Source organism: Lactobacillus sp. UBA5813, from assembly GCF_002417895.1.
GTDB classification, from domain to species: domain Bacteria; phylum Bacillota; class Bacilli; order Lactobacillales; family Lactobacillaceae; genus Lactobacillus; species Lactobacillus amylolyticus.
The window spans coordinates 1-57,671 of sequence record NZ_DICZ01000015.1; the positions used below are offsets into that span (position 1 = coordinate 1).

Genomic DNA, 57,671 nt, shown 5'->3' on the forward strand with positions numbered 1-57,671 from the left:
TCTTAACTTAATGACATTGCAAACAAATTGCTAATCCTTTTTTTGTTAGTAATTTTATTTTTCATTAAAGCCGACCATCAAGCCGCCCTTTTCAGCATAAAAGCTGCACAGCCCGTGCATTGGTCTCAAAGTAATGTCTGCATCCGGAAATGCGGCCAAAATCTTGTCTTTCAATTTTTCTGCCTCATCTTCATTTTGACAGTAGTCGATGATGACTTGTCCGCCTTGATAATTCAGCTTTTTCATTTCCTTGACCATTTCCAAGTTGACCCGCTTCATGCCACGCAATTTTGCCAATGGTTCAAGCTTGCCTTCCTTGCTGGCAGTTCCAATCAACTTAATATGGAGCATTTTGGCAACTTTTGCTAAGGCTGGAGAAACCCGTCCATTCAAAGACAAGTTGTGCAGCGACTGCAAAGCAAACAATAGGTGTGTCTGCGTCCGCATTTTGGCAATGGCCGCATCGACATCTACCCAGCGAACATTGTTTTTAAGGATTTTTTCGATTCCCTGCAAAACAATTTTCATTTCTGGTCCGGCACTACGCGTATCAACGACAATAATTTCACTCTTGGGATTTTTTGCCAAGTACATGTCTTTTGCCTGCAAAGCAGAAGAATAAGTGCCGCTCAACTGACTGGTCATGGTAACAATGATTGCTTTTTCACTGCCTTCTAAAGCTTCAAGCCATTCTTTAATGCTAGGACATGAAGTTTTGCCAGCGACATTGTTTTCATCCATTTTTTGCAAGTAGTCTTGCATATCCAAGTCTTCATTATCTAAATAGTCTTTTCCGCCAAATGAAATAGTCAACGGCACCACAATTAAATTGCGTTTTGAATCTGTTAAGTCATTTGAGCTAGAGTCGATGATTAATCTAATTTCACTCATATTTTGTTTTTTCCTCGTAAATATCTTTTCCTATTTCTATATTTTTAATTATATCGTAAAGCTTAAGAAGATTTAATCTCCCTTTAGGAAAAATTGAAATGTAAAGCGCTTTCATATGTTTACACAATCACAAAGTTAAGCTAAAATTTGAGGTGTAGATGAAGAACAAATAGCTCTTCAGGTGGCGATGATACTTTTAAACCGGTATCACACCAGATATTTTTAGGAGGTTCTTTTGATGTTAAAATCAGTCATTGAAAATGTTCATGCACTTGAAATTTTTGATTCACGTGGTAACCCAACTGTTGAAGTTCACGTTACCCTTTCAAACGGTGTCGTAGGTAAGGCTGAAGTTCCATCTGGTGCTTCAACTGGTGAAAACGAAGCCGTTGAATTACGTGACGGTGGTTCACGTCTTGGTGGTAAAGGTGTTTCAAAGGCAGTTAACAACGTTAACACTGAAATCAACGATGCATTAAAGGGTATGGACCCATACGATCAACCAAAGATCGACAAGACTATGATCGACTTAGACGGTACTCCAAACAAGGGTCGTCTTGGTGCCAACGCTATCTTGGGTGCATCTATGGCTACTGCTTGTGCTGCAGCTAAGGATGCAGGTCAACCTTTGTACCGTTACCTTGGCGGTATTGATCTTGAAATGCCACAAACTTTCCACAACGTTATCAACGGTGGTGAACATGCTGACAACGGTATCGACATCCAAGAATTCATGATCACTCCAGTTAACAAGACTTCATTCCGTGACGGTTTCGAAAAGATCGTTAACACTTACCACACCTTGAAGAAGGTTTTGGAAGACATGGGTTACGAAACTGGCTTAGGTGACGAAGGTGGTTTCGCTCCTAACATGAAGAACTCAGAAGAAGCTTTGAAAGCTTTGCACGAATCAATCATCAAGGCTGGTTACAAGCCAGGTGAAGACATCGCTATTGCATGTGACTGTGCTGCTTCATACTTCTACAACAAGGATGATCACAAGTACCACCTTGAAGGCAAGGTTCTTGACGATGAAGAATTGGCAAACTACTACGACAAGTTGCTTGACGAATTCCCAGAATTAATTTCTATGGAAGACCCATACGACGAAAACGATGTTGACGGTATGGTTAAGTTCACTAAGAGCCACAAAGACCGTATCCAAATCGTTCTTGACGACTTCATTTGTACTAACCCTAAGCTTTTGAACAAGGCTATTCACGAAGGTGCTGGTAACGCTTCATTGATCAAGTTGAACCAAATCGGTACTGTAACTGAAACCCTTGAAACTGTACGTCTTTCACGTAAGAATGGTTACAACACTATGATTTCTCACCGTTCAGGTGAAACTGGTGACACCTTCATCGCTGACTTAGCCGTTGCTGTAAACGGTGGTCAATTGAAGACTGGTGCTCCAGCTCGTTCAGAACGTGTTGAAAAGTACAACCGTTTGCTTGAAATCGAAGAAGAACTCGGTGAAGGCGAACGTTTGGCATTCTTCCCAGACGACGTTGACAAGGACTAATTTATCATTAGTTTGATTTAATAAGAAAAAGAGACTTGCAATCGCAAGCCTCTTTTTTTGCCCTAAAAAATGTCAATGATCCGTTTCATCAAAGGCGAAACTTTTTCTTTTAGCCAAACCAGTTGCAAATGAGTTTCCCAACTTGCATGCTTTACCAAAACGAATTGTTTTGGCGCGTATAAATTAGCAATCGATTCTGGAACAAGTGCTGCTCCCATCTCCTGCTGAGCCCACAAAATTGCTGTTCTTGAGTCATCGCATTTTACAGCATAATAAGGCTTAAGGCCCTGATGAGCAAAACTTTCATTAAAAATATTTTCAAAGCGGCGATAAATAATCAGCGGTTGTTTGCTAAGTTCCTTCAGATTAACTGTCTGCTTTTCTAATAATTTTTGCTCTGTTGTTACCAAGGTCATTCTTTCATTAGTCAAAGTCTTACTCTGAATGCCATTATGGTTAAACGGCGTCCGCACAATCCCTAGGTCAATCGTGCCACTGCGCAATTTATCCAAAACGCCAAAAGTATTTTTTTCATAGACGTCAAAAGAAATATCAGGATAAAATCGCGTTAATTGTTTAAACTTATCTGAAGGCAATTCACCAACGGACGAAGAAGCAGAACCAATTTTGATAGTACCCAACTCCCCTTTAGCCGTTTTATTGACCTGATCTTTTGCAGTTTGCGCTAAAGTTAGAATTCTTTCAGCGTAGTTTTGCAGTTCCTTACCCGCATCAGTCAGTTCAATGCCATAGGCTGTTCTGGTAAAAAGTGCGACGCCCAACTCCTTTTCCAGCTGCTTTAACTGGTAAGATAAAGGCGGTTGTGCGATAAAAAGACGCTTAGCAGCCGCCGTAATCTGTTTTTCTTCGGCAACTGCCAAAAAATAGCGTAATTGTTTCAAATTCATAATTTTAAAGTACCTCAAAGCAGATATTAAATTTTTAGATATCTTTTATCTTAAGACGATATTTTATTCAAAGCAACATCTGTGCTAAGTTAATAGGTAGATTTAATCTGGAGGGAGAAATTCAATGGCTGAAAATATTCATGGCCTAAGCCAGGCTGAAGCCGAAAAACGACTTAAAAAAGATGGATTGAATGAAGTGCCTGAACCTAAATACAATTTCTGGAAAGAATTTGCCAGTAAACTCTGGAATCTTTCCGCATGGATTCTTGAAGGTGCCTTAATTTTGGAGTTTGCTTTAGGCAAACGCGTCCAAGCACTCTTTGTTTTAGGAATGCTGCTGTTTGCTGCTTGGAATGGTGCTTCGAAAAAGAAGCAATCCAGAAAAGTATTGGACAGCATTTCACATAAATTAACGCCAACGGTTGCCGTTGAACGCGATGGCAAGTGGATCAAAATTAATTCCAAGCAATTAGTTGTTGGCGATTTGATCTCACTGCAACGCGGGGATGTCGTTTCTGCCGATGTCAAAATTCTTGAAGGACAAATGTCATTTGATGAATCTTCGATTACCGGTGAATCCAAAGCAGTCAAAAAGAAGATCAATGAAACCGCCTATGCCGGCACAACAGTCATGGAAGGCCACGGGCTTGCCCTAGTTACCGCGACTGGCAAAAATTCACGCTCAGGCAAGACGATCAACCTGATCAACAATTCTGCGGCTCCTGGTCACTTGCAGCAGCTGCTAACTAAGATCATCTATTATCTCTGCCTTCTCGATGGCGTTTTAACTGCTATTATCGTTATCGCCTACTTCATCAAAGGTGGAACGGTCATTGGCTTCATTAATGATAAACTAGCCTTTTTGGCAATGATGTTCATCGCATCTATCCCAGTTGCCATGCCATCTACCTTTGCTTTATCTAACTCTTTTGAAGCAACCCGTTTGAGCAAAGAAGGTGTCTTGACAGCTGATTTGACTGGTATTCAGGATGCTGCCAACTTGAATTTGCTTTTGCTTGATAAAACGGGAACGATCACTGAAAACAAGACAGCTGTTACCAGCTGGAAGAATTTTAGCGATCTTGACGATAGCCAGCTCTTAGAACTAACTGCTGCCGCAACTGATCAAAGAAATCAAAGCATCATCGACGCTGCCCTGGACGAATTTATTTTAAGCAAGGGCCTTAAGGTAGAAGAAGCAGAAGACTTTACTCCATTTACCTCCAATACCGGTTACTCAATGGCCGAAATCAATGATCATAACATTAAACTGGGATCCTTCAAGCAATTGTCACTAATCGATCAAAATGCTGAAAATGTTATAAAAGACGTTGACTTCGAAGCCGGTCGTTCAGTTGCTCTCTTAATTGATGATAAATTAGCCGGCGTCTTTATTTTGAAAGACAAAGTTCGCCACGATTCAAAACAGGCCCTGCAAGAACTCAAAAAGCGCGGCATTCGTACAATTATGTTGACTGGTGACAACCAAAGAACAGCGGCTGCCGTTGCCAAAGAAGTTGATTTAGCTGGTAATGTCATCTCAATTCATGACTTCAATGAAGAAACCGATGTTGAACATTTGGCCGGGATTGCTGATGTTTTGCCAGAAGATAAACTGAAAATGGTCAAGTTTTTCCAAAAGAAAGGCCACATCATCGGTATGACCGGTGACGGCGTTAATGACTCACCTGCATTGAAGCAAGCTGAAGTCGGAATTGCTGTTTCTAACGCTGCCGACGTTGCTAAACGTTCCAGCAAGATGGTGCTTCTTGACGATGGTTTAACTTCAATCGTTAAAATTTTGGACGCTGGTCACCGCGTTTACCAAAGAATGACTACGTGGTCTTTAACTAAATTAGCCAGAACTGCTGAATTGACGATGATCATGACCTTTGGCTACCTCTTCTTCAACTACATCCCATTAGCCTTAAATGCCATGGTTATCTATACTGTCATGAACAACATGGTAACGATGATGATTGGTACCGACCGGACTCACATTACTTATAAGCCAGAAAACTGGGACATGGGCCGTTTAGCCAAGATCGCCTTCTCACTGGCTGCCGGTTGGACTGTTCTGGGCATTGCCTTTGTCTCCTATCTGACCATGCATGGCTGGAGTCACGGCACCATTTCAACCATGGTTTATGTTTACTTGGTACTAAGCGCGATGCTGATTGTTTTAATCACCAGAACCAAGAAGTACTTCTGGCAGGATTACCCATCTAAATTGGTCGGAATCGTTCAAATTTGCGATGTGCTCTTAACTTTCATCTTGGCCTTGTTTGGTTTAGCAATGACCAAAATTTCGATTCAAAACCTATTGATTACTATTGTGGTTGCCCTGATCGTAGCCGTTGTCATTGATCTCTTCTACAAGCCAATTATGGAAAACAAATAATTTATATTTAAAAGTCATTGAGTTAATATACTCAATGGCTTTTTTTGATATTTTTGCTAAAATTAGTTTAATATTTTTTTAAAAGGAAGTTTGGTATCAGAATGATTTGGACTTGGGATGTAATCAGACGAATAATTGAAGTCTTGTGGCTGATCAACATTGCTTTTGCAATTTGGACAGTTTTCCGCAGTCGGAGAAATATTGCTTCAACATGGGCATGGCTGCTTGTTTTATCAGTCTTTCCCTACATTGGTTTTATCCTCTATCTCTTTTTGAGAAGACATTTGTCACACGATAAAATCTTTGCTATTCAAGATGAGCAGAAAAAGATTCGTGACCAATTTTTAAGCAAACAACGTGATGAGCTGCGCAAACATGACCTGCTGCCAGAAAAAGACCGCAAGCCACGTGCTCGCCGACTGGTAGAACTTAACCTTAATAACGATGACGCAATTTTAACCTACAATAATCAAGTTGAAGTTTTTACCGACGGTCCCACCTTGTTTGATAATCTGGTTGAAAATATCAACCAGGCTAAAGAAATGATCGATGTCGAATTTTATACTTTTTATGATGATCATTTAGGCAATCGCGTCTTAGCCGCTTTAGAAGCGGCACAGAAGCGTGGAGTTAAAGTGCGGGTGGATTTTACGATGCCAGTGGTTCACGCGGCACCAAGCCTTCTTTTTTCAACAAATTGCGCGATTTAGGCGGACAAGCACAACCCTTTATTTCTACTTCCAGTAAATATTGGTTCAGAACGCCAAGAATTAATTATCACCTGCACCGCAAAGTGGTCGTGATCGACCACCGAATTGGCTATATCGGCGGTTTCAATATTGGTGATCAATACGTTGACCGCTCGCAAAAGTTTGGTCATTGGCGCGATACTCACTTGCGCGTTGTCGGACAAGCGGCTGATCTGATGGAAATTCGCTTTGCAATGGATTGGAATACTTCCTGCCGTAAAACACGCTTGCCGAAATATAATCTGGGCTGGCTGAAAGATTTTAAAATTCAAACATCAGATAATGACGAACAAGTACCGATGCAAATCGTTTCTTCCGGTCCTGATTCTGAAAATGCAGCTATCCGGCGCTCCTACCAAGAAATTATTGCTAGTTCCCTTGACTACGTTTATATCCAAACGCCTTACCTTATTTCTGAAGCACCAATGCTTGAAGCTTTGATCATTGCTGCCAAAAGCGGTATAGATGTCCGCATTATGGTTTCTTGCATGGCCGATCACGCATTTGTTTATCGGGCAACGGAATATTACGCTAAGTACTTAACTGAGAACGGCGTTAAAGTTTACAAGTACGATAATGGTTTTATTCATGCCAAAACAATGGTGTCTGATTCCAATATTTCTTCAGTTGGTTCGGCTAACCAAGATTTCAGAAGCTACAGCTTGAACTTCGAAGTTAACAGTTTTAACTACTCACCTGAATTATCTGTTAAACTAAAAGCAATTTTTGAAGAAGATTTGAAGAAATCAACTTTGATGACGAACGAATACTTCAAGCAGCAATCAGCTTGGCGCAAGTTCAAACAATACTTCTCAAGATTGCTTTCACCAATTTTATAAAAATCGAATAATGCAAAAGAAAAGACTAAGTACACGAGTATGTACTTAGTCTTTTTCCATATAATCTTATTACGTATTAAAGTTGATTTTTTTTATGTTCACGTATTGTGTAGTAAAGATATGCAATCACACCAAAGGCTACTGGACCAATAGCTGTCCAGAATGAAGTTTGGTAGTCGCCACGGAATAATGGCTCAATACAAGTGAAGATAATCCCAATTGCAACCACTAGCCAAACAACGATGGTAGTAGCCCAGACCTTTTTCTTGCCTTCAATAAAGACAAATGGTCGATCCAAGTTTTTCTTTTCCTTAAAGTATGGATAAGCCGCAATCAAGAACAAGTATGGCGCAGATGAGGAAACATTCATCATATCCATTAAAATCGTGTAGAACTTGCCCGCTGCATTGCCACCAAATGAAATGAACAGGATGATAACTGAAACAATGACCGCTTGCAGCCACATTGAGCGCTCTGGCATATTGTGCTTGTTAAGCTTTACCAATTTGCGTGGCAAAAGTCGATTATCACAGCCTTCAATGAATGACTTGATTGGTGAGTAAACCATCAAAAAAGCTGCTGAAATGCCGGACAAAACGTCAGCCCAACCGGCACAGTGTGAAAAGACTGAACCAATTGTAGCCGAAACCGAATTGGATAAACCCAGGCTGTGCCCCAGCACGATACCCAAATTATTGATCAGAATATATTCAACATTAGCCAAATCAACTTCTTTACCGCCAAGTTGTGCTTTCCAGTTGACCGCAACCCCACACATCAAGATGTTGAAGACGTAAAGAAAGGTCATGATAACCATGGCAATGATCAAGCCCTTGGGATAAGTTTTTTCAGGCTTGTCAACCGAATCAATGACACCAGAAGTTGTTTCTAGACCGCCGTAAGCAAACAAGGCATAAACGATGAATGAAACAACTGCAATTGGCGACTGGAAAGCTGAGTTTGGTGAATGAACCAAATTTTGTGCGGTTATTGGTTGAGCCAGCTGTCCTTTATTAAGCAAAAAGACCAGCAATGAAACAACCGTAAAGCCGATGGCAATAGCCAAAGTAAAGAAGCCACCGATGTTGGAAACTACTTTAATCTTGTCAATTCCTTTAGCCGCACAAAAAGTGACGATTACCATGAAAACAACTTCAAGGATACCTAAGAGCTGTGTTGAATTCAGATTCAAGAAATTCCAGCTTTGAGTCGTATCATGACCCCAGACCGCGGTTGAAACAGATACTAAAAAGAATTGAGTTGAAGATACCAACCAGATAACCCAAGCTGCCAGCCAAATAAAAGTACCGACAAAGGCAACTTTTTCATTAGTTGAACCTTCAAGCCAAGAATAAATACCGCCTTTGATGCCCTTAAAACTTGCCCCATATTCAGCGAAAATCAGAGCTGAAGGCAAGAAGAACAAAATCGCCGTCACGACGTACCAAATGATACTTGCGTACCCCATCTGATAGAAGGCACTGATGGAGTTTGAAAAGCCAAAAATGGCAGAAAAAATCATCAGGACTAAACTGCCTAGTTTAATATTGGTCGAATTACTATTATCCATAAACTACTAAAAATCCCTCTTTCATAATCAAACATTCCTATTATGCACTTTTCTAGCAGAGAACTCAAAGAGAGACTTGAAAAAGAAAAAAGCATTAAGCTGCATCCCTGCAACCTAATGCCTTCGTTTTAAACTTTTTAATTATGAGCCATGATATTGAACAAGTGAGTAAATATCAGTATCTGGAAACTTTTCGCGACCCTTTAAATCAACCAATTCAATGTAGAAAGCAGCTCCCACAACTTTACCGCCAAGGTTTTCGACCAATTCCTTAGTAGCATGCAAGGTACCAGCAGTAGCCATTAAGTCATCGCAGATAACTACTTTTTGACCTGGTTTAATTGCATCCTTGTGCATTTCCAAAACATTTGAACCGTATTCCAAATCATAAGAAGCACTTTCAGTTTCTCTTGGCAACTTGTGCGGCTTACGTGCAGGCACAAAGCCAATTCCCAATTCAGTGGCTACAGGACAACCAACGATGAATCCTCTAGCTTCTGGACCAACAATGACATCAGCACCACGTTTCTTTGCGTATTCAGCAAGCTCATGAGTTGCAGCGCGATATAATTCGCCGTCTTGCAAGATAGGCGTAATATCGCGGAAAATAATGCCCTTGTTTGGAAAATCAGGAATATTTGCAATATATTTACTAAAATCAACTGCCATAGAAGAAAAACCTCCAAAAATCCGTGTGTTTGGCTATAAACACTTTTGACATTTACATTTTACCAAACATCGGCTAATAAAGCATTAAAAACTAAACAATTTATTTCATAAAATTCTTAATATACGTAATTAATTGCTGACTAGGCATATTGCGCAACTGTTGTACGAAATCAATTTGCGATTTTGTCGCCATCAAATACTTTGAAGTGGAAAGCGGCTTTTTCTCAGGGGTGCTCGTCCCTACAAGTCGACCCTGATCCAAACTTACAAATCCTAATTCAAAGAATACCCGCAAAATAAACAGTACGCTGTCATAATCCAGACCAAGAAACGGCGCTACTGAACGATAATTCTCCGGTTTCAGGCTTGGATGGGCATAAATATACTTAAGAACTTTAGCAAAATAGCCTTTGTTGGGCAAATTTTCGACTGGCAATTGATCAAGCAGGAAGCGCAAATACAGCTGCTGATAATTATTGGCTAAAGCCTGATTTAACTCCGCTTGACTGTGCGGGGTATCAAGTAAAACCGCTACCTCGCCTTCAGTTTGATAGTCTTTAACCAAACTAATCTTATTTGGTTGGATGCCTAAACTATTTTGAGCGTAATTGACGTTTTTCTCATCAAAGAGCAAATACCGATCGGCAAAGCCCATGACATAATTTTCCGTTCTAAGATCAATTACAGGCGCTGGCACCGCCAATTTTGGCGAAGCGAACTGAATTCCTTCCATGATTCCCTGCAATTGCACGCGATTGCGGTAAGTATTGACTGCAAGTTGGAAAAAGACTTCTGAAATAAATGGCAAGAGATTATTATTCAAAAATTCCTTGTTGAAACCAACGATGTCTAGCTTGCCGCCACCCTTTTCAGCGGTAAACTTAACGTGATTTTTCTCCTTGCCCATCTTGAAGAAATGAGTAATCTGTGGCGCATCAATACTAAAAATAGGATTGGGATCGCCTGTGCCAAATGGCCCCACTTGATTTATTTCAGCCATTGTTTGAGGTGTCAAATTCTTTAATGGCAGTTCAAAGTCATAGTCTTTTTCTTCCAAAGTGCCTTCAACGTGAAAGTCCTTTTCGAATTTATCCCGAAGCAGGTTGATTTTATCTTCCGTTAAAGAAAGACCACAGGCAAAATCATGCCCGCCAAATTTCGTCAATAATGAATCTTTTAATGGATTTAACGCATCAAAGAGATTAAAGCCAGGAATAGAACGGCCAGATCCCTTGATTTCGCCGGCTTTATTTTTAGTCAAAACAATGGTTGGCTTATGCGTTTTTTCAACGATCTTGTTTGCTACTAAACCAAGTACGCCTTCATGAAATTCAGGATCATATAAAACCAGCGTATTCTGCTTTTGCCAACTGTTTTCCTTAATCTGGCTCATGCAGCGGTGATAAACTTCCGCGGTTAATTCCTTGCGCTCATCATTCAGCTCTTCAACCTTGTCAGCTAGCTTTTTTGCCTCGGCCTCATCATCACTTAGCAAAAGTTCAACCGCCATATTGGCATTGGCTAAACGGCCGACGGCATTCAGACGCGGAGCAATATTGAAGCCAACATCGGTTTCGTTAATACTGCCCATAGTCAAACCAGCATTTTTAATTAAAGCCCTTAAGCCCGGGCGCTCGGTTTGGTTCAGCATTTCTAACCCGCGCTTGACGATGACATGTCCTTCACCCGTCACTTTAACCATGTCACCAATGGTTCCAATCATTACTAAATCAAGCAATTCCGGCATTGGATCTTCCATCAGCTTGCGGCAGATGGTATAAGCAACACCAGCACCGCAGTAGTCATCAAAGGGATACTTTTGTCCGGGATAATTGCAATGAACCAGAGCATAAGGTTTGGGCACATTTTCTTGAAAAGTATGGTGATCGGTTAAAATGACATCAACGTCATGCTGTTGAGCATATTGGACCTCATCTACCCCGGTAACGCCGTTATCGACTGTAATAATCAACTTAGTACCATCAGCAACAATATCATGATAGCGTTCCATATTCGGTCCATAGCCATCTTTAAAGCGGTCGGGAATAAAATAGTGCACATCGGCTCCTAAAATCCCCAAGGCATCCGTCATAATGGTCGTCGCCGTAATGCCATCGGCATCATAATCGCCATAAATCGTGATTTTTTCGCCATTATCAATTGCTTGATTAATGCGGTCAACAGCTTTGTCCATGTCATGCATTAAAGAAGGATTAGCCAGGTCATTTTCTGTAGCGTTAAACCAAAAGTTCAGTTTGTCATCCGTATTTATTTTCCGCAAAGAAAACAACTTAGCCGCAATCGGACTAAGTTGATATTTCTCAATTAAAGCTGGATCAAGCGCTTCGGCTTGTCGTTTATTCCATTTCATTATTTTAAGTTAAACACCTTTAGATTACTCTTGCTTGCTGTCTCTGTTTTCACTAAACTGCCGCGAACTGCCCAACGGTTAACGCCACCATCAGCACAGGTGATCAAAGTGACAATCGCTTTCTTAGTGTTATTAACCAAATAGACAGCATACGGATTTACCTTTTTCTTCATGTAAATCTTGTACACATAAACCTTTTTCATATTGGTTAAATATACAAGTTCACCCTTTTTGACATCTTCAAGCGGTGAAAAGAGAATCCCCTTTGCGGTCATATAGTGACCAGCAAGCGGATAATTCCCTTTACCCATAACTTGATCGGCTCGCATGGTTCCGCCACCGGTGGTCATTGCCGCGTCAGACATTCCCAAGCAAATGGGAAGATGCATGTTAACATCAGGAATTGCAAGAGCACCAATAACATGGGCACCGCTTTTTTCGCTTGATTTTACTACCTGGCCAAAGCTGACTTCTTTAACCTTTTTGAAATCAAACATGCCCTTCTTTTTTTCATTTTGAGCAACTTTTTTGCTAGTTAACGAAGTCATTGCCTTGTTTTGATTTTGGCTGATCATGACGTTGCGGATTTGTTTATTAAAAATTAAAACCAAACCAACCAGCAGCAAGATGATCGCAATCACTCGCGTAACAATGACTCTAACATTGCGTTTTTTCTTTTTATCTGCCATGTTTACTTTTCTTTGATATCATCGTCATTCATCTTCAGGACTGCCATGAAGGCATCTTGCGGTACCTCTACTTTACCTACAGCCTTCATTCTCTTCTTACCACGCTTCTGCTTTTCTAGCAGCTTAGCACGTCTATCTGGGTCACCGGTGTGAATCTTCCAGGTAACGTCCTTACGGTATGGCTTAATCGTAGCCCGTGAAATAATCTTAGCACCGATCGCACCTTGAATATCGACTTCAAAGTTTTGTCTTGGGATTAATTTCTTAAGCATTGAAGTCATTTGCCGTGCACGATCTTGAGCCTCTGATCTGTGAGCGATAAAGCTGAGGGCATCAATTGGCTCTTTATTAAGTAAAATATCAATCTTAACCAGGTCAGTTGAACGGTAGCCCGTAATTTTGTAATCAAGTGAAGCATAGCCTTTAGTAGATGACTTTAAATCGTCAAAGAAGTCAAAAATGATTTCGGCTAATGGCATGTTGTAGATGACATTGACTCTGTACTTGTCAAGATAATCCATGGTGACAAATTCGCCACGTTTTCTTTGGCAAAGTTCCATGACTGGACCAACAAAGTCGTTTGGTACCATGATTTCAGCCTTAACATAAGGTTCTTGCACTTCTTTGTATTCACCAGCATCTGGCAAATCTGATGGGTTATCAATAACCTTGGTTGAACCATCATTCATAATTGCATGATAATCAACTGATGGTGCGGTCATGATCAGATCTAAGTCGAACTCTTGTTCTAATCGCTCCTGAATAACGTCCATGTGTAACAGACCTAAGAATCCGCAACGAAAACCAAAGCCTAAAGCCGTAGAAGTTTCAGGCTCAAATTCGAGCGCTGCATCATTTAACTGCAGCTTTTGCAGAGCTTCTTTTAAATCTTCATAGTCACGGTTATCTACTGGATACATACCAGAATAAACCATTGGTGGAATTTGCCGGTAGCCCGGAAGTGGTTCTGCAGTAGGATTATCCGCTTGAGTGATAGTATCACCCACACGAGTTTCACGAACCGATTTAATATTGGCAGTAATGTAGCCTACATCCCCAGCAATCAAAATGTCTTTTTTAATAGGATGTGGACTTGAAACACCAACTTCGGTAACTTCGTATTCCTTGCCTGTATTCATAATCTGAATCTTGTCACCAGGCTTGACCGCACCATCTTCGATTTTGACTGACATGACAACGCCGCGATAGTCATCGTATTTAGAGTCAAAAATCAAGGCCTTAAGCGGTGCAGTAATATCACCAGATGGAGCTGGAATATCTTTTACTACTTTTTCAAGCATGTCCTTGATGCCTTGTCCGGTTTTACCAGAGACTTCAGCAGCTTCTGAAGCATCCAGACCGAGCATCTCTTGGATTTCTTCCTTAGTCTTAGGAATGTCAGCAGAAGGCAAATCGATTTTATTAATTACAGGCAAAATGGCTAAATCATCATCGATAGCTAAATAAGTGTTGGCCAAAGTCTGAGCTTGCACACCCTGTGAAGCATCAACGACCATTAATGCCCCTTCACAGGCAGCCAAAGAACGTGAGACTTCATAAGAAAAGTCCACGTGCCCTGGTGTATCGATCAGGTGGAAAATGTAGTCTTCGCCATCTTCAGCATGGTACTTGACTTCAACTGAGTTCATTTTAATAGTAATACCGCGTTGACGTTCAAGCGGCATATCATCCAGCATCTGATTCTTGAGTTGTCTTTCACTTACTGTATCTGTTAATTCAAGAATTCTATCGGCAATTGTAGACTTACCGTGGTCAATATGAGCTACAATTGCGAAATTTCGAATATGTTTTTGGTAGTCTTTTAATTTTTCTAAATCCATAAAACGTGTTCACCCTTTACTATCTTACTTATTATAGCAAAGCTAGCAGTGTAGATAAAACTTCTGCATCAAAAAATACTCATTCTTGCGAATGAGTATTTCTTTGATTATATTCTTTTTAATCACCGTTCAGCTTGTCTTTAAGTCGTTCAAAGAATCCCTTGCCTTGCGGAGTGATTGATTCGCCACTAGCCTTAACAAAGTCAACCAAAGCTTGTTTTTGAGCTTCATTAACTTTCTTTGGAATCTTAACTTCCACAGTAGTGATTTGATCACCATTGCCACCGCCACGAATGTAAGGCACGCCTTCACCGCGAAGGGTAAACTTTTGGTTTGGCTGTGTTCCAGCTGGAATCTTTAAATTCTTTTCACCATGCACGGTCTTAACTTTGATTTCGTCGCCTAAAGTTGCTTGCGCAAAGGAGATTGGAACGGTTGTGTAAATTGTATTGCCACGTCTTTCAAAGTCCTTAGAAGGCTTAATCCGGTAGCTAATGTACAAGTCACCGTAAGGGCCGCCGTTCTTGCCAGCTTCACCCTGACCTTCATAGCGCAATTGCTGACCATTATCAATGCCAGCTGGAATATCAACTTCAAGAGTATTCTTTGCTTCAACTGTTCCTTTACCATGACAGGTCTTGCATGGATGTTCAATAATAACACCCTTGCCTTGACACTTGTCACAAACAGTTTGTCGTTGCAACATTCCAAAAACTGATCTCTGAGTAATAGTCATATAGCCAGTACCATGACATTTATCACAGGTAATTGGATGGGTTCCTTTTTCAGCACCAGTACCATGACAGGCTTGACAAGTTTCGCTGCGATTGTATGAAACTTGCGTCTTTTTACCATTAATGGCATCCATAAAGTCAATGGTTAAAGTGTAATCCAAATCTTCACCACGTTGCGGTGCCGTTGGATCTACTTGTTGACGCTGGCCAGCACCACCACCGAAGATATCGTTAAAGATATCTCCGAAGTCGCTAAAGCCACCGAAGCCTTGGCCACTATAAGCACCTTGAGCACCACCCCCAAAGCCACCTTGACCGTTAACGCCAGCAGAACCAAATTGATCATATTGTGCCCGCTTTTGCTTATCATGCAAAACTTCATAGGCTTCATTGACCTGCTTATACTTTTCTTCAGCGCCTGGTTCATGGTTTAGGTCTGGGTGATACTTTTTGGCTAATCTACGATATGCTTTATTAATTTCCTGTTCACTGGCATTTCGATCAACACCGAGAACTTTGTAGTAATCTTCTTGTGCCAAAATTTAAACTCCTCACTATTGAAAAGAAAAGAACTACCCTTAAGCAGTTCTTTTCTTAATAGGCTATTCAAATTATAAACCCTTTTACTTATTTGGGTCTACTTTGTGGAAACTACCATCTTGGGCACCGCCATTGTTGCCACCATTTGGATTGCCACCTTGTGGGCCTTGAGGACCTGCTTGTGGCCCTGCTTGACCTTGAGCACCTTGAGCTCCACCATTTTGTTGGTAAAGCTTAACGGCTAAATCTTGGGCAGCCTTAGACAAAGCATCTTTCTTTTCTTTCATTTCATCTAAGTTGTTGTCCTTTTGAGCCTTCTTCAATGCTTCAAGTGCATCTTCAACTGGTTTGCGGTCGCTGTCTGACAACTTGCCTTTAGTTTCTTTCAAAGTCTTGTCAGTAGTGAAGATCAATTGATCAACTTCATTTCTAAGGTCTGCTTCTTCCTTACGCTTCTTATCTTCGTCAGCGTGTTCTTCAGCATCCTTTTGCATCTTCTTGATTTCTTCATCAGACAAACCAGATGAACTCTTAATGGTAATCTTTTGTTCCTTACCAGTACCCATATCCTTAGCAGATACATTTACGATACCGTTCTTGTCGATATCGAAGGTAACTTGAATTTGAGGAACACCACGTGGTGCAGGTGGAATGTCAGTTAATTCAAAGCGGCCAAGCGTCTTGTCATCTGCTGCCATTGGACGTTCACCTTGAAGTACGTGAATATCTACGGCTTGTTGGTTATCTGCTGCAGTTGAGAAGATTTGACTCTTTGAAGTTGGAATAGTAGTGTTTCTATCAATTAACTTAGTAAAGACGCCACCCATGGTTTCAATACCAAGTGACAATGGAGTAACATCAAGCAAAACGATGTCCTTAACGTCACCTGAGATAACACCACCTTGAATAGCTGCACCCAAAGCAACAGCTTCGTCAGGGTTGATTGAGTGGTCAGGTTCCTTGCCAGACCATTCCTTAACAGCTTTTTGAACGGCTGGAATACGAGTTGAACCACCGTTTAAGATAACCTTGTCGATGTCATTTACAGTCAAGCCGGCATCCTTTAAAGCGTTGTCAAATGGGATCTTGGTCTTTTGTACCAAGTCATCAGTCAATTCATCAAACTTAGCACGAGTTAAATCAGCTTCAAGGTGAAGTGGACCTGATTCACCGGCAGAAATGAATGGAAGAGAAATGTGAGTTGATGATACGCCTGACAAGTCCTTCTTAGCCTTTTCTGCGGCATCCTTTAAACGTTGCATTGCCATCTTATCCTTAGACAAGTCAACGCCATTTTCATCCTTAAAGTTTTGGATCAACCAATCCATGATGGCTTTATCAAAGTCATCACCACCAAGGTGAGTATCACCGTTAGTTGACAATACTTGGAAGACACCGTCACCTAATTGAAGGATGGAAACATCGAAAGTACCACCACCAAGGTCGTAAACCAAAACTTTTTCATCTTGGTCCTTGTTAAGGCCAAAGGCTAAAGCTGAAGCAGTTGGTTCGTTGATAATTCTCTTAACGTTCAAGCCAGCGATCTTACCAGCATCCTTAGTAGCTTGACGTTGTGCATCGTTAAAGTAAGCAGGAACAGTAATAACAGCGTCTGTTACTTTTTCACCCAAGTAGTCTTCTGAGAACTTCTTGATGTATTGCAAAATAAAGGCTGAGATTTCTTGTGGAGTGTATTCCTTGTCGCCAACCTTAACTTTGTAATCAGCTTCACCCATGTGACGCTTAATTGAAACAATAGTGTTTGGGTTGGTAATTGCTTGACGCTTTGCAACGTCACCAACTTGAATATCGCCATTCTTAAATGCAACTACAGAAGGAGTAGTACGGTTACCTTCTGGATTAGTGATAATTTTTGGTTCTTTACCTTCAAGTACTGCAACTGCTGAGTTGGTAGTACCTAAGTCAATACCAATAACTTTTGACATAAGTTAAACTCCTCTCTTCTATTGTGCAACTACAACCATTGCTGGTCTAAGTGTACGGTCTTTATATTGATATCCTTTTTGTAAAACCTGAACAACGTGGCCTTTTTGATCATCATCTTTAGCAGCAACTGTTTGAACAGCTTGATGCAATGTCGGATCAAATTCTACGCCTTCAGCATCGATCTCAACGATGCCATGGGCTTTCATGGCTTTGACAAGTGAATCCAAAGTCATTTGAACACCCTTTTGGAGTTGCTTAGAAGCAGCATCGTCAGCTTTTACGCTTAATGCTCTTTCCAAATTGTCCATGGCTGGCAAAACATCTTTTGCCAAGCTTTGTGATTCATACTTGATAAGTTGAGCTCTTTCCTTTGAATAGCGGTTTTGAGCATTTTGAATCTCAGCTACGCTACGCAGGTATTTATCTTCAAGTTCCTTATTCTTTTCTTTCAAGGCAGCAATTTCAGCTTCTAGCTTTTTAGCATTATCATCGGCCTTCTTTGCTTCGCCCTTTTTCTTCTTATCTTCAGTCTTAGCCTTTTTAGGAACTTCTTTATCCTTATCCAAGTTCTTTTCACTTGGAAATTCTTCTTTACTCACGGCTAACCTCCTTTATTGTCTATTGAAATTTTCCATAATAATCGAGCAATTTCTTGGCTAGCTCGTTTCTAAAGTATTCAAGCAAACCGATCATTTGTGAATATGGCATATTGGTTGGTCCCAGTAAAGCGATTGTGCCTTTGCCGTGATCACCAACGCTGTATTCTGCAGTCAGCAAACTATAATTTTTAATCAATTCATCTGGAAGTTCTGAACCCAGTCTTACTTGAACCGGATATTTGCTGTCCTTTTCTGGACTGCAATTTAATAATTCAGAGATCAGATCATTGTGATCAACTAATTCATATAGCGAACGCAAATCTTTAACATCATTTTCAGAAGCATTATTCAAAAGATTAATTCGGCCATCGACATACATTTGCTCGCTGGCTGCATCTTTGATCACATCTTCAACTAATGATAATAGTTCGCCGGCATGCTCACCACCAACGCTCTTTGAAGACAAAGCCTTCAGCAAGCTTGGCGTTACTTCTTTCAATCTTTTGCCAACTAGCTGATCATTGATCATTCTGACTGCTTTTTCAATTTCATCGCCATGAACATTGTGCGGTAAAGCATAAATCTGATTTTGTACATTGCCATCGCTGGTGACCAAGATCGCCATAATTTGACGATTAGAAAGAGGCACTATTCTAAAGCCCGTAATCGTTACATCGTGACTTTCCGGTCCTTCTGCAAAAGCAGTGTAATTGGTCAAATCTGAAAGGATTTTTGCTGCTTCCTGCATAATTTCATTGACTTGATGAAATGGTCGATCTAATTGATCAACTATTTGATTGTAAACTGATTCAGAAAGCTGCAACGGTACAACCAAATTATCAAGATAATAACGATAACCATCACTAGAAGGAATCCGGCCGCTGGAAGAGTGCGTTTTTTCAATTAAGCCTTGGTCTTCCAGTACTGCCATTTCGTTTCTAATCGTGGCACTTGATACTTTGATTGGTAGCTGTGTCATCACGGTTTTTGAACCGACAGGTTCGTTAGTACGCGTGAAATCCTGAATGATTGTTTTTAGTATTAATTCTTGACGCTCGGTCAACATAAACATCGCCCTCACTTTTAGCACTCGTATCTCTCAGGTGCTAACAAATTATATTATACTAAAAACTAGCAGTATTGCAACACGAGTGCTAATTTTCTTTAGACTTTTTTATAAGTTAAAGTTTTAAGATGAATCCGACGGCCTGTCACCTGCTGAATAAAGTACTGGTCGTGTTCAACCAATAGCATAGCTGGCTTATTTTCCTTAAGCAGTTTAATCAATTGATCCTGATTAAAAACGTCAAGATAATTTGCCGGTTCATCCCATAAATATAAGTCAGCTGGTTCAACTAATGATTTAGCTATCGCAACACGCTTTTGCTGACCCATGCTCATCTCTTCAATCTTGGTAGAAAAACTTTCTCTTGGAAAACCCATCTTCTTGAGATTATTTAGCAGCTCTTCATAAGAAATTTTTTGCTTATTCGCAAATTCTTTCAAAGTCCCAGTATACTCAGTAAAATCCTGTGGCAAATACGAAATCGATAGGCCGTTTGTAAGCTCAAACTTGCCTTGATAACTGACGTCCCTTGCCTGTCCCAGTAGCAGTTTTAAAAACGTTGATTTACCTGAGCCATTTTTGCCTTCAAGCGAAACTACACAATGATTTTGGACTACCAAGTTTAAATCCTGGAAAAGCTTCTTTCCTTGGATTTCTAAATTTAGATGCTGTGTTTCTAACAAAATTTGATGATAATTCGGATGAAAATTCATTGTTAAGTCTGGCACATCTTCGATGTTGGTCATGAGGCCTTTTTTCTCATTAAGTGCTTTGTCCATTCGGTGCTCAACATTTTTAGCTTTACGCATCATTTTTTCTGCAGCATGACCAATTGCTCCTTTGTTCAGTCTTGTTCTTCTATTAAGAATGTGTTGTGTTTTCATTCCACAGTACTTTTGGGCTTCGATACTATCTGACCAATTATTAAACTGAACGCTCTTATTATTTAAAGATTTGATTTTGCCTTTCAGCTTGGCATTCTTTTCACGGTTAAATTCATCGCGCTTATTTTTCGTATCCTCATAAGCAGCATAATTACCCTGATATAAATGAATTTCGGTATTTTCAATAGCCAAGATATGGTCGGTCACCTGATTCAAGAAATCACGGTCGTGGCTAACAACGATATAACCCTTATCATGCTTCTTAAGATATTGGACAACCTGCTCGCGGCTATCCTCATCCAAATGATCAGTTGGCTCATCGATTAATGGAAAAGCATCCTTATTAGTAAATGACAAAGCGAGTAATACCTTGGTCTGTTCGCCACCGCTTAAAGTATCAAAAGGTTGCCAAAGCAGATTGGGATCAGCATCCATCAAGTTTAATTCACGTTTAAGTTCCCACTGTTCAAAAGAGGTTTGATCTTGTAATTCATACAAAGTAATATTGTCAGGATTATTTATTTCAACAGGAAAATATGAAAAACTGAGCTTGCTTTGAATCTGACCTAAACCTTTCAGTTTACCTCTCAGCAAATTCAAAAAAGTAGTCTTGCCTCTTCCATTTCGACCTACTAAACCTAATTTCCAACTGCTATCCAAATTCAGATTTAAGTCATAAAAAATATTGTCACTGGAATCTTCATATCTAAAAGAGAGTTTTGTAATCTTTATTGTGCTCATCAAATCATCTCACGCAAAAAGAGAGTCTGCACTTCCAGCAAGCACAGACTCTCTCATTCTTTTCGTATGAAAAAAAGAAGCATCCCGTCTACCTTTAATCTTGCCAAAAGTGCATAGTATCTCCTTAATTAAAAGAATTAAATTCAACTATGTTTTGATTGCAAGATTAAAGACGCAACGGCGATCCTTCTTTCTAAAATTAAATTTCAATTGATGTGTTAAATATACCACCTTATCAATTATTTATCAAGATGATTTGCAAAATAAGCTTTAATTTCGGTTTGATCCTTCTTGAGCTGCTTCTTCAAAGCGGCCAAACTATTGAATTTGATTTCACCCCGAGTGTATTTATACCATTTGATTTCCATCGGTTTGCCATACACATCTTCATCAAAGTTAAAAATATTCGATTCAATATAGATGCGCTTTTCTTGTCCGATTGTCACATTATAGCCAACACTCGTCATTGATTCGTACCATTGGCCGTTAACTTTCGTTCTGGTAGCATAAACTCCAATTTTGGGAATTGCCTTTTTATTCTGCCAGACTAAATTTGCAGTTGGAAAGCCCAACTTATGACCATTGCGTTTACCATGACCAATAATTCCACTCATCACGTAATGGTGACCCAATAGATCATAGGCCAATTCCATTTTGCCTTCATCAATGGCCTTGCGGATTTCAGTTGAGCCGATCTTTTTGCCATCAAAAGTTTGTTTTGGCACCTTTATGATTTCAAAGCGCTTTTTAGCAAAGACAGGCAAATTATCCATATTGTCAACGTCTTTAGGACCATAAGTATAATCAAAACCGGCAACAACCGTTTCAGCATTTAACGCTACCAATACATGATCGACAAAGTCTTGTCCTGAAATTTGAGAAAATTGCTTCGTAAATTTCATGATTAAAAAGTAGTCAACACCTAACTTGGCCATCTTTTCTGCTTTTTCATCAACGGTATCGATGTATTGAAAAGCATGATCATCAGCATACACCTCCACCGGATGACGGTCAAAAGTCATTACCGCTAATGGCAAGTGTTTTTCTTCCGCAATATTTTTAGCAACGTTAATCAGATGCTGATGTCCTAAATGCACGCCATCAAAAAAGCCCAGCGCAAGCACGATTTTACTTTTAGCAATCTTGTCTTCTACCGGATAAGTTAAATTTACAACTTTCAAGATGGCCTCCTACTTTTATTCATTCGCCAATAACATTAAATCAGGTCGATAGCCATGCGTAGTTTGTTGATATATTGCCTTGACTTTTCCATTGTAGCGTAAAGCCACTTTTTTTGCATCAGTCTTTAATTCAATTGTTGCCCCATTTTTGACTTTAAGCCATTTGCCAAAAGATAAGTCAATTGTCTCGTAATCTTTAAAAAAGGCATCAATCGGCTGAATCAGCTTGCTTGCATTTTCGGGGTCGGACTCAATCTTAGATAATTTTACCGCCTGACTGAGATCAAAACCAGAACTGCCTGTCCTTCTAAGATAAGTCATAACAGCTGGTTCCTCTAATTTTGCGCCTAAATCATTAACCAAGCTTCTGACATAAGTGCCTTTGCTGCATTTGACTTCAAAATCAAAGCTTTCCTGGCCTTTTTCTTGATCAAACAGCGGCTGATTCAGCAATTGATATCTGTCTATCTTAACGGTTCTTTTCGGTCTTTCAACTTCTATGCCTTCGCGAGCATATTCATATAAGTGTTTACCGTTAACTTTGACAGCTGAATAAATTGGTGGCACTTGCTCGATTTCACCTAAAAAGCTATTCATTGCAGCTTGAATTTGCTCTTTGCTAAATGGTCTTTCCAACTTCTTTTCTTGCAAAATCTTACCATCGGTATCATATGAATCAGTACAGTAGCCAAACAGGCCTGTTCCTTGATAAGTTTTTGGTCTGGTATGCATCAACTCGATCAACTTGGTGGCCTGTCCAATGGCAATTGGCAAAACGCCGGTTACTTCTGGATCTAAAGTTCCCGCATGACCGATCTTTTTAATGTGCAGGGCCTTGCGCAAATGATAGACAACATCGGCACTGGTCATCCCCTGATCTTTATCGATTACTAAAATTCCGTTTAACATTGTTTACCCTTTTCCAAGAAAAAAAGCGCCTAACGGCGCTTCTTTATTATTTGTTCCGCTCAGCATCTTGCTTTTTAACTTCAGCAATCAAACGGTCAATCTTTGAACCGTATTTGACTGAATTATCACGTTTAAAGATAAGTTCAGGCACTTTGTAGACAGTCAGTACTTGTCCAAGTAAATGACGCATCATGCCCTTAGCTTTCTCTAAGCCTTCAGCAACTTCTTGCTCTTTTTCTGGATCTTCAGTCAAAAGGCTGTAGTAAACAGTTGCATATGATAAATCATTCGTACATTCAACCGCAGTGATTGTAACTTCACTAAGACGGGGGTCACGAATGTTCTTTTGCAAGATCTTAGTTAGTTCGCGAAGAATTTCTCCTTCAACTCGACCAATTCTATGTTTCATTTTGTCCTCCCTAAAAATTACTTAGGTTCAACTTGTTGCATTTCGTAAACTTCGAATTCGTCACCGACTTTAATATCGTTGTAGTCCTTGATTGTTAAACCACAATCGTTTCCTTGCTTAACTTCCTTGGCGTCATCTTTGTAACGCTTAAGTGAAGCAATTTCACCGTCATACTTAACAATGCCATCACGAATAACTCTAATCTTGGAATCATTCTTGACAACACCCTTATCAACGAAGGAACCAGCAATTGTACCAACTTTAGAAACTTTCCAAGTTTCACGAACAGTAAGGTTACCAATGACCTTTTCTTCATAAGTTGGTTCAAGCATACCCTTCATAGCGGCAGTTACGTCATCAATTGCCTTGTAAATGACACTGTACAAGCGAATGTCAACGCCATCAGTATCAGCTTGTGATTTTGCCGTTGCAGTTGAACGAACGTTGAAACCAATGATAAAGGCATTTGAAGCACTGGCTAAAGTTACATCAGATTCATTAATGGCACCTACGCCTGAGTGAATGACATTTACTCTTACGCCTTCAACGTTAATCTTTTCAAAGGATTGTTGCAATGCTTCTACTGAACCTTGAACATCGGCCTTAAGAACGATGTCAACTTCCTTCATGTTTTCCTTCTTCATCGTATCGAAGAGGTTGTCAAGAGTAACGTGAGTAACATTTTCCCGTTGCTTTTGCAAAGCTTGTTGAGCTCTTTCTTCACCAACTTGACGAGCAGTCTTTTCATCATCGAAGACAACCATCTTATCAGCGGATTCAGGTACATCGTTCAAGCCAGTAATTTCAACAGGCATAGATGGAGTTGCCTTCTTAACTTGGCGACCACGATCATTAGTCATTGTTCTTACACGACCAAAGGTGTTACCAACAACGATTGGATCACCAACATGAAGCGTACCTTCTTGAACAAGAATGTCGGCAACTGAACCGAGTCCACGGTCCAAACGAGCTTCAATAACAGTACCGATTGCCTTTTGCTTTGGATCAGCCTTAAGTTCCATCACATCTGATTGAAGCAAAATCATTTGAAGCAAGTCATCGACGTTTTGACCAGTCTTAGCTGAAATATTAACGAAGATTGTGTCACCACCGTAATCTTCTGGAATTAAACCATACTTCATCAATTGTTCAGTTACGTGTTGTGGGTTGGCACCTGGAACATCCATCTTGTTAATAGCAACAATAATTGGAACATTGGCACTCTTAGCGTGGTCAATCGCTTCAATGGTCTGTGGCATTACCCCGTCATCGGCAGCAACAACCAAAACAACGATATCAGTAATTTCAGCACCACGTGCACGCATGCTAGAGAAGGCTGCGTGTCCTGGAGTATCCAAGAAAGTGATCAAACGGTCATCAAGACTAACTTGATAAGCACCGATCTTCTGAGTAATACCACCAGCTTCGTGAGCAGAAACATGAGTATGACGCAAACGGTCAAGCAAAGTAGTTTTACCATGGTCAACGTGACCCATGATCGTAATTACTGGTGGACGCTTAACTAAGTTCTTTGACTTCTTAGTTGCTTCCATTTGCTTATCGTAAAGCTTGTCAATATCAGAAATATCTTCATGAACTTTTTCTTTGGCATCAATATTGTATTCTGCAGCCAAAAGCTCAATCGTATCCTTATCCAAGGATTGGTTCTGGTTGGTCATAATACCAAGCATGAACAATTTCTTAACGATTTCAGCTGGTTCACGGTGGAGAAGCTTACCTAAGTCTTGCGCATTCATGCCTTCATCGTAAACAAGTACTTCTGGTAATGGCTTTTCCTTACGCTTAGTAGGTACCTTCTTTTGTTCTACATGTTGACGCTTCTTATTCTTGCGACGTTTTCTTTTTTGACGGTCAGAGTGATCGCTGTAATTGTTGAAGAATTGATTCTTTCCTTTATGACCAGGCTTACCCATGTTACGGCCATGACCATTATCATTTCTGTGTTCTTCATTTGAAGTTTCAGTCAATGCAACTTTTGGCATTGGCTTGCTTCTTCTTTCAGAAGCATTTTCTCTGTTTTCGGAAGAATTATTCTTCTTAAAGCGAGCTGGAGATGGCTTCAAAATCTTTGGACCAATGGTTTTTGGCTCAGCTTTTTGCTTATTTTGAGTCTTCTTTTCTTGCTTCTCTGACTTTGGAGTTTCTTTCTTATTTTGTTCTTTCTTAGGATTATTCAATTGTTCGTGATATTCTTTTTTAGTTTTTTGGATTTCTTTATTTAAGCTGCTTTTTTCGGCACGTTGCTTCTGCTTAAATTGCTTCAGCAAGTCACGAGCTGCAGCCTTTGGACGTGCAGTTTGCTTTTGAGCATTTTCAGCATGTTGCTCATTATTGCGGCGACGATTATTATTCTTGTTATTATAATTGCGCCGATTATTGTGTCTATTGTTGTCCGCATTATGCTTACTTTCAGACTTCTTTTCGTTCTTACGAATTGAAGATACTGAAATTTTAATTTTTTTTCTCTTCTTCGTTTGTTTCTCTGCCTTCTTAGCTGAAGCGGAGTTTTGAAAACTACCCTTTAATTGCTTAACTTGTGCATCCTCTAGCGATGACATATGGTTTGTAACATCAAAGCCAAGTTCCTTTGCTTTTTGGACCACAACTTTGTTATCGATGTCTAATTCTTTTGCGACTTCGTAAATTCTTTTTTTAGCCATCCAATCACACTCCTTCATTAATCAGTTTAGTCAGTGCCTTATAAAAACCAGCATCGGTTAGGCCAAGAACTTTTCTCTTCTTGCCAATTGCATGCTCTAATTCTGCCGCAGAAAATAAGTCGATTATTTTCACATTGGCGTTTTTAGCTGCACGCGTAACCTTTTCAACTGAATTTTCATGCAAATCACTAGCTAAAACTATTACGTTGATTTTATTCTTTCGTAAATCAGCAATTACGGTTTCAGTTCCCAAAACTATTTTTCCGGCACGCATTGCTAATCCTAAAAGATTTAAAGCTTTTTCTTTATTTTGCAAAATTATTTATCACCAAATAATTCTTTTCTTGCCTTTTGGTGGTCAACATAAGAATAAAGCTCATCGTAGAATTCAGCTGGTACCTTTGTACCAAGACTGCGTTCTAGAACGCCCTTTTCTTTAGCTGCTTCAATTTTTTCTGGGTCAAGTGAAACATATGCACCACGACCTGGCTTTTTACCAGTTGGATCGACAGAAATATTTTTTTCTTTATCAATAACAACGCGGACTAATTCCTTTTTAGGCTGCATTGTGTTTGTCAGCAGATCCTTCCGCATTGGAATTTTTCTTTTTTTCAAAAAATCACCAATCCTTATTCTTCATTATCGTATGTGTCGTCAGCAGCATCTTCTGCTTCATCACTTATTGCTTATTCAGCAGAATCTGAACTTGCTTCTTCATTCTTAGCTGCAGTATTATTGGCATCATCGTTATCGTTTGTATCAGAATTTTCATCTTTGTCTTCGTCAACAAATTCAACTTCTGATTCAGGACGAATATTGATCTTGTAGCCAGTTAAGCGAGCTGCTAAACGAACGTTTTGGCCCTTCTTACCGATTGCCAATGACAATTGATAGTCAGGAACAATAACCAAAGCACTCTTTTCTTCATCATCATCACCAAATTGAACCGCAATAACCTCTGCTGGGTTCAAGGCATTAGCAATGTAATCTGATGGATCATCTTCATACTTAACAATGTCGATGTTTTCACCGCCAAGTTCGTTAACAACGTTTTGAACACGGGCACCACGTTGACCAACACAAGTACCAACGGGATCAATGTTAGGATCACTTGATTTAACAGCAATCTTAGTTCTGTCTCCAGCTTCACGCGCAATTGAAACAATTTCAACAGTTCCATCATAAATTTCTGGAACTTCTTGTTCAAATAAACGCTTTACCATGTCAGGAGCAGTTCTTGAAACAACGATTTGAGCGCCTTTAGAATCAGAACCTACACGAGTTACAAGCACTCTAATCTTGTCTTGTGGGTTGTAGGTTTCATTAGGCATTTGATCACGACGAGGCATAACTGCTTCAACATTGCCAATTTTGACATAAACAAAACGGTTGTCACGTCTTTCAACAGTACCAGTGATCAATTCATCTTCATATTGAGAATATTCGTCAACAACATGATTTCTTTCAGCCTCGCGAAGTCTTTGCATGATAACTTGCTTAGCGGTTTGAGCAGCAATTCTGCCAAAGTTCTTAGGCGTTACTTCAAAGCGAATTTCATCACCGACTTCATAGGCACGGTTGATAGCTAATGCATCTGATAAAGATGCTTCAAGTCGATCATCTTGAAGTTGATCATCATCGACAACAGTTTTAACTGCCATAACTTTGAAGTTGCCCTTTCTTTCGTCAAAATCAACTTCAACGTTTTGTGCTTGATTGTAATTCTTTTTATATGCAGCTACCAAAGCGGCCTTGATAGCATCAACAATAACTTCTTGCTTGATACCTTTCTTTTCTTCAAGTGTGGCAAACGCTTCTAGCATTTCTTTAGACATAAGTTTTAATCAGCCTTTCTAGAATTCAATTGCAAAACGGATATTTGCAATCAACTTACGGGGAATATTTAAATTTTTTCTTCTGGTTTTAATTTTAATTTCCAGCTCGATTTCCTCATCACTGTGGGATTTGAGCGTACCTTCGTAAATCTTCTTTCCGTCAATCTTTTGGTAAAGACCAACGTGAACATATTTACCCTTCGCTTTAGCCCAGTCTTTCGCAGACTTGATTGGACGTTCAGCGCCAGGTGAGGACAGTTCCAAAACATAAGGATCAGGAAGCGGATCTGGATCCAAGCTGTCAAGCTTTTCAGAAACCAGTTCACTTAGATCAGCAATTTCGTTGATATCGATGCCACCTGGCTGATCTTTATCAACATAAATTCTGAGGTAATTCTGACCCTTTTCTTTCACATATTCAATATCAACGAACTCATCACCACGTTGATCAATGATAGGTTCAATTTCTGAACGAATAAGATCTATAATCTTAGACAAAAACTTTCCTCCGTAATAAAAAGAGTGAGCATTAATGCTCACTCGAATTTGCATATCCGAACTTCAATTATAAGTATACCATGTTTAGCGACTTTTTTCAAAATGAAAAGCTATTAGAACAAGGACAATTGGTTCTGATCTGGCATCCCTTCCAAAACGCCATTGTCTTCAAAGTAATCCATAATCGTCTGAGAAACCTTGCCTCGTTTAGCTAAATCTTCTTTTGATAAGAATTTTTGTTCAGCACGAGCTGCTACGATTTGCTTAGCTGCGTTATCCCCTAAGCCAGGTACCGCGTTGAATGGTGCCAAAATAGTATGCTTGTCAAGAATCTTGAAGTTCATGGCCTCTGATTTATCAATGTCAACCATCTTAATCTTGATTCCGCGTTCCAAACATTCATTAGCAATTTCGAGAACAGTTAACAGACTCTTATCTTTTGCAGAAGCATCCATCCCCTTATCTTGAATTGTCTTCATTGCGGCTTTAACCGTATTTTTACCATGACTCATTGCTACTAAGTCAAATAGGTCTGCTCTAACTGAGAAGTAGGCCGTGTAGTAAATTTCTGGATAGTAAACCTTAAACCAGGCAATCCGCAAGGCCATTAAAATATAAGCAGTTGCGTGCGCCTTTGGGAACATGTACTTGATCTTTAAGCAAGAAGGAATGTACCAGTCAGGAATATTCTTGTTTTTCATAAGAACAGCCATATTCTCATCGCTAATTCCTTTACCGTGACGAACAGACTCCATAGTTGAAAAGGCTACTTCTGGTTTTACACCCCAGTGAATCAAGTCCATCATAATGTTGTCACGACAACCAATAACATGTTTCAGCTTGCAAGTGCCATTGTTAATCAAATCTTCGGCATTGCCCAGCCATACGTCAGTCCCGTGAGACAAACCTGAAATCTGCAACAATTCCGCAAAAGTAGTTGGCTTGGTTTCTTCAAGCATCCCTCTTACAAATCGCGTCCCGAATTCCGGAATACCTAAAGTACCGGTTTGCGATTGGATCTGCTCTGGAGTAACACCCAAAATCTTAGGACTAGAGAACAATGACATAACTCCAGGATCATCTGGCGGAATAGTCAATGGATCAATTCCGGACAAATCCTGCAGCATTCTGATCATGGTTGGGTCATCATGGCCCAGAATATCGAATTTCAAAATATTATCGTGAATTGAGTGGAAGTCGAAGTGGGTTGTCAGCCAAGCTGCATTTACATCATCAGCCGGATACTGCACTGGCGTGAAGTCATAAATATCCATGTTATTTGGAACAACAACGATTCCGGCTGGGTGCTGACCTGTTGTCCGCTTAACTCCAGAAACGCCAGTTGCCAGACGATCAAGTTCAGCATTTCTCAGCTTCAAATCGTGTTCTTCTTCAAAGTGCTTGGCGTAGCCGTATGCAGTTTTATCAGCAACCGTAGCGATCGTTCCAGCTCTGTAAGAATTGTCAGGGCCAAACATTACTCGAATAAAGTTATGGGCAACTGGTTGATAGTCACCAGAGAAGTTTAAATCGATATCTGGTACTTTATCACCGTGGAAGCCTAAGAATGTGGCAAATGGAATATCTTGTCCGTCCTTAACAAGTGGAGTACCACACTTAGGACAATTTTTATCCGGCAAGTCAAAACCAGAACCATATTCCCCATTAGTATAGAAGTGTGAATACTTGCATTTAGGACAGCGATAGTGCGGAGCCAAAGGATTAACTTCCGTAATTCCTGACATTGTCGCAACCAGACTTGAACCAACGGAACCACGGGAACCTACCAAGTATCCATCCTTATTTGATTTGGCTACCAAACGCTGTGAAATTAAGTAAATAACCGCGTATCCGTTTGAAATAATGGAATTAAGTTCCAGATCGATTCGGTCCTTAACAATTTTAGGCAGCGGTTTGCCATAAAGCTCATAAGCCTTATTGTAGGTCAAATCCTTCATTTTCTGGTCGGCATTATCAATATGAGGTGGATACAGGCCATCCTTGATTGGCGCAATTTCTTCTAATTCATCTGCAATCTTGTTGGTGTTGTCAATAACAATTTCTTTAGCCGCATCTTCACCCAAAAACGCAAAGGCATCTAGCATTTCCTGCGTCGAGTAAAAATGCAAATCAGGCTGCGGTTTATTACGGTTTGGATTGCTTCGCTGCGCTGAAATTAAAATGGTTCGATAGATTTTTTCATGCGGATCAACATAATGGGCATCACTATCCGCAACAACCGGTTTCTTTAGTTCCTTGCCCAACTTATAAATATTAGTCAGAATTTCTTCTAATTCGTCTTCGTCTTTAATTAAACCGCCAGCAATCAATTGCGAATAAGTTGCCGGTGGCTGTAATTCAAGATAATCATAGAACTTGGCCTTTTCACGAGCGGTATCATAGCCCTTTTGCATCATCGCAATAAAGACATCGCCGCGCCAGCAGCCTGAACCATATAGCAGACCCTCATGGTATTTGCGCAAAGCAGATTTAGGCGTCCGAGGCTCACGGTAAAAGTCCTTCGTGCTGGCAATTGAAACCAGTTTATACATATTCTTCAATCCAGCTTGATCCTTTGCCAAAATTGTCATATGCATAGGCCGAGCACGCTTGAAGGTTTCACCATGCTTGGCAAAATCATTCAGCTTGCCTAAATTATCTTCACCGAATTTTTTCTTGAAAGCATCGAGCAACTTGTACATTAAATAGCCCGTAGCTTCGGCATCTTGGTTGGCACGGTGGTGGTGTTCCAAAACGACATCATACTTTTTAACCAATGAATCCAATGTATGCCGCGTTTGTTCTGGGTGTAAAAGACGGGAAACTTCAAGAGTATCAACTACTGGTTGCTTGATTTCTTCAAGACCGGCTCTTCTTAAGGCAGCATTAATAAAGCCTACGTCAAATTGAACATTATGCCCGCAAAGCGGCATATCGCCATAAAAGTCCTTAAACTGCTTAATAACTACATCTTCATCATCAGCTGCACCGACCACTTCATCAGTGATTGATGTCAAATTAATGGTTTGATCACTTAAAGGATGGTGGGGATTGATAAATTTATCAAAACGCTCGAGCACTTCGCCATTCTTCATTTTAACGGCACCGATTTCGATGATTGTATCGTAAACAGAAGAAAGGCCTGTAGTTTCGACATCGAAGATGACAAATTCACGATCTTCGTAAGTCATATCGGCAGGATTTAATACAAGAAGCGCATGGTCATCGATCATATTCGCTTCGACACCATACAAAATCTTGATTTTTTCACTAGCACCAGTGTGATAAGCTTCTGGGAAGGATTGTACGTCACCATGATCAGTGATAGCGATCGCCTTTTGCCCAAACTTCTTAGCCGTTTTAATAAAATCAGTTGGCGTGCTGGTTGCGTCCAGTTGGCTCATATTCGTATGCAAGTGTAATTCAACCCGCTTTTGATCGCCCTCGTATTTTTCAGTACGACCAACGTGTTCGACGGTCTCAAAATTGTAGATATTGAAAACAACATCGTGTTCCCACTGATCATCTGCAGCTGATCCCTGCATCTTTGCCCAGGTTCCTGGTTTAATTGCTGATAAGCTTTCAATCTCTTCCTTTTGAGAAGCAAACTTCTTAAACATGATTGAATCAGTATAATCGGTAATTTCACCAGTAAAGACAACTGAACCTGACTTTAATTCACGGGCCTCAACATTGAAAATTTTACCTTCGATAACAACATTTCTTGTACCATCTTCAACTTCTTTGATTTGGGTGATTTCAGCATCTGCAGCAATCTTTTTATTGCCGTAGCTTCTACGCTTAGTCGCGTATTGTTTTGGTTGAGGCTTAGGCTTTTCAGGAGTTTCATCATATTGCTTCTGCATGCTCTTTTCATGCTCTTGTTGCAATTTTTGCAAGCTTTGCAAGTTGTTCTCTGAGTTTTTTTCATCAACCTCGGTTACAAACTTCAAGTTGAAAAAGCCATAATTTCTCAATTCTTCGGCTAAATCATCCAGAGCCTGCTGCTCAATTAAGCCGTCGATCACGTTATTATCAAGCGGAATAATCCAGCGACCATCAGCCTTTCTTGGCTTTTGAGAAGCTAAAAATTCACGCGCAACTTGCTTGAGCACATTTGAATTACGAACCGCATAATGCCAATAGTCGGGCAAATATTGGTCAGAACCATCTTCAGTTCTAACAAATAATCTTACATTTACAAAATCATTAAAGCTTGCTGTAACAGCTTTATTTAAGGCATCATATGTTTCAAACTTTAATGGCGTATCAAAAAGAACGTGGATATCCCACTTATGTTCTTTAGCGTATACATCCACGTTCTCAATCTTTCCCTTTTGCAGAAGATCATTGTCTTCAAACTTATCAGGAAATTTGATTTGCTTTAAAAGTTTTAAGAATAAATCGTTTTTATCAACCACGAAAAATTATCCTAACTCTTTAGTTAAATAGTCATTTAATTGATCTACTGAAATTTCAGTAGCTTTGTCATCGTTTGGACGTTTTACTTCAACGATACCATCAGCAGCCTGACGACCAATTGTGATTCTCACTGGGGCACCAACTAAATCAGCATCGTTAAATTTAACGCCTGGACGTTCCTTACGATCGTCATACAACACATCATACTTAGCTGAAAGTTCTTTTTCAAGTTTTTCAGCTAACTGAGTTTGCTCATCATTATTCATCTTCATTTGAATCAAGTGAATGCTGAATGGAGCAATTTCCTTAGGCCATGCAATACCACCATGGTTAGTTAAGTGTTGTTCAACTACAGCTGAAAGCATTCTAGTTACACCGATTCCGTATGAACCCATGATAACTGGCTTGGCTTTACCATTGTTGTCTAAGAAATCTGCACCCATAGTTGTAGTGTAGTAAGTACCCAACTTGAAAATATGTCCTACTTCAATTGAAGTAGTGAACTTAAGTGGTTCATGATCAACTGGATCTGGTTCGCCTTCATTTGCAGTTCTAATGTCAGCAAATTCATCAACCTTAAAGTCGCGATCCAAGTTTGCATTTTCAAATTGATAATCAGTTTCGCCAGCACCAACAACAACGTTGTACAAGTTCTTAACTGTATCATCTGCAACGATCTTGTCAGCCCAATCTGCATTGACCGGTCCAACGCCACCCTTTTCACTACCAGTAATTTCTTTCAACTCACTGGCAGTAGCTTCGCGCATTTCGTCAGCATCAAGCAAATGTCCCAATTTTACTTCATTGATTTGCTTATCGCCACGAATCAAGACTAAAACTTTTTGATCATCTGCGATATAAAGGATGCCTTTAACGATTCTAGTCTTTGGCACATCAAGAAACTTAGCAAGCTTTTCAATTGTGTCGCATCCTGGAGTTGAAACCTTGGTTAATTCTTTTGCATCTTCAGGATCTTGCTTGAAAGTATCGATACTCTTAGCCATTTCAAGGTTAGCAGCATACGTACCACTTTCATTAGTAGCAATCGTATCTTCACCAATAGCAGCTGGAGCTTGGAATTCAGTTGAGTTCTTACCACCCATTGTTCCTGAATCAGCAATTACGGGGTGAACAGTTACACCACAACGACGATAGACATTTTCGAATGCTCTCTTTTCGTCGTCAAATTGCTCATCAAGTTGTTCACGAGTTGCAGCAAAACTGTATGCATCAAGCATCACAAATTCTCTACCACGAAGAAGGCCAAAACGAGGACGGTTTTCATCACGGAACTTAGTTTGAATTTGGTAAAGAGCAATTGGCATTTGCTTGTAACTCTTTAAATTCTTAGCAATAATTTCAGTGAAAGTTTCTTCATGAGTTGGTCCCAGCAAACTTTCACGGCCGTGACGGTCCTTGAGCTTAAACATTTCTGCACCGTATTTCTTATAACGACCAGATTCTTGCCATAAAGTTGCTGGCAAAAAGTGAGGCATCATCATTTCAGGCACATTAATCTTTTCCATTTCGTCTTCCATAATATTTTCTGCTTTACGCAAAACACGGAAGCCTAATGGCAAGTATGAATATACACCGGCTGTAACCTGACGAATATATCCACCTCTAAGCATTAACTTGTGACTTTCAGCTACAGCATCTGCTGGAGCTTCCTTCAAAGTTGGCATGAAGAATTTTGATTGACGCATTCTTATCTCCTAAGTAAATTCTAAATTTTCAATTATTTTATGAAGTAACGGTAAATATCATTACCAGTTACTGCAATGATCAGTAGTAACAATAAACCAAAACCAATTAATTCGACAACAGCTTCATGTTCTTCTGAAATTGACTTGCCACGAACTAATTCAATTAAGTTAAGCAAAACTTTTCCACCATCAAGACCAGGAATTGGAATTAAGTTAACGATCCCCAAGTTAATTGAAATCATTCCTAAAAAGGCCAAAACGTAAGTAAAGCCCATTTGTGAAACTTGTGAAGTCTCAGAATAAATTCCTACAGGACCAGATAATTTATTCAAACTGAAGTGTTGGAAGAGGTTGCCAACGGCTTGAAAGATTAGTCCGGTTGTTGATACTGCAGTATTCCAACCCCGTGATACTTTAGCAGTAAAGCTTTCATCGCTTTTTGCTTCAATTCCGATCTGATAAACCTTTTGTTTTTGGACGGTTTTTGTTTCTGGTTTAACTTTTAACGTTTCTACTTTACCATTTTTTTCTATTTTAATGGCTAAAGTTTGACCCTTGCTTTCGCTAATCGCTTGAGATACATCAGCAAAGCTGTTCATCTTTTGATTATTAATAGCAAGAATCTTATCACCAGCTTGAATTTTTGCAATGCGAGCTGGTGAATTGGCAGTAGTTTTTGCTACCGTCGTAGTTGCTGGTCCTGGAATTGTAAAAGTCCAAATTAAAAATACAACAAAGCCAAGTAAAATATTCATTGAAGGACCAGCAATATTAGTAGCTAATTTTTGCCAAACATTAGCTTGCCCAAATTGCGTATCGCGCGGTGCGATTACCAATTCAGTCTTATTTTTGTCAATAATAGTAGCATCATGATTAACATGATAAGTTACTGTCTTATCTTCGTCACCATTTTCGTAACCACTGATTTCGAGCGCATCAACTAAATCAGCTTTAGTTACTTGAACTGGGATCCCTTCAATTGGCAGTTCCGATTCTGAGGCATCAATCCTAACAACTTCATTTTGATCATTCAGTTTCAGAACAACAGTCATACCTGGATCAAGTTTGCTTTCGTCATCAGAATTTGCCAAGCGTACATAACCGCCAAGAGGCAACCAACGTATAGTATATGTAGTTGGATTTTTTCTTATTTGAAAGAGTTTTGGTCCCATTCCGATTGCAAATTCTCTAACCAGAATTCCGCTCTTCTTGGCAACGATAAAATGCCCGAATTCATGAACGAATACGAGCAAACCAAAGACTACTATAAAGATTAGTATACCTTTCAATAGCTATCTCCTAGTGTACAATACCTAATACAGCAGCCATAACTGGTAAAACAAAAAGCATGCTATCGAATCTGTCTAAGATACCGCCATGTCCAGGCAAAATCTTGCCTGAATCTTTTACACCATAAAAACGTTTATAGGCTGATTCAACCAGATCACCCATTTGACCAACAATTGAAAGAATAAAGGCTAAACCAATCATTGATAATTCAGGTTGACCAACATTTACAAGTGCAACATAAATGGCAGAACAAATCAAAGTACAAATAGCTGCCCCAATAGAACCTTCCCAAGTCTTATTAGGACTAATAACAGGCCATAACTTATGTTTACCAATCTTGCGGCCAATCATGTAGGCACCAATATCAGTACTCCAAACGACTACAAAGACGTAGCATAGCAATGCCAAACCATTTGTATCGCTTCTAATCGCTGCCATGTAATGGAAGCCTGTTCCGATATAGAGTGACGCAATCGTGTAGACACCTACATCATCAAAAGTAGTTTTGTTCTTTGACAAAACCGTCCAGACAAGCATTAACATGATTAAAGCAAAATAAACACCAAATTTTGACCAATGGAATGGCATTCCTTTAAAGAATGCATCAGGTACGGTCCAAGTTAGTGTTGCCAATAATGCCAATACAAAATCAATTGACACTAAAATTTGCTTCTTCATCAAGAAGATTTCACTGATACCTACAGTTGCAAAAATTACAGTTAACCAGTCCATCCATAATCCGCCAAGGATTACGATTGGAATAAATAAAATTAAGGCGACTACCGCCGTGATTGTACGTTGTTTCATTTTTAACTATCCGATTCATCCACTTTACCAAAGCGCCGATTACGCGTTTGGTAATTCTCTACAAACATTTTTAAATCATCTTCATTAAAGTCAGGCCATGCTTTCGGACTAAAAGCAAGTTCAGAATAAGCAATCTGCCAAAGCAAAAAGTTTGAAATTCTTTGCTCACCTGATGTTCTAATAAGCAGGTCTGGATCACTGTAAGGACCAAACCGAGCGGTCATCAAGTGCTTAGAAATCAGATCTTCCGTAATATCTTCACTTGATAGAGCACCAGCCTCAATTAATCCGCCCAACTCCTTCATTGCTGAAGTAATTTCACGTCTAGAGCCGTAATTAAAGGCAAAATTCAAAACAAGGCCAGTATTATTGGCTGTCTCAGCCATTGATCTTTGAACGATGTCGTATGTCTTCGGCGGCAATTCATCTAAATAGCCCATAATGTTGACTTTAACGTTGTTTTCCATCAAAGTTGGCATGTATTTATCGAAAAAGCGGACTGGCAAATTCATCAAATAAGCCACTTCTTCTTTGGGACGAGCCCAGTTTTCCGTTGAAAAAGCATACAGAGTTAAAACTTTAATACCTAGCTTATCAGCAGCTAAAGTAATTCGTTCAACATTGTCCATACCCTCACGGTGACCAAAGACTCTTGGCTGATGACGCTTTTTAGCCCAGCGGCCGTTACCATCCATAATAATGGCAAGATGATTCAACTGATTTTTCTTTTTACTCATTGATTAGCCTTGAGTAATTTCCTTACGCTTATCATCAGCAATTTTATCAATTTCTTTAGTGGAATCGTCAGTTACTTTTTGAACTTCTTTTTCAAGATTGCGTTGTTCATCTTCAGTGATTTCGTCATTTTTTAATTGACGCTTCAATGAATTCATGACATCACGACGAACATTTCTAACCGCAATTTTAGCTTCTTCAGCTTCCTTGCCAACTTCTTTGGCAATTTCTTGTCTTCTCTCACCAGTAAGTTGTGGAATGACCAAACGGATTACTTTACCGTCATTTGCTGGGTTTAAGCCAAGATTTGAAGCAAGCAAAGCATGTTCAATATCGTCTAGACTATTAATATCGTATGGCGTAATTAAAAGAACACGTGGTTCTGGAATACTTACACTGGATATTTGATTTAATGGTGTTGGTGCACCATAATATTCAACTTGAATACCATCTAAAATACTTGCGTTTGCAACACCTGCACGGATTGAAGCCAAGTTTTTGCGGAAAACCTTAATTGACTTTTCCATGTTTTCTTTTGCTTTTTGAATTGTTTCGTTATTCATTATTTCTTACCACCTTCAATAACGGTACCAATGTTTTCACCTAAGACAACCTTCTTAATATTGCCTGGTGTGTTTACATTGAAGACTACTAATGGGATATCGGTATCCATTGACAATGAACTTGCAGTTCTATCCATAACCTTTAAGTTCTTTGCGATTACATCAAGTTGTGTAAGTTCTGAATACTTCTTGGCTTTAGGATCAAGTTTTGGATCGGCAGTGTAAACACCGTCAACGCCATTTTTGGCCATTAAGATAACATCTGCACCAATTTCAGCAGCACGCAGAGCGGCAGTAGTATCAGTTGAGAAGTATGGGTTACCTGTACCACCACCAAAGATAACTACTCTGCCTTTTTCAAGGTGACGCATAGCCCTTCTTCTGATGTAAGGCTCAGCAATTTGTCTCATTTCGATTGAAGTTTGCAATCTAGTAGGGACACCAACATGTTCCAAACCATCTTGCAATGCCAAACCATTCATAATAGTTGCAAGCATACCCATGTAGTCCGCCTGTGCTCTTTCCATACCTAATTTGGCACCAGTTTCACCACGCCACATGTTACCGCCACCACAGACGATACCAATTTCAACGCCTAAATCGTGAACTGATTTGATTTCCTTTGCCAAATGGGCAATAACAGTAGGATTAATACCTGTACCTTCGTCTCCAGCTAAAGCTTCGCCAGAAATTTTTAAAATGATGCGTTTATATTTTACTTGACTCATATTAACCTCCTATAATAGCTCTAATTATTCTACCATATATAATGTACGATTGTAGAGTATGTGAAGCCTACAAAAATTAATTTTAGGAATTTTTTGCAAAAAAAAAGGGAGGACATCGTCCTCCCTTTTGTATTTTATTACCTCATTTGTTTGCGAACTTCTTCAGCAAAGTCTTCTTGTTTCTTTTCGATACCTTCGCCGACTTCGTAACGAGTAAAGGCAACTAACTTAGCACCCTTATCCTTCAAGAATTCGCCAACAGTCTTGCTGTCGTCCATGATGTAATCTTGTGACAAAACTGCGAATTGCTTATCAACTTGAGTATTGTCATCAATAAAGCGTTGCATCTTACCAGGAATGATTTTGTCCCAAATCTTTTCTGGCTTGCCTTCTTCTTTAAGTTCAGCCTTGATGTCTTCCTTAGCCTTAGCTAAAACATCATCAGTTAATTGCTTTTCTGAACCATAAACAAGATGTGGCAATGGCTTCTTATGAACTAAAGCACGACTTTCATTGTCTTGATCAATCTTGTGGTTCATCAAGGCTAATTGTTCAGTAATGAAATCATCATCTAATTCATCTGGTGAAATAACCTTAGGATTCATAGCAGCGATGTGCATAGCCAAGTGCTTAGCAGTAGCAGCATCTGCGCCTTCCAAAACAGTGATAACACCGATTTGGCCACCGTTGTGTTGGTAAGTACCAAATTCTTGGTCATCATTCTTTTCTTCTAAGACAAAACGACGTAAAACAATCTTTTCACCAATAGTAGCAGTAGCATCTACAAATGTTTGTGACAAAGTCTTGCCATCAGCCATCTTTAAGTTATAAGCTTCTTCAACATTTGCAGGATCACCTTCTGCAATTGTCTTAGTAACATTTTTTACCAAGTTAACAAACTTAGCGTTTTGAGAAACGAAGTCAGTTTCTGAGTTAATTTCGGTCAAAGCTGCTACATTGCCAGTAACATAAACACCAGTCAAGCCTTCGGCAGCAACACGGTCAGCCTTCTTTTCAGCCTTAGCCATGCCCTTGTCGTGAAGGTATTCAATTGCCTTGTCCATGTCACCGTCAACTTCTACCAATGCTTTCTTGGCGTCCATAACGCCGGCACCGGTACGTTCACGTAATTCTTTAACTTGCTTTGCAGTAATTTGTGCCATTGAAAAGTCCTCCTAAATAGAACTAATAACAGTAAAAACTAGTCTTCTTTGTGTTCTTCAGCACCAACGACTTCGTCTTTACCGGTAGCGTCTTCCTTGAAGTCTACTTCAACGGAGTCCTTGTCGTCGTCTTGGCCTTGTTGACCTTCAACAATAGCATCTGCCATTGCACTGGCGATCAAACGGATAGCACGAATAGCGTCGTCATTTGATGGAATGATTACATCAATTGGAGTTGGGTCAGTGTTGGTGTCAACCATAGCTACTACTGGGATACCCAAAATGTTAGCTTCGTGAACAGCGATCTTTTCCTTCTTAGGATCTACTACGAACAATACATCTGGGATTCTTGGCATATCTTCGATACCACCCAAGAATCTTTCAAGCTTGTTCATTTCCTTAGTCAAAAGTGCAGCTTCCTTCTTTGGAAGTACATCAAAGGTACCGTCTTGTGACATTTCCTTCAATTGCTTTAATCTCTTAACACGGCTTTGAATAGTAGTCCAGTTAGTTAAAGTACCACCTAACCAACGTTGGTTAACGTAGTATTGACCACAACGGGTTGCTTCTTCAGCAATTGAATCTTGAGCTTGCTTCTTAGTACCTACGAATAAGAATACGCCGCCTTTTTGAGCTACGCTCTTAACAAAGTTGTAGGCATCGTCTAACATCTTGATAGTCTTTTGCAAGTCAATGATGTAGATACCATTTCTTTGAGTGAAAATGTAAGGAGCCATCTTTGGGTTCCAACGACGAGTTTGGTGACCGAAGTGGACACCAGCTTCAAGCAATTGCTTCATTGTAACAACTGACATATTATAATTCCTCCTGTGGTTTTAATCCTCTCAAGCGTTCAATTCGATATTCGACCACTACCTATGGGCACCATAATATCGATCGCTCTTGATGTGTTTTATGCATGCCAACACAGCATACTTGAACATCATACTAAAGTTTTAGCGTCAATGCAAGGTTAATATTTAACATTATGCTCTTTTAAAAACTGTTCTTTCCAATTTCTCGTATGATGCTTAAACCAATACTCTCTTTTCAAAGCTAAACGCTTATCATCAAATTGCTCATGATAAATAATTTTAACTGGCCGGCGTGACTTTGTATACTTTGCGCCTTTGCCACTATTATGCATTTTTAGACGATGAGCCAAGTCATTGGTAAAACCACCATAAAAACTGCCATCATTGCATTTTAAAACATAAAAGAAATACTTGCCCGCATTATCATGCTTTTCGCGATCTTCTTTTGTTTCTAGCAATATTCTCTGCAAGGCTGGCTTATACTCCCCATTTTGATCATGAACTTCAATCGCATCTTTAATCACGGTTCCGTCTGTTGCCGTGTGCTTAACTGCTTCAACGATGATCAGGTTTGCATCTTCTCCGCGATGAGAGACAAAAGGCTGTACCATTTTAACACTCATATCATGCTTCATGCAGTAATAGCAGATTTCACCCAAACGCTCTGGTCTGTGCACCATGAACATCTTGCCCTTCATTTTCAGAAGGCCGCTTGCAACTTCAATAATTTGTTCCAGATTGATCAAAATCTCATGGCGGGCAATCGCCTTTTTGCGATCAGGATTAACTTCATGTCCTTTTGGTACCTTAAAATATGGCGGATTGACGGTGACAACATCATAAGAATCTTTGCGTAAAAATTTAGGCGCATTCAATACATTATCTTGGTGAACGGTAATTCTGTTTTCCATTTTATTCAGTTCAATCGAGCGAACAGCCTGTGAATATGCTTCATCCTGAATCTCGATTGCATCATATTTTGCCCGATTAAAATAGGCCATATACATCGTTGCCGCGCAATTGCCAGAACATAAGTCTGCGACTTTATACCTATCATATATTGCATTTTTAGCCCAATAAGCTAGAAAAAGCGTATCCGATGAAAAGCTAAAAGCCGTTTTATCTTGAACAATTCTTAAATTATCACTGTACATATAGTCGATGCGTTCGTTTTTGCCAAGTTTTACCATAAAAATTTTAACCTCTCGTTTTTTCTTGCTATAATAGCTTACAACAAATTGGAGGAAATTTATGTTTTATCGTTTCGTTAGACCCATTGTTCGTTTCATCGTTTGGGTATTGAATGGTCACCTGCATGTTCATCATAAAGAACGGATTCCAAGTGGCAACTACATTTTGGTTGCGCCGCACCGCACTTGGTGGGAGCCAATCATGTTCGCACTAGCAGCCAGTCCTATGGAATTTATGTTTATGGCCAAAATTGAACTGTTTAAAAACCCAGTCCTGCGTTTTATCTTAAATCACGCACATGCTTTTCCTGTAGACCGTAAACATCCCGGACCATCAGTCCTCAAAATTCCGGTTAAGGGATTAAAAGCAGGCAAACTTTCATTAATCATTTTTCCATCAGGAACAAGACATTCTTCAGAACTTAAGAGCGGTGCATTAGTAATTGCCAAGCTTTCTAAAAAGCCATTGGTACCTGTCGTCTATCAAGGTCCGCTTACTTTTAAGGGTGTGCTTAAGAGAAAACCGATGGAAATCTGCTTTGGTGATCCAATCTACATCGATCGCAAAACTAAGATGACTCATGAAAATGAAGCCAAATATGATCAGATCATGCAGGATGCTTGGAATAAGCTAGACAAAGAACAAAATCCTGATTTCCATTATGTTGCTAAATAAGGCAGCAGGCTTTTCAGCAATCAAAACAGAAGCAATAACTGCCAGCCAAATAAATGGCAAAATATGCAAAGTTAAGATGTAGTTTTTGAAGTTAAAGCCGATTTCCATCATTGAAATAACCGGCCCGAGAATGTTCACTGAAATGAGCGAAACGATCGCCATAAAAATTGCTTTCTCAGTTAAATTTCTTGGTAACTTCATGTAAAACTCCATTAAAAAAATTCCTCCTTAGATGCAAAAACAGCACGTCCAAATTAATGGACGTGCTGATTCACTTATACGCGCTTTTATTAAAATGTTACTAAACTGTTCTATCAAAAATTTAAAGCTAATGCCAGTCTTTTATTTTTCTGCAATCATCGCTAGGACTCTGGAACCAATTTCTAGGCCTAAATTATGCGATTGATCGCCCCAATTGCGTTCGTCATAATCATCAATCTTAGCTAAAGAGTCAGCTGTAAAAAGCAATTGGGCAAAGTCCACCTTTCTAAACTCCGCACATGCTGCTAGAGCTGAACATTCCATTTCGACTGTAGCCGCACCTAACTGCTTAAACTGAGCTACTTTCTTAGGCGTTTCTCTGAAAAAACCATCAGTAGTCCAAGTAGTAATCTCATCAAATTTAAAATTCAGCTTGTGCACACCTTTTTCAATCTTTTTAATAAAATCCAGCTGCAGATTAATTATATTGCCAGTCGCAGCATAATGGAAAGACGTGCCTTCGTCGCGAATTGCGCGAGTTGGAATAAGCAAAGTGTTTTCAGGCAAATCAACTAGTGCACCGGCATTGCCAAAAGCAAGAGCTTGCTTAACACCATATGAAATCAGCCAATCAAGCAGCTGCGTAGCAGCGGGCGCTCCTAAAGGAGCTTGACACAGGGTCAGCAGTTGACCATTAAGATTGATTTCATAAATTGACGGTTGAAAAGAAATGGTGTCAAAAGTTCCAAGTACTTTATGAGGCACTTCATCAAGAAAACGATCAATATTTTCTTTAGGAACAAAAGCATACAGCAGTCTTGAATGAAAGTGATATGGCAGTTGATCATGATCCGGTTCAAGTACCGCATGCTGATTAGCATCAAAGTCTAAAATAAAAGGTTTCTCTGACATAAGCTCACTCCTTTTTTAAAAACTATCTGCTTTTTTGACAAGCGTAATAGTTACTGCTAACAAAAGAATGGCGATAATCCATGATACTAGGCTGAAATTCCACCAGGTCAAAATAACGCCGGCAATGATAAACATGATCAGGATGTCAAAGGCTATTTTTATTCCAAAATATTTTGCTCCTAAAAGCTGTTTTAGTTCAAAAAGGCAACTATTAAACATCCCTAACGCAATGATAGCAGTAACAAAAATTGCAGTTGTCAGGCTTGTCCTGCCTTTGCAGTAAATTATCCAAATTAAAACGACAATCGCTAGGAAAAGCACTGCTTGAACCAGCGTTATTATTTTTCTTAAGGACGTTAATTCTTTTTTGGCAGCATACTGATTCAAAAAATAGTCAAAAAATTAAAATCAAAACCGGTAAAAACCAGTGTCCTCCTTGAATAGAAACCAAAGTTAACATTAAATAATTCTTTCTAGCTTTAGTTTCTATTCTACCGTATTATCACCTGAGACTGTCGCCATTTTTAGCAAACTGGCATTGCCGCTAATCTCAGCTTCTTTAGACTTTTTGCCGAAAATACGGTTATTGCCTGAAACAGTGGACAGATGACAGCGTCCTACTTGAATGTTTTTAACTAAGTTATCGCCGGAAACCGTTGACACTTCCAACTTGTCAGATACTCGGCTGTTTTCTAGTCTAAAATCGCCACTGGTTAGGCTAATTTCACCAGCTTTTGCTCTGACCTCATCAAGGTTGATATTGCCGGAAGTAACAGAAATATCGACTGTTCCCAGTTTCAAAGTTTTTCCATCCAAATTGCCGCTCATCGACTCCACTTGCAGATCATTGATTGCAAATTGTTTCATGCGCACATTTCCACTCATCATGTGCAGGTCAAACTGCTCCAATTCAGTTTCCTGGGGCAAAGTAATGGTTACCTCCCCATCATGACTGCTGTGAACTTCGGTTTTGAAAAAGCCCTTCTCCCAACGCTTAATTTCTTTATCACGGACGTCAGGTTCCTTAACGTTTATTACGCCGTCATCTTCGTCAATTTCCGGCTTTTTATATTCTGGTCCATGATATTTAATTTCAAATTTATTACCTGCTTTTACTTCCAAATTTAAGCTTTTAAAATCGACTCTTAAGGTATCAAAACTATCATTAGACAGCACTTGGTCGATAGTTTTGATATCGTCGTCATCCTTTTTAGCTTTTGTGAAAAACATAAGGCTTCACTCCTACATTCTTAAACAAATAATAGATTACTTTTATTTGACTTTAATTTTACTCCCATTATTTTAATTTTCAACACATTTTCCTTTATAATTTAAAGACAAAAAATAAACATATTTGCTACAAAATCTATTTTAAATTTTGTATTTTATCATAAGTTTTATTCTATAATGCTAAGTAAATAAAAAGAAAAGAGAGTAAAAATGGCAAATTATTACGAAAAACCATATCAAGAATCAGAGAGCAGCATCCCTACTCCCGCAGTATCACAAATCCTTAAAAATCTGTTTTTAAATCCTTTTAATTGGAGCGCACGCAGCACACGTAAAGAATTTTGGGTCAGCTATGCGGCAACTGCAATTTTAGACATTATCTTAACGATCATCGCGATCTTTACTGTCGCTCCTTTCAGCAGCTTTAACAATGGCTATTCATTTAGTTCGTCAAGTGCTTTGCTTTTCCTGATTTTGATTATTCTTTTTTTATTGGAATTTGGGTAAATTTAGGTTTGCTTGGATCTGCAGTAAGAAGATTGCATGACACTAATCATTCAGGCTGGTGACTTTGGCTTGATCTTATTCCGCTTGGTTGGCTGTTCATTTTATACTTTTTAATCTTGCCAACAGTTGAAGAACCAGTAAGATGGGGATCATATTTATATACTGAGTAAAAAAACGAAAGAGCACATTTAAGCTCTTTCGTTTTTTATTTATCTTCTTTATCAGTTAAAGTAAGACCGCTCTTGTCTGAAATCCAACTATAAATTGGCAAATCAATATGACCATTATCATCAATCTTGTCCATTACTTTTTCCATAAAGAATTCCTGCCAATTTTGACTTGGTTTAACTCCAGAATGATTCAACTGAGGGATCAACCAGCCATTTGCCAATGGCTGAACTGGATTCAAGCCAATTACCATTCCAATCATGTAATTAGAGAAGTCGAAGCTGCCTTCCACAACGATCCAGTTAGGATTTTTAACTAATTCTGGTTGAAGCTTAGTCAACATTTCTGGTGGAATCTTGCCCTCCGTAACCATCATTCTTCCTTTGATTGGACCATGTTTTTGCTCAAAATCTTGCAAGACACCCTTCATAAATAATTTTTGTCCTAGTTCATCAAATTTACGTTGGTCTTCTAACATTATATCTCCTTTATTTTTTCAAACCTCGTTTATCGCTCTTTGCCTAATTATCTTCTAATTATACAACCAACATAGAAAAATAATAAGCAAGCAACAAAAAAACGTTGAATATTGCATTCAACGTTTTTTCATTTTAATCAAAATACTATTTTTCAAGCATGTAATTTCTAGTCATTGGCAAGTTCTTACCAGATGGGCCCTTAGTCAACAAATACTGAATAACATCAATATTGCCTGATTCAAATGAAGCAGCACAAGCATTCAAATACATGTCCCACATTCGAGTAAATCTTTCGCCCATCTTATCTTGAACTTGTTCACGAGCATTATTGAAGTTCTTGTCCCAAATTTCCAAAGTTCTTTGGTAATGACGACGAAGAGTTTCCATATCAGTAATTTGCAAACCACTGCCAACAATGTCGCCGACAATCTCTTGCAAACCTGGAATATAACCACCTGGGAAGATGTACTTGGTAATCCAAGCGTTGGTGGCACCACCTTGTTGACGGGTGATTCCGTGAATCAGCGCAACACCATCTCGGTTCAAGTGCTTGTATACGTCGGCAAAGTATTCAGGCAAGTTTTCTGAACCTACGTGTTCGAACATCCCTACTGAAGTGATGTAATCCCACTTTTGATCACCTAATTCACGGTAGTCTTCGAGTTTGACTTCAGCAACATCTTCTAAGCCATCGTCATAAATACGTTTTTGAACCAACTTGTATTGTTCTTCACTCAAAGTAACACCGGTTACCTTCAAGCCATATTCTTTAGCTGCTGTGAGCATCAAAGTACCCCAGCCACAACCAATATCAAGCAAGGTCTTGCCCTTTTCCGGATAAAGCTTGTTCAAAATATGGTGAACTTTTGCAATTTGTGCTTTTTCAAGATCGTCAGTATTGCCATCTTCAAAGTAAGCACATGAATAAGTCATGGTTGGATCAAGCCATAACTTGTAGAAGTCATTACCAATGTCATAGTGGCTTTGAACATCCTCTTCACTTTGCTTTTCCGTATGCTTTGTTTTTGGAATAAACTTGCGGAATTTTGAAGAACGCATGAATGAATCGGCACTTTCATAAGCACCCATGATCAACTTTTGGATGTCACCATGAATTTCGATCTTTTTGTCCATGTAGCCCTCACCTAACGCAAGTGAAGCGTTTTTGATAATTGCTGAAATTGGAATTTTTTCATTAAAGACAATCTCAATTTCTGGTGTGCCATTGCCGTATACTTCACTCTTACCATCCCAATAAGTGACTTTAACTGGGAACGGGAAGGATTTACTGAGCATCATCTTGTAAAAAGTTTTTTCTAACAATTAAGTTCCCTCCATAAATAAACCTTAGGGTTATTTTAACACTAAATAAAAAGAAACTCATGATTGACATGAGTTTCTTAGTATGGCTTACCAAATCGTTACGCGTTTATCCGGATCAAGCCACATTCCATCAGTTTTCTTAACATCGAAAGCTTCATAAAATTCATCCTGACATTGTGAAGGAATATTCACTCTGGTAGGTTGCGGTGCATGAACGTCGGTCGCAATTTCGGTCTTGATTGCTTCAGGACGCTGCTTTTGTGCCCAAGAACGAGCGTAATTCTCAAATAGTTCCTTCATGTTGCCGCTTTCTGTCTTATTAGCTTGGATTGCGCAAGTAAGGCCACCTAAATCAGCAATATTTTCTGAAACGATTTGCTTTCCGTTTAGCTTAGCAGGGCCATATTGCAAGCCATCATAAATGTCAATTGCTGCCTGAGTCCGTTTATTGAATTCCTTGAAATCTGCGTCAGTCCACCAATTCTTCATATTGCCGAACTCATCGAATTTTGCCCCATTGTTGTCAAAAGCATGAGAAATTTCATGAGCAATCGTTGCGCCGATCCCACCATAATTTTGACTACGGGACTGGTGCAAGTCATAAAACGGCTTCTGCAAAATTGCGGCTGGGAATGTAATATCGTTTCTTTGAGGATCATAACAAGCATTGTTTAGGTTACCTGGCATTAGCCATACGGAACGATCAACCGGTTCAGTTAATTTGCTTAAACTGTACTTTTCAAGCGTTTTTCCCATTGCCTTTTCATTTTCATAAAGGCTCTTTTGGGGATCAACTTGCAGCAAATCATAAATTTTTTCAATCTTATCCGGATAGCCAATCTTAAAAACTAATGCACGAAGCTTGACGATAGCTTTCTTCTTAGTTTCATCAGACAGCCAATCGTTATCTTGAATTCGCTCTTCATAAACTTTGATCATCTGGTGAATCATATCGGTAACATCAGCCTTGGCATCTTCACCAAAATACTTCTCGCCGTAGTAAATACCTATAACTTCATCGAAGCTTCCATTAGCCGTGTAATAAGCATGACGATCTTGCGGTGTCAATTCTCCTTGTCCACTCAAGGCTTGACTAAACGGAAATGCCGCTTCACGAAATTCTTGTGAAAGTGAACCAGCCGCACCATTGATAAACTTGGTGATCATCCATCCTTTAATCTCTTCAAAATTATTAGCATTGATCAATTCTTCTGCATGATCTAAAAATCTTGGCTCTAAAACAATTACACGATCTGGCAGCTGAGGGATAAGTTCTTCCAAAGATCCCTTCATATCAAATGATTTGAACTTAGCCAAAAAGTCGGACATTGAATATGGATTATATGCAGCTGGATAATCCGCCCACTCTTCAGTAGATTTAACAACTTTGGCAAGTTTAGCATCGAATTTTAAAGCCTGATCGACATAATTTTCAGCTTTTGACTCATCAACTCCGGCCATTGTCAACAGTTTGATGGTTTGCTTCTTCAAAATTTCCAAAAGCTTTTTGGCATCATCTTGTTGATAGCTTGTTGTGTCTGGTAAAAAAGTGCCTGGACCACTAAATTCCAAAACATGAACCTTGGTGTTTTTCATATCGGCTTCCACGTCAAAGCCAAATGGCAATCCAGCAAATTCGTCAATTTTGACTGCTTCTTTGTTAAACTCAGCAAAATCTTTAAGTGCAATTAATTTGTTTAAATCAGTCTTAATTGGTTCTGCCCCGTCTTTATCGCGTTTCTTAAAGTTCTTGGCAATCTGATACAGCTTAATTGCTTTGTCAAAATCCTTAACGTCTGGCATTTTTTCTTTTCCAGAGGCAATTTGATCAAAATCATGCATCAATTTCTTTTCGATCTTCATATCGATATCAATGTTAACACCAATTTCAGTTCGGTCGGCTGGAATCTTGACATCTTTTTGCCACTTAGAATTTACCGCCAAATATAGATTGTCTTGCGGACGAGCTGAAATGTCGGGCTTAGTCAAATCACCGACACCGCCACGTATTTTTGCAATAGTTTTCATTCAAAACCTCCTATTTTTCCTTATGCGCATCATTTTGCAAATTGTACAGATTGTAGTAGTAGCCCTTTTTGGCTAACAGTTCTTCATGCGTACCTTTTTCAATGATACGACCTTTATCCAAAACAATAATTTGATCGGCATCTGCAATCGTCGACAAACGGTGAGCAATTGCCAAAGTAGTTCTGCCTTTACGCAGACGCTTAAGTCCTTCCTGAATCATTGTTTCCGTTTCAGTATCAACGTTAGCTGTCGCTTCGTCTAAAACCAAAACCTTTGGATCGGTGACCAAAGTACGAGCAAATGAAATCAGTTGCCGCTCGCCTTGACTTAATTCAGAGCCGCCTTCAATAACCTTAGCATGATACTTGCCCGGCATTTTTTCAATAAAACGGTCGGCTTGAACAGCCTTAGCGGCCTCTTTGATTTGTTCATCTGTGATCTTTTGATTGTACAAGCGAATATTAGAATTGATATCGCCATAGAACATAAATGGTTCTTGCAAAACAAGTCCAAGCTTTTTGCGCAGCTCTTCTTTAGGATATTTTTTAATATCCACGCCGTCGATTAAAATTTGTCCCTTATAAAATTCATAAAAGCGCATCATAACATTGATGATGGAACTTTTGCCTGAGCCCGTATGACCGACGATTCCAAGCGTTTCTCCGGGATTGACGGTAAAGGTAATATCATGCAAAATCTCGTTTTTGCCATCATAAGAGAATGAAACGTGCTTGAATTCAATTTTCCCTTTTGCAATTGTTAAACCTTCCTGAGCCTGCTGCTGTGGTTCATATTGCGTATCATCAAGGATTCTGAAAATTCTTTTACCCGCAACAATCCCATCCTGGAACAGCGTCATTTGATCCATCATGGTTGAAATAGGGTTAAAGAATTGTGAAATATATTGTGAAGAGGCGTAAACAACACCGGCTGGCACGAAGGTATCGTGAAGCGGAAAGCCAAAGTACATTAATGATACAGCCAAAGCTAATGAATAAAGCATGGAAGTCAGAGGTGACAAAAGCAGTGAATTCATCCGGATCATGTTGAAACGGGTATTCATCAAGCCGCCATTTTCATCCTCGAATTCATTTGTCATTCTTTTTTCTTGCTTAAACTGCTGAATCAAAGATACGCCTTCAAGCGATTCATTCAGGTTCGTGTTGATGCGGCTCAATCGTTCACGATAATTGCGGTAAAGTTTGGAACTTTGATAAGCATAAAGCCAAATAATCAACAGCAAAATCGGCAAGAACGCCAACATTAAGAAGCCAGCGGTTTTATTGGTTAAAAACATGGCCACTAAAGCTGAAACAACTGAGAAGAAGGAAATCACGACGCTTGACAGCACCGTCAAGAAGTTGCTCAAAGTCATCGTATCATTGGTAACCCGCGAAACAATTGAGCCTGCTGGCGTTTGATCAAAGTAACGCATCCCCAAACTATGAAGCTTGCGATAAAGTACCTTCCGAATTTGTTCCAGCGACTTTTCAGAACCTAAAGAAAAACAAAATTCATAAGCAAACTGCAACAACGCTTTTAATAATGAACCTAAAGCATACAAGAATCCCGCAAATAAAATAATTTGCACGGTTTCAGTTTGTTTTAACAAAAAGTGATCCAAAAAGTATTGCAGACCAAATGGCAACGCCATATTGATGACACTAACCAAAAACGCACCGATAACAGCTACCAGCATTTCCCGTTTGAAAATCATAATGAATTTCATTAAACGTTTAAAAATAACGATCTGTTCTTTGACTGGGATGGCTTCTGACCAGACTGATTTGAACTCATCTTCATTATTCATGCTTTTCACCCACTTTCTCTTCGAATTCCTGTCTGCGCCACATCTCAGCATACCAGCCGTTATTAGCCAGCAACTGGTCATGGGTTCCGCGTTCAACAATCTTTCCATCTTTTAAGACCAAAATCAGATCCGCGTTCATGACTGAAGTCAAACGGTGAGCTGCGATTAAAGTTGTCTTGCCGTTACGCTCCTTGCGCAATGCATGCAAAATCTCTGTTTCAGTTTTGGCATCAACCGCTGACAAGGCATCATCCATGATCAAAATCTGGCTCTGTTTTAAAAGTGCCCGTGCGATCGACATTCTCTGTTTTTGTCCACCAGAGAGCGACACGCCGTTTTCACCAATTAAAGTGTTGTAAGAACGCGGCATTTGCAAAATTTCGTTATGCAAATCACTCTTTTTTGCTGCTTCAATAATTTGATTGTCTTCGGCATCCTTTTCTGCAAAAGCAATATTGTTTTGAATACTGGTAGAAAAGAGATAGTTATTTTGCGGTACGTAAGAAATCTGTCTGAGCAGAACGTTGAGCGGAATCTCACGAATATCGTGACCATTAAGCGTAATTTTGCCATCATAATTATCGAATTCACGCAACAGCAATTGAATAATCGTCGTCTTGCCGGAACCAACGCGGCCAACCAGTCCCAAAGTTTGACCAGTTTTCAGCGTAAACTTGATATTATGCAAAACTTCGACATCTTTTTCATCAGGATAAGCAAAAGATTTAACGTCATATTGCAAATCACCATGGATATCTTCTGCCGTCAATGAATCATCGGCCTTTTGGTCGGTAATGAGCGGCTTTTCTTTTAGCAATTTTTCAACACGATCATAGCTTGCGCTTCCCCGTTCAAGAATGTTGAACAAGTAGCCGATCGCAAACATCGGCCAGACCATATTGCTGATGTAGGCAATAAATGAAACTAGTTGCCCTACTGACAAAATTTTGTTTTTAACAAGCAACCCGCCATAAATGATCGTGATTGTATATGTTAAACCGATAATTATCGTACCTAATGGATCAAACAGCGAATCCCAAATAAAGACTCTGCGATTGATTTTAATAGTTTGATCGACCATTTTATCAAAAGCAGCCGTATCCTCTTTACCTTGATTGAACGTTTTCAAAACCTTAATCCCGGTGACTGATTCCTGAGTTTTATTATTTAATTTTGAAAAGGCAGCCTGAGACTGATCGAAATCCGCATGCAAATGCTGACCTAATTTTTGCGCACCCCAGGCCAAGAACGGCAGTGGCAGCAAAGCTACAATCGTCAAACGAAAGTCAACGAAAATAATCATGGCAATCATCGTCGCCAAGCCCATCATCAGTGAATCGACCAAAGTCAAAACGCCATCGCCGGCAACATTTTGGATCGCAGATACGTCGTTGGTCGCGTGGGCCATCAAATCACCAATTCGGTGACGCTGGTAAAATGTTCTGTCCATGATCATAAAATGTCGAAACAGTCTTGAGCGCATTTGCCGTTCCAGTTCTGCGGCACCACCCCAAATTTGCTTGCGCCAGAAATACCGCAGCAAGTACAAGGCAACGGCCGCGACCAAAACTGCTAAAACCAGGACGCCATATTGTTTCCAAGTAATATGACCTTTATCCAGCTGATCGGCCATCAAACCTAAAACTCTTGGCGGAACCAAGTTGGCAAAAGAAGTCAAGGCTAGAAAAATGATTCCTAAAATGTATCGTTTCTTCTCCTTTTTGAAGAACCAGCCCAATTTCTTAAAAACTCCCATTATTTCACCCCTTCTTAAACAAAAAGAAAAAGACAAAGGTAATCCTTCGTCTTTTGCAAACTTCTTCGATAAAGATATATATTATTTACGTTGTTGATGCTTCATCATATTCATCACTTGTTTAACCTTTTTAGCAGAAGGCTTTTGTCCCATTTGTGACATCATTGCAACGATCATATCTTCATTGATTGGAGGATTATCTTGGAAATACTTCTTCATATAAGCTCTAGCACCGTAAAAGCCACCAATTAATCCGATACCAAGAGCAACAATAATTAAAACAATTGCTAAACCTAAATTCATAATTTAAAAATCCTCCATTAACTAACAGAATATATCTTACAAAAAAATAAAACTTTTTTAAAGCCTAATTTAATCTTTTCTCAAGCCCTTTTTTCTTTGGGCACGTTTTGCACGTTCAGAAGTTACTTCATTACCATCTTTATCTATAATAACCGTATCTTCCAATTGTTGTTTGAAACCAGCTCTAAAATTGGCTAAAAACTTTTTGTGAAGTTCTTTTCTTTCAGCTTCTTCTTCAGGTGTCAGACCTTCATTTTCTTTCTTGTGATAAAGCTCGTTGATTCGGTCTGTTACCTTTTTAATTTCATCTTTGTCCATGATTTAACACCTCTATATATAACGATAGTTTACAGTATTTGTGTAGATAAAAAAAGTAATAAATTTAAGAACGTTCGTTTGTATATCGTTTTGTTTTTTGCTAAACTAATACTTAAAGAATATTAGACACAAATGGGGTTACATTATGACTAACAACCACGAATCAAAACAACTCGAAATTTTGCAATACATCTACGATACCGTTGAGGATCGCGGTTTTCCGCCAACTGTTCGTGAAATCTGCTCAGCAGTTAATTTATCTTCAACTTCAACGGTTCACGGCCATTTATCACGGCTTGAACGCAAAGGACTTTTAATTAAAGATGCAACTAAGCCCCGTGCAATCGAAATTACGAAAAAAGGACGCGAAAAACTAGGCATTAAGCCTAAAGAAATACCGGTTGTCGGTGTTGTTACTGCAGGGCAGCCAATTTTAGCAGTTGAAGATATTGATGATTATTTCCCACTTCCACCTGATTTAAAGGCAGATGCCGGCGATCTGTTCATGCTTAAGGTTCATGGTGAGAGTATGATCAACGCGGGAATTTTAAATGGTGATAATGTAATTGTCAGAAAGCAATCTTCTGCTTCTAATGGTGAAATTGTAGTCGCCATGACAGAAGATAACGAAGCAACGGTTAAGCGCTTTTACAAAGAAAACGGCCATTACCGTTTGCAACCGGAAAATGATACAATGGCACCGATTATCTTATCTAAGGTCAGCATTTTAGGCAAGGTTGTTGGCCTTTACCGTAGTAATATTGATTAAATAAAGCAAGAGACTAGGAAGTTAGTTCCTAGTCTTTTTTATGCCAACATTTTGGTAAGTTTTTCTTCAAATTTTGGCAGCCATTTTAGTTGATAACCTGCCCGCGTAGGGTGAATCGGATCAGCCTTATAAAGCACATCTTGTTTTTGAAAAGCAGGATCATGATACAAATCTAACAGTTCAAAATGATATTTCTTCTGCAGAGTTAAAGCACGATCAACCATTTTTTGATAAAGCGGATTATCAAAGGGAGGATTGGTATAAAGCAGTACCGGACAATGCCATTTTTTCTGTGCATTAGCAATGATAAATTCTAGTGCGCCAGTAATAGTCTTAGTATCAAAATTCTCATTCTCGACAATTTGTCCTAAAGGCTTATCCTTTGTCGCATCATTGGTCGACAATTGCAAAACGAACGCGTCTGGTCTATCAGCCACTAAGAAGTTGGCGTAGAAGCGATTAATATATGAATCTGGATCATAATCGCTGCTGTTAGGATCTGTATTGCCGCATAAAGTCGTACCATTTTCGGCATCTTTCACTGCCTGAATCCCATCCCTTTTCCAAAGATAATCAACAAATGATTCTCCTAATGCTCCATAGCCTAACGTCACAGATGAACCCAGAAACAGAACTTGTTTATCAAAAAGAGGTCCTTTAATGGCCTTCACATTGTTAACGCTGTATTTGCGGCTGTTGCCAGGCAGAGCAGCCAACTCGATATATTTGCGCTGACTCAAGGGATGCTTTTCAATGCTCTCTCTTAATTCCCAGACAGCAGGAGTAGATAAATCATTGTTTTGCTTAATCGAAATTAAAAAAGTTTCGTTGCTCATTTAATCTCCTTTCCTTAAAAACGGCATAACTGCCAGCCAGTCTCTAGCTATTTGTTCAGTCAACTTACGATTATAAAAAACCACTGCGGAAAAATTGTATACCGCTTTTTTGACCAAACATAAGCATCTTTAGCATCATTTAGCTGCAATATCGGCGTATTTTTTATTATTTTGCCATGTTCTTCAGAGATCTTATGACCAGGGCCAAGCAGGCGCTCTAAAGCTGTATTGCCTACCGCTGCAATTAAAGTTGGTTCAATTTCTTTGATCTCATAGTCTAAAAAAGGAGCATGAGCCAAAACTTCTTTTTTAGTAGGTTTGCGATTGGGATATTTCACTACTTCCTTGTTTTCTCTCGTTTGCTAAAAACTTTTTTAACCGCATAAGGGCGGCTTCGAACGGCACTCGTAATATAAACATCCTCGCGCTTTAATCCGATTGAGGCAATAGATTTCATCAATTCCTTGCCGGAATCCCCATGAAACGGAATTTGTGAAGCGAGTTCTTCATGGCCTGGTGCTTCACCTACAATCATCAAAGCCGGATGTTTAGGACCTGCACCCGCATTAAGTCCTTCTAGTCGCATGTCTTTTGAATGCTGCTTAACCAGCTGCTTAAACTTTCAGGATAATTCATCTTTCAGATAAGAGACAGCCTTTCTCAAAACGTCCATTTTGCCATGCTCAACCAGATATTTTTCTGCATCTGTTAAATTGACCCACAGGTAATTTTTAATTTCTTCTGCTTGAATTTTGACCGTCTGATCTTGCAAGTATTTTGCTAAATAGAAGGTAACCTCTTTCCAATGCTTATTGAACATTTGGTATTGAATTTTTTGCACAAAATTAAAATCAAACTTTGGCTTCAAATTAACTTCTTCATGAACTTCGCGTTTTGCTGCTTGCTTCGGCGTTTCATTGCCTTCCAAATGTCCTTTAGGGAAGCCCCAATTATCATTTTTAATACTTTGAACAATTAAAAATTGCAATTCGCCCTCATGCTTGCGGTAAATTACCGCTCCAGCAGAATGTTCCTTCAGCATTGATTATCAGTCCTCCTTGTTTAATGTGAATTCATTATAAAACAAAAGTGATTCCAACATGCGTCAGAACCACTTAATAATTTCATTTATTTTTTTAGATAAGAAATTGCTTCAACCAATATTTCGTATAAATTACGTTCAGCAGGTAAATATTTTTTTGATTCAGATAAGCTTACCCACTTTGAATTGAGAATCTCTTCTTTTTGATCAACTACTTTTTGTGCGGAAACAAACTCACTCAGAAAGAAGCCAACTTTTTTAATCGTATTTTCTTCGGTTTCATATTCGATTTCACGTCGAAAATCAAAATCAAACTTCGGATGCAAGCCAACTTCTTCAGCAACTTCACGTTTTGCCGCATCTTCTTCTGTTTCCCCAGGTTCCAAATGGCCCTTAGGAAATCCCCAAGTATGATGCAAGACGCTTTCAACGATTAAAAACTTTGGTTCTTGCTCTTCCAGGCAGTATATAACGCTGCCAGCTGAGTGCTCATGAATCATAAATTATTCCCCCTCATTGCGATGGGTCTATTATACCAATAAATATAAAAAAATCACTATCTTGCAAAGCAAAATAGTGATTATCGCGTTGTTAACTAGTCTACCTCTACCTAGTTTGACACGATCAAAAACAAGATCTAAAAGATCTCATTTTTCTTTTTAGTAATTTTAATATATCAATTGATTGCCTTGGTGTCAAACAATTTTCGAAATAAAAAAGCAGTTCCGTTTGTAACTGCTTCTTTGATTGTAATTAACGACGAGCTTCAGCAATTCTTGCTGCCTTACCGTTACGGTCACGTAAGTAGTAAAGCTTAGCACGACGTACACGACCATGACGAACAACTTCGAGTTTTGCAACACGTGGGTCGTTTACTGGGAAGGTACGTTCAACACCAACACCTGAAGCAATCTTACGAACAGTGTAAGTTGCACCGATGCCAGTACCCTTCTTCTTAATTACAACACCTTCAAATAACTGAATACGTTCGTGAGTACCTTCAACAACACGTACGTGAACACGAACAGTGTCACCTGCACGGAATTCAGGGATATCGTCACGAATTTGTTCTTTAGTTAATTCTGCAATTAATGGATCCATAATATATTTTCTCCTTCTTCGGCATTCATATCACGCCTCGCGCCCAGCGGAATACCCATAACTTATTTAGTGACATTTGTCACGATCATTAGTTTAACAGATCAGGCCAGCTTAATCAAGTTCCGCCTTAATTTGAGCAAGCATTTTCTTTTCTTCGCTTGTAAATTTTCTTCCTTCAAGCATGTCAGGCCGATGAAGATATGTCGCCTTTAAAGCTTGATAATGACGCCACTCATCAATTTTTTGATGATTTCCGCTCACTAATACATCTGGCACCTTTTGCCCCTCATAATCAGCGGGACGCGTATACTGCGGA

General features: G+C 39.4%; 51 protein-coding genes and 2 pseudogenes (1 of these 53 running past the window's edge). 6 read left to right on the top strand and 47 right to left on the bottom strand.

The window, feature by feature from the left end; genetic code table 11:
- Positions 1 to 54 precede the first annotated feature (54 nt).
- The gene (locus B2008_RS02720; protein WP_281829000.1) at positions 55 to 891 is read right to left on the bottom strand and encodes a DegV family protein; all 837 of its coding nucleotides are present in this window, start codon (positions 889 to 891) and stop codon (positions 55 to 57) included.
- A 238-nt stretch (positions 892 to 1,129) separates the two neighbouring features.
- On the opposite strand from B2008_RS02720, the gene eno reads away from it, so the two are divergent.
- Entirely contained in the window at positions 1,130 to 2,416 is a 1,287-nt protein-coding gene (gene eno / locus B2008_RS02725) for a phosphopyruvate hydratase (protein ID WP_281829001.1), read from the top strand.
- A 62-nt stretch (positions 2,417 to 2,478) separates the two neighbouring features.
- Here the strand turns inward: eno and B2008_RS02730 are convergent, their stop codons facing one another.
- On the bottom strand, positions 2,479 to 3,324 hold the full coding sequence (locus tag B2008_RS02730) for a LysR family transcriptional regulator (RefSeq protein WP_006352419.1): 846 nt from the start codon (positions 3,322 to 3,324) through the stop codon (positions 2,479 to 2,481).
- 124 nt (positions 3,325 to 3,448) lie between these two features.
- Between B2008_RS02730 and B2008_RS02735 the strand changes: the two genes are divergently transcribed.
- Positions 3,449 to 5,725 (top strand): HAD-IC family P-type ATPase, encoded by a 2,277-nt coding sequence (locus tag B2008_RS02735; RefSeq protein WP_281829004.1) that lies wholly within the window; start codon positions 3,449 to 3,451, stop codon positions 5,723 to 5,725.
- Positions 5,726 to 5,826: 101 nt separating this feature from the next.
- Positions 5,827 to 7,313, top strand: a pseudogene (gene cls / locus B2008_RS02740) (cardiolipin synthase).
- 76 nt (positions 7,314 to 7,389) lie between these two features.
- Here the strand turns inward: cls and yjeM are convergent.
- The 28 genes from yjeM to B2008_RS02880 form a co-directional block, all read right to left on the bottom strand.
- Positions 7,390 to 8,883, bottom strand: a complete 1,494-nt coding sequence (yjeM, locus tag B2008_RS02745; protein ID WP_281829005.1) for a glutamate/gamma-aminobutyrate family transporter YjeM — start codon at positions 8,881 to 8,883, stop codon at positions 7,390 to 7,392.
- A 141-nt stretch (positions 8,884 to 9,024) separates the two neighbouring features.
- Positions 9,025 to 9,552 carry an adenine phosphoribosyltransferase gene (locus B2008_RS02750; protein WP_281829007.1) on the bottom strand — a complete coding sequence of 176 codons (528 nt, stop codon included), beginning with the start codon at positions 9,550 to 9,552 and terminating at the stop codon, positions 9,025 to 9,027.
- 100 nt (positions 9,553 to 9,652) lie between these two features.
- Positions 9,653 to 11,923, bottom strand: a complete 2,271-nt coding sequence (gene recJ, locus B2008_RS02755; protein ID WP_281829008.1) for a single-stranded-DNA-specific exonuclease RecJ — start codon at positions 11,921 to 11,923, stop codon at positions 9,653 to 9,655.
- On the bottom strand, positions 11,923 to 12,612 hold the full coding sequence (locus tag B2008_RS02760) for a class A sortase (protein WP_281829010.1): 690 nt from the start codon (positions 12,610 to 12,612) through the stop codon (positions 11,923 to 11,925). The genes recJ and B2008_RS02760 overlap by 1 nt, the downstream gene beginning before the upstream one ends.
- A 2-nt stretch (positions 12,613 to 12,614) precedes the next feature.
- The gene (lepA, locus tag B2008_RS02765; protein WP_281829011.1) at positions 12,615 to 14,453 is read right to left on the bottom strand and encodes a translation elongation factor 4; all 1,839 of its coding nucleotides are present in this window, start codon (positions 14,451 to 14,453) and stop codon (positions 12,615 to 12,617) included.
- A 118-nt stretch (positions 14,454 to 14,571) separates the two neighbouring features.
- On the bottom strand, positions 14,572 to 15,726 hold the full coding sequence (gene dnaJ, locus B2008_RS02770; protein ID WP_281829013.1) for a molecular chaperone DnaJ: 1,155 nt from the start codon (positions 15,724 to 15,726) through the stop codon (positions 14,572 to 14,574).
- 84 nt (positions 15,727 to 15,810) lie between these two features.
- On the bottom strand, positions 15,811 to 17,673 hold the full coding sequence (gene dnaK / locus B2008_RS02775; protein WP_281829015.1) for a molecular chaperone DnaK: 1,863 nt from the start codon (positions 17,671 to 17,673) through the stop codon (positions 15,811 to 15,813).
- 18 nt (positions 17,674 to 17,691) lie between these two features.
- A complete protein-coding gene (gene grpE, locus B2008_RS02780; protein ID WP_281829016.1) occupies positions 17,692 to 18,273 on the bottom strand; it encodes a nucleotide exchange factor GrpE in 582 nt (193 codons plus the stop codon).
- A 19-nt stretch (positions 18,274 to 18,292) separates the two neighbouring features.
- Positions 18,293 to 19,339: a heat-inducible transcriptional repressor HrcA gene (hrcA, locus tag B2008_RS02785; protein ID WP_281829019.1), complete on the bottom strand. Its 1,047-nt coding sequence runs from the start codon at positions 19,337 to 19,339 to the stop codon at positions 18,293 to 18,295.
- A gap of 98 nt (positions 19,340 to 19,437) precedes the next feature.
- Positions 19,438 to 20,964 (bottom strand): ribosomal protection-like ABC-F family protein, encoded by a 1,527-nt coding sequence (abc-f, locus tag B2008_RS02790; RefSeq protein ID WP_281829020.1) that lies wholly within the window; start codon positions 20,962 to 20,964, stop codon positions 19,438 to 19,440.
- Positions 20,965 to 21,203: 239 nt separating this feature from the next.
- Positions 21,204 to 22,145: a riboflavin biosynthesis protein RibF gene (gene ribF, locus B2008_RS02795; protein ID WP_281829022.1), complete on the bottom strand. Its 942-nt coding sequence runs from the start codon at positions 22,143 to 22,145 to the stop codon at positions 21,204 to 21,206.
- Positions 22,146 to 22,160: 15 nt separating this feature from the next.
- Positions 22,161 to 23,054, bottom strand: a complete 894-nt coding sequence (gene truB / locus B2008_RS02800) for a tRNA pseudouridine(55) synthase TruB (protein ID WP_006352455.1) — start codon at positions 23,052 to 23,054, stop codon at positions 22,161 to 22,163.
- 46 nt (positions 23,055 to 23,100) lie between these two features.
- The gene (locus tag B2008_RS02805; protein ID WP_080881326.1) at positions 23,101 to 23,463 is read right to left on the bottom strand and encodes a ribosome-binding factor A; all 363 of its coding nucleotides are present in this window, start codon (positions 23,461 to 23,463) and stop codon (positions 23,101 to 23,103) included.
- Positions 23,464 to 23,480: 17 nt separating this feature from the next.
- Entirely contained in the window at positions 23,481 to 26,144 is a 2,664-nt protein-coding gene (gene infB, locus B2008_RS02810; RefSeq protein ID WP_281829024.1) for a translation initiation factor IF-2, read from the bottom strand.
- 4 nt (positions 26,145 to 26,148) lie between these two features.
- The gene (locus tag B2008_RS02815) at positions 26,149 to 26,460 is read right to left on the bottom strand and encodes a L7Ae/L30e/S12e/Gadd45 family ribosomal protein (protein WP_281829026.1); all 312 of its coding nucleotides are present in this window, start codon (positions 26,458 to 26,460) and stop codon (positions 26,149 to 26,151) included.
- A 2-nt stretch (positions 26,461 to 26,462) separates the two neighbouring features.
- Positions 26,463 to 26,759 (bottom strand): RNase P modulator RnpM, encoded by a 297-nt coding sequence (rnpM, locus tag B2008_RS02820; RefSeq protein WP_127345579.1) that lies wholly within the window; start codon positions 26,757 to 26,759, stop codon positions 26,463 to 26,465.
- Positions 26,760 to 26,830: 71 nt separating this feature from the next.
- Positions 26,831 to 27,979 (bottom strand): transcription termination factor NusA, encoded by a 1,149-nt coding sequence (gene nusA, locus B2008_RS02825; RefSeq protein ID WP_281829028.1) that lies wholly within the window; start codon positions 27,977 to 27,979, stop codon positions 26,831 to 26,833.
- A gap of 18 nt (positions 27,980 to 27,997) precedes the next feature.
- Positions 27,998 to 28,477 (bottom strand): ribosome maturation factor RimP, encoded by a 480-nt coding sequence (gene rimP, locus B2008_RS02830; protein ID WP_281829030.1) that lies wholly within the window; start codon positions 28,475 to 28,477, stop codon positions 27,998 to 28,000.
- Between the two features lie 113 nt (positions 28,478 to 28,590).
- Positions 28,591 to 32,898, bottom strand: coding sequence for a PolC-type DNA polymerase III (locus B2008_RS02835; RefSeq protein WP_281829031.1), 4,308 nt, complete (start codon positions 32,896 to 32,898; stop codon positions 28,591 to 28,593).
- 6 nt (positions 32,899 to 32,904) lie between these two features.
- Complete coding sequence (locus B2008_RS02840) at positions 32,905 to 34,605, bottom strand: proline--tRNA ligase (RefSeq protein WP_281829033.1); 1,701 nt, start codon at positions 34,603 to 34,605, stop codon at positions 32,905 to 32,907.
- 32 nt (positions 34,606 to 34,637) lie between these two features.
- Positions 34,638 to 35,894 carry an RIP metalloprotease RseP gene (gene rseP, locus B2008_RS02845; RefSeq protein WP_281829035.1) on the bottom strand — a complete coding sequence of 419 codons (1,257 nt, stop codon included), beginning with the start codon at positions 35,892 to 35,894 and terminating at the stop codon, positions 34,638 to 34,640.
- Positions 35,895 to 35,904: 10 nt separating this feature from the next.
- Positions 35,905 to 36,702: a phosphatidate cytidylyltransferase gene (locus B2008_RS02850; protein ID WP_281829038.1), complete on the bottom strand. Its 798-nt coding sequence runs from the start codon at positions 36,700 to 36,702 to the stop codon at positions 35,905 to 35,907.
- Between the two features lie 2 nt (positions 36,703 to 36,704).
- Positions 36,705 to 37,439: an isoprenyl transferase gene (locus B2008_RS02855; RefSeq protein WP_281829040.1), complete on the bottom strand. Its 735-nt coding sequence runs from the start codon at positions 37,437 to 37,439 to the stop codon at positions 36,705 to 36,707.
- A 3-nt stretch (positions 37,440 to 37,442) separates the two neighbouring features.
- Positions 37,443 to 38,000, bottom strand: a complete 558-nt coding sequence (gene frr, locus B2008_RS02860; RefSeq protein WP_281829042.1) for a ribosome recycling factor — start codon at positions 37,998 to 38,000, stop codon at positions 37,443 to 37,445.
- Entirely contained in the window at positions 38,000 to 38,728 is a 729-nt protein-coding gene (gene pyrH, locus B2008_RS02865; RefSeq protein WP_281829044.1) for a UMP kinase, read from the bottom strand. The genes frr and pyrH overlap by 1 nt, the downstream gene beginning before the upstream one ends.
- 137 nt (positions 38,729 to 38,865) lie before the next feature.
- Complete coding sequence (gene tsf, locus B2008_RS02870) at positions 38,866 to 39,891, bottom strand: translation elongation factor Ts (protein WP_281829046.1); 1,026 nt, start codon at positions 39,889 to 39,891, stop codon at positions 38,866 to 38,868.
- Positions 39,892 to 39,929: 38 nt separating this feature from the next.
- The gene (rpsB, locus tag B2008_RS02875; protein ID WP_281829047.1) at positions 39,930 to 40,706 is read right to left on the bottom strand and encodes a 30S ribosomal protein S2; all 777 of its coding nucleotides are present in this window, start codon (positions 40,704 to 40,706) and stop codon (positions 39,930 to 39,932) included.
- 158 nt (positions 40,707 to 40,864) lie between these two features.
- Positions 40,865 to 41,896, bottom strand: a complete 1,032-nt coding sequence (locus tag B2008_RS02880; protein WP_281829048.1) for a GIY-YIG nuclease family protein — start codon at positions 41,894 to 41,896, stop codon at positions 40,865 to 40,867.
- A 61-nt stretch (positions 41,897 to 41,957) separates the two neighbouring features.
- Between B2008_RS02880 and B2008_RS02885 the strand changes: the two genes are divergently transcribed.
- Positions 41,958 to 42,572 carry a lysophospholipid acyltransferase family protein gene (locus tag B2008_RS02885; RefSeq protein ID WP_281829049.1) on the top strand — a complete coding sequence of 205 codons (615 nt, stop codon included), beginning with the start codon at positions 41,958 to 41,960 and terminating at the stop codon, positions 42,570 to 42,572.
- On the opposite strand, the gene B2008_RS02890 is transcribed toward B2008_RS02885, so the two are convergent.
- The 4 genes from B2008_RS02890 to B2008_RS02905 form a co-directional block, all read right to left on the bottom strand.
- Positions 42,528 to 42,773 (bottom strand): hypothetical protein, encoded by a 246-nt coding sequence (locus B2008_RS02890; RefSeq protein WP_281829051.1) that lies wholly within the window; start codon positions 42,771 to 42,773, stop codon positions 42,528 to 42,530. The genes B2008_RS02885 and B2008_RS02890 overlap by 45 nt on opposite strands.
- Positions 42,774 to 42,914: 141 nt before the next feature.
- Positions 42,915 to 43,685, bottom strand: coding sequence for a nucleoside phosphorylase (locus tag B2008_RS02895; RefSeq protein ID WP_281829053.1), 771 nt, complete (start codon positions 43,683 to 43,685; stop codon positions 42,915 to 42,917).
- Between the two features lie 15 nt (positions 43,686 to 43,700).
- Positions 43,701 to 44,072, bottom strand: a complete 372-nt coding sequence (locus B2008_RS02900) for a hypothetical protein (protein WP_281829054.1) — start codon at positions 44,070 to 44,072, stop codon at positions 43,701 to 43,703.
- A 99-nt stretch (positions 44,073 to 44,171) separates the two neighbouring features.
- Positions 44,172 to 44,915 (bottom strand): DUF4097 family beta strand repeat-containing protein, encoded by a 744-nt coding sequence (locus B2008_RS02905; protein WP_281829056.1) that lies wholly within the window; start codon positions 44,913 to 44,915, stop codon positions 44,172 to 44,174.
- A 210-nt stretch (positions 44,916 to 45,125) separates the two neighbouring features.
- Between B2008_RS02905 and B2008_RS02910 the strand changes: the two genes are divergently transcribed.
- A complete protein-coding gene (locus tag B2008_RS02910) occupies positions 45,126 to 45,422 on the top strand; it encodes a hypothetical protein (protein WP_281829057.1) in 297 nt (98 codons plus the stop codon).
- Positions 45,423 to 45,627: 205 nt separating this feature from the next.
- Here B2008_RS02910 and B2008_RS02915 read toward each other — a convergent pair whose 3' ends face one another.
- From B2008_RS02915 to B2008_RS02945, 7 genes are all read right to left on the bottom strand, one after another.
- Positions 45,628 to 46,068: a hypothetical protein gene (locus B2008_RS02915; RefSeq protein ID WP_281829059.1), complete on the bottom strand. Its 441-nt coding sequence runs from the start codon at positions 46,066 to 46,068 to the stop codon at positions 45,628 to 45,630.
- Between the two features lie 145 nt (positions 46,069 to 46,213).
- A complete protein-coding gene (locus B2008_RS02920; protein ID WP_281829061.1) occupies positions 46,214 to 47,392 on the bottom strand; it encodes an SAM-dependent methyltransferase in 1,179 nt (392 codons plus the stop codon).
- Between the two features lie 87 nt (positions 47,393 to 47,479).
- Positions 47,480 to 49,420, bottom strand: a complete 1,941-nt coding sequence (locus tag B2008_RS02925) for a M13 family metallopeptidase (RefSeq protein ID WP_281829063.1) — start codon at positions 49,418 to 49,420, stop codon at positions 47,480 to 47,482.
- A gap of 10 nt (positions 49,421 to 49,430) precedes the next feature.
- A complete protein-coding gene (locus tag B2008_RS02930) occupies positions 49,431 to 51,230 on the bottom strand; it encodes an ABC transporter ATP-binding protein (RefSeq protein WP_281829065.1) in 1,800 nt (599 codons plus the stop codon).
- Complete coding sequence (locus tag B2008_RS02935) at positions 51,223 to 52,986, bottom strand: ABC transporter ATP-binding protein (protein WP_281829067.1); 1,764 nt, start codon at positions 52,984 to 52,986, stop codon at positions 51,223 to 51,225. The genes B2008_RS02930 and B2008_RS02935 overlap by 8 nt, the downstream gene beginning before the upstream one ends.
- Positions 52,987 to 53,067: 81 nt before the next feature.
- Positions 53,068 to 53,289, bottom strand: coding sequence for a YneF family protein (locus tag B2008_RS02940; protein ID WP_281829069.1), 222 nt, complete (start codon positions 53,287 to 53,289; stop codon positions 53,068 to 53,070).
- Between the two features lie 69 nt (positions 53,290 to 53,358).
- Complete coding sequence (locus B2008_RS02945; RefSeq protein ID WP_006351486.1) at positions 53,359 to 53,607, bottom strand: DUF896 domain-containing protein; 249 nt, start codon at positions 53,605 to 53,607, stop codon at positions 53,359 to 53,361.
- Between the two features lie 145 nt (positions 53,608 to 53,752).
- On the opposite strand from B2008_RS02945, the gene lexA reads away from it, so the two are divergent.
- On the top strand, positions 53,753 to 54,376 hold the full coding sequence (gene lexA / locus B2008_RS02950; protein WP_281829070.1) for a transcriptional repressor LexA: 624 nt from the start codon (positions 53,753 to 53,755) through the stop codon (positions 54,374 to 54,376).
- Between the two features lie 38 nt (positions 54,377 to 54,414).
- Here the strand turns inward: lexA and B2008_RS02955 are convergent, their stop codons facing one another.
- The 6 genes and pseudogenes from B2008_RS02955 to trmD all read right to left on the bottom strand — a co-directional run.
- Positions 54,415 to 55,212, bottom strand: a complete 798-nt coding sequence (locus B2008_RS02955) for an SGNH/GDSL hydrolase family protein (protein WP_281829072.1) — start codon at positions 55,210 to 55,212, stop codon at positions 54,415 to 54,417.
- Positions 55,213 to 55,848 (bottom strand): annotated as a pseudogene (locus tag B2008_RS02960) (uracil-DNA glycosylase). It lies immediately after the preceding gene.
- Positions 55,835 to 56,254 (bottom strand): bis(5'-nucleosyl)-tetraphosphatase, encoded by a 420-nt coding sequence (locus B2008_RS02965; RefSeq protein ID WP_281829074.1) that lies wholly within the window; start codon positions 56,252 to 56,254, stop codon positions 55,835 to 55,837. Before B2008_RS02965 ends, B2008_RS02960 begins: the two are co-directional and overlap by 14 nt.
- Positions 56,255 to 56,340: 86 nt before the next feature.
- Positions 56,341 to 56,754: a bis(5'-nucleosyl)-tetraphosphatase gene (locus tag B2008_RS02970; protein WP_281829077.1), complete on the bottom strand. Its 414-nt coding sequence runs from the start codon at positions 56,752 to 56,754 to the stop codon at positions 56,341 to 56,343.
- 253 nt (positions 56,755 to 57,007) lie between these two features.
- The gene (gene rplS, locus B2008_RS02975; protein WP_281829079.1) at positions 57,008 to 57,355 is read right to left on the bottom strand and encodes a 50S ribosomal protein L19; all 348 of its coding nucleotides are present in this window, start codon (positions 57,353 to 57,355) and stop codon (positions 57,008 to 57,010) included.
- A 111-nt stretch (positions 57,356 to 57,466) separates the two neighbouring features.
- A protein-coding gene (gene trmD, locus B2008_RS02980) for a tRNA (guanosine(37)-N1)-methyltransferase TrmD (RefSeq protein ID WP_281829081.1) crosses the window boundary here: on the bottom strand, positions 57,467 to 57,671 show its end. It continues 515 nt past the right edge of the window; only the last 205 of its 720 coding nucleotides appear in the window; the start codon falls outside the window, past its right edge — the gene reads right to left on this strand; its stop codon occupies positions 57,467 to 57,469.

Bases quoted from the DNA above. Each gene is read 5' to 3' on its own strand.
- truB (WP_006352455.1), bottom strand. From the start codon at position 23,054: ATGTTAAACGGAATTTTAGTAATCGATAAAGATCAGGGGATGACCAGT.
- B2008_RS02840 (WP_281829033.1), bottom strand. From the start codon at position 34,605: ATGCGTCAATCAAAATTCTTCATGCCAACTTTGAAGGAAGCTCCAGCA.
- tsf (WP_281829046.1), bottom strand. From the start codon at position 39,891: ATGGCACAAATTACTGCAAAGCAAGTTAAAGAATTACGTGAACGTACC.
- infB (WP_281829024.1), bottom strand. From the start codon at position 26,144: ATGGCTAAAAAAAGAATTTACGAAGTCGCAAAAGAATTAGACATCGAT.
- B2008_RS02735 (WP_281829004.1), top strand. From the start codon at position 3,449: ATGGCTGAAAATATTCATGGCCTAAGCCAGGCTGAAGCCGAAAAACGA.
- B2008_RS02955 (WP_281829072.1), bottom strand. From the start codon at position 55,212: ATGAGCAACGAAACTTTTTTAATTTCGATTAAGCAAAACAATGATTTA.
- B2008_RS02935 (WP_281829067.1), bottom strand. From the start codon at position 52,986: ATGGGAGTTTTTAAGAAATTGGGCTGGTTCTTCAAAAAGGAGAAGAAA.
- B2008_RS02895 (WP_281829053.1), bottom strand. From the start codon at position 43,685: ATGTCAGAGAAACCTTTTATTTTAGACTTTGATGCTAATCAGCATGCG.
- B2008_RS02720 (WP_281829000.1), bottom strand. From the start codon at position 891: ATGAGTGAAATTAGATTAATCATCGACTCTAGCTCAAATGACTTAACA.
- abc-f (WP_281829020.1), bottom strand. From the start codon at position 20,964: ATGAGCACAATAAAGATTACAAAACTCTCTTTTAGATATGAAGATTCC.
- B2008_RS02940 (WP_281829069.1), bottom strand. From the start codon at position 53,289: ATGAATTTAGGTTTAGCAATTGTTTTAATTATTGTTGCTCTTGGTATC.
- B2008_RS02945 (WP_006351486.1), bottom strand. From the start codon at position 53,607: ATGGACAAAGATGAAATTAAAAAGGTAACAGACCGAATCAACGAGCTT.
- B2008_RS02730 (WP_006352419.1), bottom strand. From the start codon at position 3,324: ATGAATTTGAAACAATTACGCTATTTTTTGGCAGTTGCCGAAGAAAAA.
- B2008_RS02970 (WP_281829077.1), bottom strand. From the start codon at position 56,754: ATGATTCATGAGCACTCAGCTGGCAGCGTTATATACTGCCTGGAAGAG.
- B2008_RS02750 (WP_281829007.1), bottom strand. From the start codon at position 9,552: ATGGCAGTTGATTTTAGTAAATATATTGCAAATATTCCTGATTTTCCA.
- dnaK (WP_281829015.1), bottom strand. From the start codon at position 17,673: ATGTCAAAAGTTATTGGTATTGACTTAGGTACTACCAACTCAGCAGTT.
- rplS (WP_281829079.1), bottom strand. From the start codon at position 57,355: ATGGATCCATTAATTGCAGAATTAACTAAAGAACAAATTCGTGACGAT.
- yjeM (WP_281829005.1), bottom strand. From the start codon at position 8,883: ATGGATAATAGTAATTCGACCAATATTAAACTAGGCAGTTTAGTCCTG.
- B2008_RS02760 (WP_281829010.1), bottom strand. From the start codon at position 12,612: ATGGCAGATAAAAAGAAAAAACGCAATGTTAGAGTCATTGTTACGCGA.
- B2008_RS02805 (WP_080881326.1), bottom strand. From the start codon at position 23,463: ATGAAACATAGAATTGGTCGAGTTGAAGGAGAAATTCTTCGCGAACTA.
- hrcA (WP_281829019.1), bottom strand. From the start codon at position 19,339: ATGTTGACCGAGCGTCAAGAATTAATACTAAAAACAATCATTCAGGAT.
- B2008_RS02885 (WP_281829049.1), top strand. From the start codon at position 41,958: ATGTTTTATCGTTTCGTTAGACCCATTGTTCGTTTCATCGTTTGGGTA.
- pyrH (WP_281829044.1), bottom strand. From the start codon at position 38,728: ATGAGTCAAGTAAAATATAAACGCATCATTTTAAAAATTTCTGGCGAA.
- rpsB (WP_281829047.1), bottom strand. From the start codon at position 40,706: ATGTCAGTTGTTACAATGAAGCAATTGCTTGAAGCTGGTGTCCACTTC.
- lexA (WP_281829070.1), top strand. From the start codon at position 53,753: ATGACTAACAACCACGAATCAAAACAACTCGAAATTTTGCAATACATC.
- B2008_RS02880 (WP_281829048.1), bottom strand. From the start codon at position 41,896: ATGGTAAAACTTGGCAAAAACGAACGCATCGACTATATGTACAGTGAT.
- nusA (WP_281829028.1), bottom strand. From the start codon at position 27,979: ATGTCTAAAGAAATGCTAGAAGCGTTTGCCACACTTGAAGAAAAGAAA.
- B2008_RS02910 (WP_281829057.1), top strand. From the start codon at position 45,126: ATGGCAAATTATTACGAAAAACCATATCAAGAATCAGAGAGCAGCATC.
- B2008_RS02905 (WP_281829056.1), bottom strand. From the start codon at position 44,915: ATGTTTTTCACAAAAGCTAAAAAGGATGACGACGATATCAAAACTATC.
- B2008_RS02915 (WP_281829059.1), bottom strand. From the start codon at position 46,068: ATGTTAGAAGACCAACGTAAATTTGATGAACTAGGACAAAAATTATTT.
- B2008_RS02930 (WP_281829065.1), bottom strand. From the start codon at position 51,230: ATGAATAATGAAGATGAGTTCAAATCAGTCTGGTCAGAAGCCATCCCA.
- B2008_RS02850 (WP_281829038.1), bottom strand. From the start codon at position 36,702: ATGAAACAACGTACAATCACGGCGGTAGTCGCCTTAATTTTATTTATT.
- lepA (WP_281829011.1), bottom strand. From the start codon at position 14,453: ATGGATTTAGAAAAATTAAAAGACTACCAAAAACATATTCGAAATTTC.
- B2008_RS02925 (WP_281829063.1), bottom strand. From the start codon at position 49,420: ATGAAAACTATTGCAAAAATACGTGGCGGTGTCGGTGATTTGACTAAG.
- recJ (WP_281829008.1), bottom strand. From the start codon at position 11,923: ATGAAATGGAATAAACGACAAGCCGAAGCGCTTGATCCAGCTTTAATT.
- frr (WP_281829042.1), bottom strand. From the start codon at position 38,000: ATGAATAACGAAACAATTCAAAAAGCAAAAGAAAACATGGAAAAGTCA.
- B2008_RS02855 (WP_281829040.1), bottom strand. From the start codon at position 37,439: ATGAGTAAAAAGAAAAATCAGTTGAATCATCTTGCCATTATTATGGAT.
- B2008_RS02965 (WP_281829074.1), bottom strand. From the start codon at position 56,254: ATGCTGAAGGAACATTCTGCTGGAGCGGTAATTTACCGCAAGCATGAG.
- B2008_RS02890 (WP_281829051.1), bottom strand. From the start codon at position 42,773: ATGAAGTTACCAAGAAATTTAACTGAGAAAGCAATTTTTATGGCGATC.
- eno (WP_281829001.1), top strand. From the start codon at position 1,130: ATGTTAAAATCAGTCATTGAAAATGTTCATGCACTTGAAATTTTTGAT.